Annotated in this window: 44 protein-coding genes and 1 pseudogene; 17 read left to right on the forward strand and 28 right to left on the reverse strand. The window is 44.0% G+C overall.

From position 1 onward, the window contains the following. Nucleotides 1-112 (forward strand): 4Fe-4S dicluster domain-containing protein (locus tag C1A47_RS14765; protein WP_162625960.1); only part of this gene is annotated, 112 nt, incomplete at its 5' end. Nucleotides 113-181: 69 nt separating this feature from the next. On the opposite strand, the gene C1A47_RS14770 is transcribed toward C1A47_RS14765, so the two are convergent. From C1A47_RS14770 to tusA, 4 genes are all read right to left on the reverse strand, one after another. After that, entirely contained in the window at nt 182-904 is a 723-nt protein-coding gene (locus C1A47_RS14770; RefSeq protein ID WP_111895788.1) for a DUF2063 domain-containing protein, read from the reverse strand. Further along, nucleotides 894-1,718 (reverse strand): DUF692 domain-containing protein, encoded by an 825-nt coding sequence (locus C1A47_RS14775; protein WP_111895789.1) that lies wholly within the window; start codon nt 1,716-1,718, stop codon nt 894-896. The genes C1A47_RS14770 and C1A47_RS14775 overlap by 11 nt, the downstream gene beginning before the upstream one ends. A gap of 70 nt (nt 1,719-1,788) precedes the next feature. Beyond that, a complete protein-coding gene (locus C1A47_RS14780) occupies nt 1,789-1,998 on the reverse strand; it encodes a hypothetical protein (protein WP_111895790.1) in 210 nt (69 codons plus the stop codon). 193 nt (nt 1,999-2,191) lie between these two features. Then, nucleotides 2,192-2,449: a sulfurtransferase TusA gene (tusA, locus tag C1A47_RS14785; protein WP_111895827.1), complete on the reverse strand. Its 258-nt coding sequence runs from the start codon at nt 2,447-2,449 to the stop codon at nt 2,192-2,194. A gap of 175 nt (nt 2,450-2,624) precedes the next feature. On the opposite strand from tusA, the gene C1A47_RS14790 reads away from it, so the two are divergent. Together C1A47_RS14790 and lnt are read left to right on the forward strand one after the other, a co-directional pair. After that, the gene (locus C1A47_RS14790; protein WP_111895791.1) at nt 2,625-3,464 is read left to right on the forward strand and encodes a CBS domain-containing protein; all 840 of its coding nucleotides are present in this window, start codon (nt 2,625-2,627) and stop codon (nt 3,462-3,464) included. Next, nucleotides 3,461-5,017 (forward strand): apolipoprotein N-acyltransferase, encoded by a 1,557-nt coding sequence (lnt, locus tag C1A47_RS14795; protein ID WP_111895792.1) that lies wholly within the window; start codon nt 3,461-3,463, stop codon nt 5,015-5,017. The genes C1A47_RS14790 and lnt overlap by 4 nt, the downstream gene beginning before the upstream one ends. A gap of 39 nt (nt 5,018-5,056) precedes the next feature. On the opposite strand, the gene C1A47_RS14800 is transcribed toward lnt, so the two are convergent. Beyond that, nucleotides 5,057-5,395: a hypothetical protein gene (locus tag C1A47_RS14800; RefSeq protein ID WP_111895793.1), complete on the reverse strand. Its 339-nt coding sequence runs from the start codon at nt 5,393-5,395 to the stop codon at nt 5,057-5,059. Nucleotides 5,396-5,650: 255 nt separating this feature from the next. On the opposite strand from C1A47_RS14800, the gene C1A47_RS14805 reads away from it, so the two are divergent. The 3 genes from C1A47_RS14805 to C1A47_RS14815 all read left to right on the forward strand — a co-directional run bounded on the left by C1A47_RS14805 (nt 5,651) and on the right by C1A47_RS14815 (nt 10,742). Continuing rightward, nucleotides 5,651-7,852 (forward strand): primosomal protein N', encoded by a 2,202-nt coding sequence (locus C1A47_RS14805; RefSeq protein WP_111895794.1) that lies wholly within the window; start codon nt 5,651-5,653, stop codon nt 7,850-7,852. Between the two features lie 122 nt (nt 7,853-7,974). After that, a complete protein-coding gene (locus C1A47_RS14810; protein WP_111895795.1) occupies nt 7,975-9,816 on the forward strand; it encodes a monovalent cation:proton antiporter-2 (CPA2) family protein in 1,842 nt (613 codons plus the stop codon). A 50-nt stretch (nt 9,817-9,866) separates the two neighbouring features. Further along, nucleotides 9,867-10,742: an Hsp33 family molecular chaperone HslO gene (locus tag C1A47_RS14815; RefSeq protein ID WP_111895796.1), complete on the forward strand. Its 876-nt coding sequence runs from the start codon at nt 9,867-9,869 to the stop codon at nt 10,740-10,742. Nucleotides 10,743-10,795: 53 nt separating this feature from the next. Here C1A47_RS14815 and garD read toward each other — a convergent pair whose 3' ends face one another. Further along, entirely contained in the window at nt 10,796-12,346 is a 1,551-nt protein-coding gene (gene garD / locus C1A47_RS14820) for a galactarate dehydratase (RefSeq protein ID WP_111895797.1), read from the reverse strand. Nucleotides 12,347-12,729: 383 nt separating this feature from the next. Between garD and kdgD the strand changes: the two genes are divergently transcribed. The 3 genes from kdgD (at nt 12,730) to C1A47_RS14835 (ending at nt 16,034) form a co-directional block, all read left to right on the forward strand. Continuing rightward, nucleotides 12,730-13,641 carry a 5-dehydro-4-deoxyglucarate dehydratase gene (gene kdgD, locus C1A47_RS14825; protein WP_111895798.1) on the forward strand — a complete coding sequence of 304 codons (912 nt, stop codon included), beginning with the start codon at nt 12,730-12,732 and terminating at the stop codon, nt 13,639-13,641. A 16-nt stretch (nt 13,642-13,657) separates the two neighbouring features. After that, nucleotides 13,658-15,244 carry an aldehyde dehydrogenase (NADP(+)) gene (locus tag C1A47_RS14830; protein ID WP_111895799.1) on the forward strand — a complete coding sequence of 529 codons (1,587 nt, stop codon included), beginning with the start codon at nt 13,658-13,660 and terminating at the stop codon, nt 15,242-15,244. A 76-nt stretch (nt 15,245-15,320) separates the two neighbouring features. Beyond that, nucleotides 15,321-16,034, forward strand: a complete 714-nt coding sequence (locus C1A47_RS14835; RefSeq protein WP_111895800.1) for a FadR/GntR family transcriptional regulator — start codon at nt 15,321-15,323, stop codon at nt 16,032-16,034. Between the two features lie 3 nt (nt 16,035-16,037). On the opposite strand, the gene C1A47_RS14840 is transcribed toward C1A47_RS14835, so the two are convergent. After that, nucleotides 16,038-16,997, reverse strand: coding sequence for an NAD(P)-dependent oxidoreductase (locus C1A47_RS14840; protein ID WP_111895801.1), 960 nt, complete (start codon nt 16,995-16,997; stop codon nt 16,038-16,040). Nucleotides 16,998-17,306: 309 nt separating this feature from the next. Here C1A47_RS14840 and C1A47_RS14845 point away from each other — a divergent pair, with 309 nt between their 5' ends. From C1A47_RS14845 to C1A47_RS14875, 7 genes are all read left to right on the forward strand, one after another. Then, entirely contained in the window at nt 17,307-18,623 is a 1,317-nt protein-coding gene (locus C1A47_RS14845; protein WP_111895802.1) for an MFS transporter, read from the forward strand. Between the two features lie 9 nt (nt 18,624-18,632). Continuing rightward, nucleotides 18,633-19,445, forward strand: a complete 813-nt coding sequence (locus C1A47_RS14850) for an NAD-dependent epimerase/dehydratase family protein (protein WP_111895803.1) — start codon at nt 18,633-18,635, stop codon at nt 19,443-19,445. Nucleotides 19,446-19,447: 2 nt separating this feature from the next. Next, nucleotides 19,448-20,323: an SMP-30/gluconolactonase/LRE family protein gene (locus C1A47_RS14855; protein ID WP_111895804.1), complete on the forward strand. Its 876-nt coding sequence runs from the start codon at nt 19,448-19,450 to the stop codon at nt 20,321-20,323. Between the two features lies 1 nt (nt 20,324). Next, nucleotides 20,325-21,191, forward strand: coding sequence for an aldose 1-epimerase (locus tag C1A47_RS14860; RefSeq protein WP_111895805.1), 867 nt, complete (start codon nt 20,325-20,327; stop codon nt 21,189-21,191). Between the two features lie 204 nt (nt 21,192-21,395). Continuing rightward, complete coding sequence (locus C1A47_RS14865) at nt 21,396-22,325, forward strand: DnaJ C-terminal domain-containing protein (protein WP_111895806.1); 930 nt, start codon at nt 21,396-21,398, stop codon at nt 22,323-22,325. Nucleotides 22,326-22,336: 11 nt separating this feature from the next. Beyond that, nucleotides 22,337-22,669, forward strand: a complete 333-nt coding sequence (locus tag C1A47_RS14870; RefSeq protein WP_111895807.1) for a chaperone modulator CbpM — start codon at nt 22,337-22,339, stop codon at nt 22,667-22,669. A 186-nt stretch (nt 22,670-22,855) separates the two neighbouring features. Then, nucleotides 22,856-23,074 carry a YdcH family protein gene (locus C1A47_RS14875; RefSeq protein WP_111895808.1) on the forward strand — a complete coding sequence of 73 codons (219 nt, stop codon included), beginning with the start codon at nt 22,856-22,858 and terminating at the stop codon, nt 23,072-23,074. Nucleotides 23,075-23,170: 96 nt separating this feature from the next. Here C1A47_RS14875 and blaOXA read toward each other — a convergent pair. The 14 genes and pseudogenes from blaOXA to C1A47_RS14945 form a co-directional block, all read right to left on the reverse strand. Continuing rightward, a pseudogene (gene blaOXA / locus C1A47_RS14880) lies at nt 23,171-23,980 on the reverse strand (class D beta-lactamase). 82 nt (nt 23,981-24,062) lie between these two features. Continuing rightward, the gene (locus tag C1A47_RS14885) at nt 24,063-24,377 is read right to left on the reverse strand and encodes an AzlD domain-containing protein (RefSeq protein ID WP_111895809.1); all 315 of its coding nucleotides are present in this window, start codon (nt 24,375-24,377) and stop codon (nt 24,063-24,065) included. Then, nucleotides 24,374-25,066 (reverse strand): AzlC family ABC transporter permease, encoded by a 693-nt coding sequence (locus tag C1A47_RS14890; protein ID WP_111895810.1) that lies wholly within the window; start codon nt 25,064-25,066, stop codon nt 24,374-24,376. Before C1A47_RS14890 ends, C1A47_RS14885 begins: the two co-directional genes overlap by 4 nt. Before the next feature lie 70 nt (nt 25,067-25,136). Beyond that, the gene (locus C1A47_RS14895) at nt 25,137-25,967 is read right to left on the reverse strand and encodes an AraC family transcriptional regulator (protein ID WP_171294404.1); all 831 of its coding nucleotides are present in this window, start codon (nt 25,965-25,967) and stop codon (nt 25,137-25,139) included. Nucleotides 25,968-26,073: 106 nt separating this feature from the next. Next, nucleotides 26,074-26,919, reverse strand: a complete 846-nt coding sequence (locus tag C1A47_RS14900) for a Cof-type HAD-IIB family hydrolase (RefSeq protein ID WP_111895811.1) — start codon at nt 26,917-26,919, stop codon at nt 26,074-26,076. Nucleotides 26,920-27,102: 183 nt separating this feature from the next. After that, on the reverse strand, nt 27,103-28,827 hold the full coding sequence (locus C1A47_RS14905; RefSeq protein ID WP_111895812.1) for an acetyl/propionyl/methylcrotonyl-CoA carboxylase subunit alpha: 1,725 nt from the start codon (nt 28,825-28,827) through the stop codon (nt 27,103-27,105). 20 nt (nt 28,828-28,847) lie between these two features. Beyond that, nucleotides 28,848-30,422: a 5-oxoprolinase/urea amidolyase family protein gene (locus C1A47_RS14910; RefSeq protein WP_111895813.1), complete on the reverse strand. Its 1,575-nt coding sequence runs from the start codon at nt 30,420-30,422 to the stop codon at nt 28,848-28,850. Between the two features lies 1 nt (nt 30,423). Then, nucleotides 30,424-31,185 carry a LamB/YcsF family protein gene (locus C1A47_RS14915; RefSeq protein WP_111895814.1) on the reverse strand — a complete coding sequence of 254 codons (762 nt, stop codon included), beginning with the start codon at nt 31,183-31,185 and terminating at the stop codon, nt 30,424-30,426. Nucleotides 31,186-31,299: 114 nt separating this feature from the next. After that, a complete protein-coding gene (locus tag C1A47_RS14920; RefSeq protein WP_111895815.1) occupies nt 31,300-32,523 on the reverse strand; it encodes a magnesium transporter CorA family protein in 1,224 nt (407 codons plus the stop codon). A gap of 91 nt (nt 32,524-32,614) precedes the next feature. Beyond that, complete coding sequence (pnp, locus tag C1A47_RS14925; protein ID WP_171294405.1) at nt 32,615-34,702, reverse strand: polyribonucleotide nucleotidyltransferase; 2,088 nt, start codon at nt 34,700-34,702, stop codon at nt 32,615-32,617. Nucleotides 34,703-34,949: 247 nt separating this feature from the next. Beyond that, nucleotides 34,950-35,219: a 30S ribosomal protein S15 gene (rpsO, locus tag C1A47_RS14930; protein ID WP_111895817.1), complete on the reverse strand. Its 270-nt coding sequence runs from the start codon at nt 35,217-35,219 to the stop codon at nt 34,950-34,952. Nucleotides 35,220-36,097: 878 nt separating this feature from the next. Further along, nucleotides 36,098-37,834: an exodeoxyribonuclease V subunit alpha gene (gene recD, locus C1A47_RS14935; protein ID WP_111895818.1), complete on the reverse strand. Its 1,737-nt coding sequence runs from the start codon at nt 37,832-37,834 to the stop codon at nt 36,098-36,100. Between the two features lie 107 nt (nt 37,835-37,941). After that, nucleotides 37,942-41,664: a UvrD-helicase domain-containing protein gene (locus C1A47_RS14940; protein WP_111895819.1), complete on the reverse strand. Its 3,723-nt coding sequence runs from the start codon at nt 41,662-41,664 to the stop codon at nt 37,942-37,944. Next, a complete protein-coding gene (locus C1A47_RS14945; RefSeq protein WP_111895820.1) occupies nt 41,664-45,326 on the reverse strand; it encodes an exodeoxyribonuclease V subunit gamma in 3,663 nt (1,220 codons plus the stop codon). The genes C1A47_RS14940 and C1A47_RS14945 overlap by 1 nt, the downstream gene beginning before the upstream one ends. Before the next feature lie 168 nt (nt 45,327-45,494). Here C1A47_RS14945 and C1A47_RS14950 point away from each other — a divergent pair, with 168 nt between their 5' ends. Next, on the forward strand, nt 45,495-46,001 hold the full coding sequence (locus C1A47_RS14950; protein WP_111895821.1) for a hypothetical protein: 507 nt from the start codon (nt 45,495-45,497) through the stop codon (nt 45,999-46,001). Between the two features lie 13 nt (nt 46,002-46,014). Here the strand turns inward: C1A47_RS14950 and C1A47_RS14955 are convergent, their stop codons facing one another. The 7 genes from C1A47_RS14955 to C1A47_RS14985 form a co-directional block, all read right to left on the reverse strand. Next, nucleotides 46,015-47,433, reverse strand: a complete 1,419-nt coding sequence (locus C1A47_RS14955; protein ID WP_111895822.1) for a phosphate--AMP phosphotransferase — start codon at nt 47,431-47,433, stop codon at nt 46,015-46,017. Nucleotides 47,434-47,753: 320 nt separating this feature from the next. Then, complete coding sequence (locus tag C1A47_RS14960) at nt 47,754-48,659, reverse strand: hypothetical protein (protein WP_171294402.1); 906 nt, start codon at nt 48,657-48,659, stop codon at nt 47,754-47,756. 113 nt (nt 48,660-48,772) lie between these two features. Continuing rightward, on the reverse strand, nt 48,773-49,708 hold the full coding sequence (locus C1A47_RS14965; RefSeq protein WP_111895823.1) for a hypothetical protein: 936 nt from the start codon (nt 49,706-49,708) through the stop codon (nt 48,773-48,775). Further along, complete coding sequence (locus tag C1A47_RS17685) at nt 49,701-49,868, reverse strand: hypothetical protein (RefSeq protein ID WP_162625961.1); 168 nt, start codon at nt 49,866-49,868, stop codon at nt 49,701-49,703. The genes C1A47_RS14965 and C1A47_RS17685 overlap by 8 nt, the downstream gene beginning before the upstream one ends. 680 nt (nt 49,869-50,548) lie before the next feature. Beyond that, nucleotides 50,549-51,187 carry a hypothetical protein gene (locus tag C1A47_RS14975; protein ID WP_111895825.1) on the reverse strand — a complete coding sequence of 213 codons (639 nt, stop codon included), beginning with the start codon at nt 51,185-51,187 and terminating at the stop codon, nt 50,549-50,551. Next, the gene (locus tag C1A47_RS14980) at nt 51,181-51,867 is read right to left on the reverse strand and encodes a hypothetical protein (RefSeq protein ID WP_111895826.1); all 687 of its coding nucleotides are present in this window, start codon (nt 51,865-51,867) and stop codon (nt 51,181-51,183) included. The genes C1A47_RS14975 and C1A47_RS14980 overlap by 7 nt, the downstream gene beginning before the upstream one ends. 4 nt (nt 51,868-51,871) lie before the next feature. Further along, on the reverse strand, nt 51,872-52,386 hold a 515-nt coding region (locus tag C1A47_RS14985), incomplete at its 5' end, for a DUF2345 domain-containing protein (RefSeq protein ID WP_162625962.1).

Genomic DNA, 52,386 nt, shown 5'->3' on the forward strand with positions numbered 1-52,386 from the left:
TAACGCAGCCAACTGTGTGCACTGTAAAACCTGTGATATTAAAGATCCGTCACAGAACATTACTTGGGTTGCACCTGAAGGTGGTGGTGGGCCAAATTATCCAAATATGTAATTTAAAAATCCCTGATTCATCAGGGATTTTTTATTTTATAACACGATACAATCAATGAACGCTGATGCATTAAAGTAATGCTTGTTGCTTTAAATAAGTCGACAATTCATCCAATTGCCGCTCATATTGCGCCATCTTCCACTCTGGAAAATATTGCACTAATACATCAATTAACTGCTCCGATGACTGTAAGCTCTGACTTAATTGTTCAATCAAAATCGCCCACACCGTCGAAATGACACGGACTTGCACTTGATCTTCCCGATCTCGCCAGACCAGAATTGCACTCGGCTGGACTTGGCAATCTGCTACTGACATTCCCGCCTGCCACTGATACACAGGATATTGATAGACCAGCACCCAAACTGGTGTAATGAGCTGCCATGACAGGTTGTTTTCCAAGATCATTTCAGGCAGTTCAATGGTATCGAGATACAACTCTAACCATTCATATTGCAACAGTTCAGCAAACCACGGATATTGTTCCAACATAGCTGATTGATGCTGCTCAATATAGTCTCGAAACTGTTGGGAAATATCATTATAAAAAGGTGACTGACATTGTTCTTCTTTAAAAAAGTCGTTGATCAGTTGCGTCCATGTCTCACTAGGCAATAGACTTTGCGCAATCGGATACACCCGATCAATAAAACTGCGAACATTATTCAATAAATGCGCCCGATACAATTGCAAACGTTCAGGCTGTACCTGTGGCATTGCAGCATAATCTGCTTGGCGAATAGCGTGGCAAAATTGCTGCTGAATCTTTTGAAAATCCTGTTCAGTCGACATGGTGTTGTTCCTGTCGCTGAATCCGTTGGATCTGTTGTAATTCTTGTTGTAATACCGACCATGCTGGCAAATTAAAATCGCGTTCTAATAAGGTAGGACGAACACCCATGTGCTGATAGGTATATCTCAATAAATCCCAAACAGGATCAACAATTGCTACACCATGGGTATCGATCAACAAATCTGGACTTGCCTGTTCATGCCCTGCAATATGCAAATATCTCACGCGCTCCGTAGGCATGGCACGAATAAAGGCTTGTGCATCTGATCCATGATTGATGCTGTTGACATAGACATTATTCACATCAAGCAACAATTCACAGTCAGCCGCTTCAAGTACGCCCACCACAAACTCTGCTTCGGTCATTTCAGCAGCAGGCATGGCATAGGTGGAGACATTCTCAATGACTAAACGTTGTCCGAGCTGGTCTTGGACTTTTAAAATGCGCTCAGCCACATAACGTACCGCAGCTTCAGTCATCGGAATAGGCAGTAAATCATACAGATAGCCACCATCGTGGGTATAACTTAAATGCTCTGAATACAGCAAAGCCTGATGCTGTTTCAGAAATTGCTTAATTTGCCTAATAAATTCAAGATCGAGTGGATGTGGCCCACCAATCGACAAGGACAGTCCGTGACAAATCAGCGGTGCACGTTCGACGCAAGTGGCAAACTGCTTGGCATGGCGACCACCAAAGCCCATCCAGTTTTCAGGAGCAACTTCGATAAAATCAGGCACCTGTTCTGCCTGCAAAAAATCGCCAATCAGTTCACGCCTTAAGCCCAACCCTACGCCTGTCAATTCGTGCATGGCTCGCCTCAGATCAGCAAAGAATAAGAAGCCGATGGTTCAGTCACATTCAGCTTCTTTTTTATAGCACTTAGTTGCTACCACATGAGCCATCGCCCGCTTTATGGTTACCACAAGACGCATCAGCAGCTTTTTTAGGTGCAGTTGTTTTTTTCACTTGCGTTTTGCTGCCTTGAATATTGCTGTTTGGAGCTGGTTGATTCTCAGCATGAACTGCTGTACCTGTTACCGACAATGCAAGCAATGCAGCTACAGAAGTCATGCTATGTAATTTGTTCATCATACTTTCCTTTGGGAGATCAAAAACGTGTATCAAAAATAAATAAGGGTAAGATTCCTCCACCCTAAAAGCATCAGCCAATACAATCATGACGATTTAAAGCCGCATAAGTATGTATGCGACAGATTAAATGTGACTTAACCTCATTGAGCAAAGCTGTATATTGCTTTAACTCAAATGGGCAGCTTCTGGTTTAGCCTTTTTTCACCAAATAGTGATATTCCTTTTTCTGATGCTCATCGAGTTGCTCTTCTTGCAACAAAAGTTCATGTCCCAAATGCATACAGAATTTCGGAATATCCCACGAAGTCGATGGATCTGTGGCAAACACCTCAACCACCTCGCCAGACTTGGCTTTACGAATCGCCTGATGCAACATCATGACAGGCTCAGGGCAACGCAGCCCACGGGTATTGAGTTGAATTGCAGGGGTAACAGGAACGTCAGACATAACAAACCCAAGATAAAAAATCGGCATTATTTTAGCATAAAGCACAATCTTCCCGAATTTTTCTCAATTCGTTGTATTGTCGTTGCAAGATTCGGTTTATTAGATGCATCTCGTTTTTTTCTTCGGTATGATTGAAATCCATTTAGTCATAAAAACACCTGCTTTAGGAACAATCATGCACGAGGAATCAAGCCCATCGTGGGGGATGCGAGGCTTAAGAAAATGGTTAGGCACAGCGCCTGAAACCCGAGATGAATTATTAAAACTTGTCCAAGATTCTCGCCGTTTTTTAGAACCCGATACAGTGGCAATGCTTGAAGGCGTACTGGACTTGCCAGCGACCAAAATTCGCGAAGTCATGACACCACGCACCGCCATGATTAGCTTGCAAGAAGATGAGGAACTTCTCGATATTTTGCATATCCTGATTGATTCAGCACATTCTCGTTTTCCCGTCTTTTCAAATAACCAGCCTGAAAATGTGGTCGGAATTTTACTGGCTAAAGACTTGCTCCCCTTTTTGATTGACCCAAAAGCGAAGCTCGACATTCGTGCAATCATGCGTCAGCCTGTCTTTGTGCCTGAAAGTGCCCGTTCTGACCAAGTCTTGCGTATGCTCAAAAATACCCAGACTCATATTGCAATTGTGATTGATGAGCATGGCGCAACATCAGGTTTGGTGACTTTAGAAGATATTCTTGAAGAAATTGTGGGGGAAATCGAGGACGAACATGACACGGCAGATGAAGAAGCCAGTTATATTGTACCCGATCCAAAACATCAAACTGCCAATGCGTGGCTTGTTCAGGCACTCACGCCGATTGAGTACTTTAATACTGTGCTTGATGCTAACTTTTCCGATGATGAAGTTGAAACTGTTGGTGGCTTACTGCTACAGGAACTTGGACTGGTCAATGACTTACAAGGTCAGGTGATTGAGCTCAACCAATGGCAATTTACCATTTTAGAAGCCGATGCCCGTACTATTCATTTGATTCAGGCTGTTCGTCAATGAGTCAATTCTCAAACAAAAAACCCAATCAAAAAAATGCATCAAACCTTCCACTTTGGCTGATCAGTGCGATTGCACTGATTGCAGGTGGAATCTTTAGTCTGGCGCTTGCACCCTATTATTACTGGTGGCTGGCACTGATTAGCCCTGCAATTTTATATGCCTGCTTGCAACAACGCTCTGCCCCGCAAGCCATGCTGATTGGCTGGTGCTATGGTGTCGGATTATGGTTTGTCGGTGCATTCTGGTTATACACTTCGATTCATGAATACGGCGATACCAGTGCTGCGGTCAGCGTGCTACTGATTGCGATTATGGCCAGCATCATGGCGCTGTTTAGTGCGCTACAGGCTTGGGTTTATCGCCGCTTTTTCCCAGAAACCCCACTGACTTTTGCTCCGATCTGGATTTTGTTTGAATGGGCAAAAACATGGGTATTTACAGGTTTCCCGTGGTTATTTGTCGGTTATGCCTTCACTGAACGCGTGCTCGATCAATACGCGCCTTTATTTGGTGTGTTTGGGGTGTCATTTGTTGCAGTGACCATTGCCTGTGGTTTGGTTGAAATCATTCGTAGAAAATGGTTTTGGGCTGTACCGATTGCGGTACTGCTTGTCGGTGCTTGGGCCGCATCTTTTGCGGTCTTTGTGCAACCTAAAGCGGCAAAACCCTTACGTGTTTCTTTGGTTCAGGGCAACATTCCTCAAGACCTGAAATGGCTCACGACTTATCAAGATCGAACCTTGCAAATCTATCATGACCTGAGTGCGCCCGAATGGGGACAAGACTTGGTGGTTTGGCCAGAATCCTCGATTCCAATGCCACAAACGGCCATTGAACCCTTTTTAAACGACATTACCCAGCAAGCACTTGCCAAACATTCGGCATGGGTCACAGGGATTCCCTACTACGATGAAGCGGGTTCAATCAAAGCGAAAAAACCGTTGTTTTATAATGCACTCATGGCATCTGGCGACCATACATCGGGGCTTTACCAAAAACAACGTCTTGTGCCATTTGGGGAATATGTTCCATTGGCAGGTTTGTTAAAATGGGTTTTACCTTCATTACAAAATGATGCCAGTGCGGGTGGCTTTACCGCTGGCCCAGCAGGACAACAACCGCTGTCTGTAAAAGGACACAATCTCGGTGCTGCGATTTGTTATGAAGTGGCGTATCCGAATCTGACTCGCCTGAATGCGGAACATAGTGACTTTATGATCACGGTTTCCAATGATGCATGGTTTACAGGAACTGCTGGCCCTTGGCAGCATTTGCAAATGGTACAAATGCGCGCCAAGGAAAATGGCCGTTGGTTTATTCGTGCGACCAATACTGGTGTGACCGCATTTATTAATGCTCAAGGCCATATTGTAGAACAAGCGCCGCTCGACAAAGCATTTGTCTTACGTGGTGAGTTACCCGCTTATACAGGGCAAACGCTATATAACCGTTTAGGCAATTATCCTATTCTGATTTGGTGTGTGCTGCTGTTATTGGTCAGCTTACGTTATCGCCCACGGCAAATAAATGTGTCGTATAAATCACGTCGTTAAGATCAATAAACATGTTGGTTGCTTCGAGCAGCCAACATGTTAATACTGAAAATTCACCACCAAATAGCTCACCACACCTGCCAAAAATAACATTGGCACATGCTGATAGACCTTGATCATCAATTTTTCAATGGAATTACGCTCTAGCGTCATAGATGAATTTAAGATCTGCAGTGCCGCAATAAATCCCAAACTGACGCAGGCTGAAAATAGACTCAGTGCAAAGAACCCCAATACGATCTGGCTTTCGGCATCACTGACATGCCATAAAATATCGGCAATCTGTTGTGCAGGTAATAAACCCGCAATTAAACAACTGGCTTTGAGCATTTTCCAATGCAATTCATGAATTTCACTATTTAAGAATAAGGTTTTCATGTTTTATCCCTTCCGACAAAAACATTGTCTTTTGCATTATGCGAATTTTTAAAAATAAGAAACAGCCTGATTTATCTTCATCTTAGGAGTTTCTTGTAACTATCATTCTTGAGAATTATTCTTGTTCTAAATTAAGATGTTAAATCATTCTTAGTTTATGCTTTTCGAGCCTTTTTGGCATTTTTTTAAGCCTAGACTTGTCAACACTCAAATAAATCTTGCATAGTGCTGTCAAATTCAAAATAAGTGATCTCTATGCCTTTACCGTTTCGGATTCGAGTTGCCATTCCTGTTCATTTATATGACTGCTTTGACTACACGCTAACGGAAGCTCAATATCAGCAGGCTGCGCTTGGCGCGCGCGTCTATGTGCCGTTTGGGGCGCGGCATTGTGTCGGGATTATTGTCGAGAAACTCAGTCCCGATGAGCCACTTGACCCACGGTTTGAATTAAAAGGCATTCTCAATTTACTTGATCAGCACAGTTTGCTTGATCCGATCTGCCTTAAGCTGATGCACTGGGTGGCATCGTATTATCATTTTCCACTTGGTGAAGTGTTGCCTGTGGCCTTTCCAACCTTGCTACGTCAGGGTAAATCCAATGATTTATTGGCAAAAGTCTGGGTACTGAATCCTGATCTTCAGGAGGTCAATTTAAATAGAGCACCACGCCAACAAGATGCCTATAAAATCCTAAAACTCTCTCCACATGGCACACCACAACATATTTTAAATGCCAATGATGTTGAAAATTCCACCCTTGAAGCTTTAGCAAAAAAAGGCATTATTCGAGCGGAATATCATCAACAAAATATGCAGCCCGAAGCTGTGCAACTGGCACAACTGCCCCTCAAAGCCAACCCTGATCAGAGCAAAGCCATTCAAAGCATTTTAAAGGCACAAGATCAGTTTCAGGCCTTTTTACTTGATGGGATTACGGGCAGCGGTAAAACCGAAGTCTATCTGCAAGTCATGTATGAAGTCCTGAAACAAGGTAAACAGGTTTTAGTGCTTGTCCCTGAAATTGGGCTGACTCCACAAACCATCAGCCGCTTCCAGTCACGTTTTCACTGTCATACCGTGATGCTGCATTCGGGTCTGAGTGACACGCAGCGTTTACAGGCATGGCAACAGGCGCAAACGGGACGTGCTTCAATTATTTTAGGAACACGTTCCGCGATTTTCACCCCACTGCCAAATTTGGGCTTGATCATTTTAGATGAAGAACATGATCTGTCGTTTAAACAGCAAGATGGCTTCCGCTACCATACCCGCGAAGTGGCACTGTATCGGGCGCATGTGCAACGTTGCCCAATTATTTTAGGTTCAGCCACACCAAGTATTGAAAGCTATGCACTGGTTCAGCAAGGCAAGCTTACCCATTTGCAGCTCAACCAACGCGCAGGACATGCGGTGCTGCCTAAAATGCATGTGCTGGATCTGAAAATTGCGCAAAAACAGCATGGACTGAGTCAGCAGCTCATTGAGCAAATTCGACAGCGTCTCGACAAACAGCAGCAAGTGCTGATCTTTCTCAATCGGCGTGGTTATGCGCCTGTGCTGCTCTGTGAACAATGTGCTTGGCAAGCCAACTGCCCACATTGTGACGCGCACTTTACCTTGCATACCAAACCCTATCAGCACTTACATTGCCATCATTGTGGTTTGATTCAACGTCTGCCCGATCACTGCCCTGCCTGTAACCATGACAGTTTAAAACCGATTGGTTTGGGCACTGTCAAAATTGAAGAAGCCTTGCAAGAACTGTTTCCAGACTATCCCGTGTTACGGGTGGATCGGGACAGTACCAGTCGTGTGGGAAGCTGGCAGAAAATTTATGATCAAATCCAAGAAAATAAACCGCTGATTTTACTCGGCACACAAATGCTAGCCAAAGGACATCATTTCCCTTATGTCAGTTTGGTGGCACTACTCGATATTGATGCAGGCTTACTCAGTGTAGATTTTCGCGCCACAGAACGCACTGCCCAATTGATTATTCAGGTCGCAGGACGTGCAGGACGAGGGGAACATAAAGGTGATGTGCTGATTCAAACTTTACGTCCTGAGCATCCTTTATTTCAAATGTTACTGGAAAAGGACTATCGTTACTTTGCCCAACACACGCTCAAAGAACGGCAACTGGCGCAGTTTCCGCCATTTCGTTACAGCATGCTGGTGCGTAGCCAAGCCCGAAATGCCACAGAAAACCTAGAGTTCCTGACGACAATTGCTGCCCAACTGCGTCAGCTTGCAGGCAATAGCATTGAAATCTGGGGGCCAATTCCCGCCCCGATGGAACGTAAGGCAGGTCGACATCAGGCACATTTATTTTTACAGGCTTCCGATCGGGTACAACTGCACATGCATGTCAACACATGGTGGGCCAATGTCATGCAGCAGCAACCTCGTGGCTTTAGACTATCGCTGGATGTTGACCCGCAAGAAATGAACTAACACAACTACGACCATTGCTTGAAATATTGATGTTTATAATCTATAGATCAATGAGATAAAGAGCACCATTGCTCAACGTGGTTTTGGGTGAGGGTTCTGTGCTTGCTATTTAAGGCTGATTCATGTCACTACTTTTGCAAATCACAATTTTTCTGGGTGCCGCCTTAATTCTGGTACCTTTGGGGAAACGCTTTGGTCTGGCCACCGTACTGGGCTATTTGTTCACGGGCATTATTTTAGGGCCGAGCGTCTTTAATATTGCCAGTGATGCCGATGCCATTATGAACATGGCTGAGTTTGGCGTGATTTTGCTGATGTTCCTGATCGGGCTGGAGCTGCGCCCACAGCGTTTATGGCAGTTACGCGAATCGATCTTTGCCATGGGCAGCCTGCAAGTCTTTGCCACAGGCTTACTGATTATGCCGATTCTGTACTTTGCCCTGCATTTGTCGGTTGCCAGTAGCTTTGTAATAGGCTTTGCTCTCGCACTCTCTTCAACCGCCTTTGTGCTGCAACTCCTCACAGAAAAACAGCAACTGAATACCACCTACGGGCAAAAAGCCTTTTCGGTGTTGTTATTTCAAGATATTGCCGCGATTCCCTTACTGGCGACCATTCCAATTTTGGCAGGCAACCAGTCGACACATCACGGGATCGCCTACTTCGCTGCGATTATTGCCACCTTTAGCGGCCTGTTTTTATTTAGCCGTTTTGTGATGCGTCCATTTTTCCGCTTTGTGGCAAAAAGTGGCGCCAGCGAACTGATTACTGCGGTGGCGCTGTTTATTGTGCTTTCTGTGGTTCTGCTGATGCAAACCCTTGGAATTAGTGTCACGCTTGGCGCATTTTTAACAGGCGTGCTGTTAGCCGACTCTGAGTTTCGGCATGAACTTGAAGCCAGTATCGCGCCATTTAAAGGGCTGTTACTCGGTCTGTTTTTTATGACCGTGGGCATGACCACACAACTGTCTTTGCTACAAACCATGCCCGAAGTCATTATCGGGGGTGCGGTGGCATTATTGCTAATTAAAGCCTGCATCATGACCCTGATCGGGCGTTTTTATCACAACAGTTGGAAAAACAGTTTATTACTCGGAACCTGCTTGGCTCAAGGCGGAGAATTCGCTTTTGTGGTACTGACCGCTGCACAAGATTCAGGCGTACTGGGCAATCATTTACTGGAACCTGTCAGTCTAATTGTGACGTTATCGATGACCTTAACCCCGTTATTGTTCTGGGTGGTGAGTCGCTGGATTGCGCCACGTTTTGACCGTCAGGAACAGCCCGCTTATGACGACATTCCCAACCAGAACAATCCGATGATTATTGCGGGATTTGGTCGTTTTGGACAAATCATTGCGCGGATTGCACGTCTGCAACATATTCCCTTCACCGCAATTGACCATAGCCTGCAACAGGTTGATTTCGTCAGAAAGTATGGCAGTACGCTGTACTATGGCGATGTCACCCAACCTGAGATCTTGCGCTCGGCAGGCATCGAAAATGCCAAAATCTTTATTCTGGCAATTGATGATGTGGAAGATTCACTGAATGTCGCTCGGCATATTACCCTGAATTATCCCAACATTACCTTACTGGCACGGGCACGCGACCGCCATCATGTCCACTTACTGCGTGATTTGGGCGTGAATTTTATTTGGCGGGAAACCTATTTATCTTCGCTCGGGATGGCCTATCGCGCCTTACGTGAACTGGGAATTGATGACGCTACGGCCTATCAGAAAATTGAAGTGTTTCGAGATTGTGATGAAAAGTTACTTCTGGAACAGCAAAATATTTATAATGATGAACAGAAAATTTTTGAAACGCATCGTAATGCCCTAGCAGAGCTTGAGCACCTGTTTGAGAGCGATGCCTTTGTTGAGAAAAAGAACCAAGATGTCAATTTGCGCCGTGGTTTAGATCAGCAACGCATCAATGTGACGCGAGATGAGTCTGAGTAACTTGTGTTTTAGAAGATCATCTCCATTAAGACAGGGTCTTGGAGAAATATATGTCTAATTTACGTCAACGTTTTTATATTGAAAACTGCCCTGTTCGCGGCGAAGTGGTTCATCTTGAAGAAGCACTGCATACCATTTTGCAAAAGCGTGACTACCCACAAGCCGTACAGATTTTATTGGGTGAAATGCTCAGCGCGACAGCGTTGCTTGCTAGCACCTTAAAAATCAAAGGTCGTATCAGCCTGCAAATTCAGGCACAAGGCACGTTTAAATGGGCGATGGCAGAATGTAATCACTTGGGTGAAGTTCGTGCTTTAGCTGACTTTGAACAAGACCCGCGTTTTGAGCAGGCAACCGACAGCAGCACGGTATTGGCAGCACTCAGCCAACCTGTTTTGTTTATCAATATTGAGCCTGAATTTGGTGAGCGCTATCAAGGGATTGTGCCTTTAGACCAACCAACTTTGGCTGGCTGTTTGATGCAGTACTATGATTTATCTGCACAAATTCCAACGCGTATTGTTTTGGCAAGTACAGAAAAACGTACAGGTGGTTTATTGATTCAGCTCCTTCCACGTAACAGCGAAGAAGAACAGCAATTTGTCGATGAAGACCTGTGGCCACGTCTGATTATGCTGACCCAAACGCTGAAAACCGAAGAACTGACCGATCTTAGCGCCAACGAAATTCTCTATCGTTTATACAACGAAGAAGATGTGCGTTTGCCTGAAGTTGAACAGCTTCAGTTTGGCTGCACCTGCTCGAAAGATAAGTGTGCCAATGCTCTGATTCAGATTGGTATTTCGGCTGTGAAAGAGACGCTTGAATTCCAAAATCCAATCGAGATGGACTGCCAATTCTGCAATCATAAATATTTATTTACGGCTGAAGAAGCATTGGGCTTGTTTGGCGAGCATTTAAGTTAAATCTTAAAAAAGATGAATTGAAGTCAGACTTCAATTCATCTGAACGCAAAAAATCAGGTCACAGGTGCAGGGTTAAACACCGCCAATGAGTTGTGAATACCCCACTTGTCTGACCATGTTTGTTTTTCCCCACTGGCGACGGCCAAAATCAGTTCAAACAATTCCCAGCCAACTTGTTCAATACTTTTCTTCCCAATCGCGATATCCCCTGCACTAATATCAATCAGGTCTGACCAACGATTGGCAATGTTGTTACGGCTCGCCATTTTAATCACAGGCACAGCCGCTAAACCATACGGCGTTCCGCGCCCAGTGGTAAACACCTGAACCGTAATCCCCGATGCCATTTGCTGCGTACCACAAATAAAATCACTCGATGGCGTTGCCGCAAAGATCAGCCCTTTTTTGCTTGGCTTTTGCCCAGGGGAAAGTACTTCCACAATCGCTGAAGTGCCTGATTTGGCAATTGATCCCATGGCTTTTTCCACGATGTTATTCAGACCACCTTTTTTATTGCCTGGTGTGGTGTTGGCGCTTCGATCTACACGTCCTGCCGCCAAATAATCATCGTACCACTGCATTTCACGAATCAGATCTTTGGCCACCTGTTCATCGGCTGCACGTGGTGTCAGTAAATGAATCCCATCTCGTACTTCAGTGACTTCCGAGAACATTACCGTACCACCACAACGCACAATCAAATCGGCAGCAAAACCAACTGCGGGATTCGAGGTCACTCCTGAAAAGGCATCGCTCCCACCGCACTGCATACCGACCACTAAATGCTCAGCCGAAACTGTTTCACGTTGGCGCTGATTCAGTTTTTGCAAATGAATTTCAGCCACTGCCAAAATATGATCAATCATGTCCTGAAAGCCCAAATGCCGTTCATCTTGCAAACGTACAATGTCTGCATCGGCAACTGGAATCCGTTTACTGTTGGCATCGACTTCATTTAACAGACGTTCAGGCTGTAATTTTTCACAGCCCAGACTCACCACCATCACTTCTCCACCAAAGTTTGGATTCAGTGCAAGGTTGTGAATGGTGCGAATCGGCACGACTGCCGCAGGTGCATCAATTGCAACGCCACAACCATATAAATGGTTTAAACCCACCACACCATCGACATTCGGGTATTTTGGCAGGACTTCGCGTTCAATGATTTTCACCACATAATCCACAATGCCTTCAACACAGTTCACACTGGTGGTGATTGCCAGCAGGTTTTTGGTTCCCACGCTGCCATCGGCATTTTTATAACCTTGAAACGTATAACCTGTCAGCGACTCAAGTTTCGGCGCTGGACGGGTTGCCATTTCCAGTTCATTCAGATTTGGCGGTGTCGGCATGCGAGTGACGGCTTCATTGACCCAACGCCCTTGCGGTAAGTCTTCATTGGCATAGCCAATAATTTCCCCATAACGAATGATGGGATCATCAAGTTTTAAATGACTTAAAGTGACTTTATGACCTTGCGGGATATCATCCACCAAAGTGATCTGATGTTCCTCGATATAAGTGCCTTTGGGCAATCCACCATCATTGACCACAATAGCCACATTGTCCTGAGCGTGAATTTGAATTAAGAGTGGTCTTTGCATGTTTATTCCCTAATAGCAATCCAACACGAAATCATCCCGAACGTGTATGAAGCAGATTGTGCCGTACTTCAGTGAGCCAACACCAGCTGTTTCATGTGTGAATGATTTTAACTGATATGACATCTTATGTTTTTTTGCATTTTTTCTGCAAGTCATTTTTATATCCGACTTACAAAAATCTCAAATTCACGCGGTCATCAGATCAATACAACAGGGCAAATAAAAATAATTTAAATAAAAAATATGATTATTTATAAATAACTTAAAATCATATTTTCATTTTTATCCTGCTCCGTATTTAAAAAGCACTTGGATGAAGAAAATTTATATTATAAGATGTCTGACATCTACCCTAATCTAGACACAAATACGGAGTACTGCACATGGATGCTTTGGAGTTAAAAAATATTATTTCTGATGGTTTATTGTCTTTCCCTGTCACCGATTTCGATGCACAAGGCGACTTTGACCAGCAATCTTATATCAAGCGCTTAGAATGGCTTGCACCTTATGGCGCGAGCGCCCTGTTTGCTGCAGGCGGTACAGGCGAATTTTTCTCATTGACCAACAATGAATACAGCCAAGTGATCAAAACTGCGGTCGATACTTGCCGTGGTGAAGTACCGATTATTGCAGGTGCTGGTGGCCCAACACGCCAAGCAATTGCGTATGCACAAGAAGCTGAACGTTTAGGTGCACACGGTATTTTGCTTATGCCACATTACTTGACTGAAGCAAGTCAGGAAGGCTTGATCGAACATGTCAAACAAGTCTGTGATTCTGTTGACTTTGGCGTAATTTTCTATAACCGCAGCGTGTCTAAACTTTCTGTTGAGTCATTGCAGAAACTCACTGAAATGTGTCCAAACCTTGTGGGCTTTAAAGATGGTTTAGGTCAAATCGACACCATTACTTCAGTCACACATGCTTTGGGTGATCGTTTGGCGTATTTGGGTGGTTTACCAACGGCTGAAATTTTTGCAGCGCCGTATAAAGCTTTGGGTGTGCCAGTTTATTCATCAGCAGTATTTAACTTTATTCCAAAAACTGCGATGGAATTCTTCCATGCAATTCGTAGTGAAGACCACGCGACTGTCAACCGTTTACTGGATGATTTCTTCCTGCCTTACATTAAAATCCGTGACCGTAAACAAGGTTATGCCGTGAGTATTGTCAAAGCGGGCGCGAAAATTGTCGGTCACGATGCAGGCCCAGTTCGTCCACCACTCAGCGATTTGGATGCAACAGAAATGCAAATGTTGGCTGAACTGATTGAAAAATTAGGTCCACAATAATTTAACGAGGTTAGCCATGTTACAGATTTTAGGGCAACAATTTATTGATGGGCAACGTGTGGCAGCAAATGCTGCTGCTCTGGACAGTATTGATGCCAGCAGTTATGCCGCAACAGGGCATCAATTTTGCCAAGCGACACTGGATGAAGTGAACCTTGCGGTTGCTGCTGCACAGCGCGCCTTTGCTGTCTATAGCCAGACATCACCTGAACAGCGTGCCACTTTTTTAGAAGAAATTGCTACACAAATCGAAGCCTTGGGTAGCCAACTACAAGAAGTGGCTGTCGTTGAAACAGGTTTACCCCTCGGACGCCTGCAAGGTGAAACAGGTCGCGTGACTGGGCAATTACGTTTATTCGCTACCTTATTACGTCGTGGAGATTTTTTAGGGGCGCGCATCGACTTGGCATTGCCTGAGCGTAAGCCTTTACCGCGCGTCGATTTGCGTCAGTGCAAAATTGCCCTTGGCCCTGTTGCCGTCTTTGGTGCAAGTAACTTCCCGTTGGCTTTCTCCACTGCTGGCGGTGATACGGTTGCAGCACTGGCTGCGGGTTGCCCTGTGGTATTTAAAGCCCACTCTGGCCACATGGCAACGGCTGACCTTGTGGCACAAGCGATTGTGAAAGCAATTGAAGTGTGTCAGCTTCCAACAGGCACCTTTAACATGATTTTCGGGGCGCGTGTCGGTGCAGATCTTGTGGCACATCCACAGATTCAAGCGGTCGGTTTTACAGGTTCTCTGGAAGGCGGCATGGCGTTGTATCATATTGCCCAGAACCGTCCACAGCCGATTCCTGTATTTGCCGAAATGTCGAGCATTAACCCTGTGGTGGTGTTACCAAATGCCTTGGCACAACGTGGCGAACAGATTGCTAAAGATACGGTGGCGTCGTTTACCCTCGGTTGTGGTCAGTTCTGTACTAAACCAGGTCTGATTGTCGGGGTAAAAAGTCCAGCCTTTGATGCCTTTATTCAACAGTTAGTCGCATCAACACAAGCGGCTGCGCCACAAGTCATGTTGAATGCAGGAACACTGAAAAGCTATCAACACGGCGTACAAGCGTTAAATGAAGAAGCAGGTTTCAGCTGTCTTGCACAAGGTCAAACTGCCGAGCAAGCTTCACAAGCCACAGCACATTTATTTCAGGCAGAGCAAAGTGTCTTGCTGTCAGGCAATGCCAAATTGCAGCACGAAGTCTTTGGCCCAGTGTCAATTGTAATTGCGGTGGATGATGTTGCGACTTTACATGCAGGCTTACAAGCACTTGCAGGTCAGTTGACAGCAACTATCATCTCCGAAGATGCCGATTTGGCAGAAGCAGGCGAACTCCTACAATTGCTTAGCCATAAAGCAGGACGTGTCTTGTTTAATGGCTTCCCGACGGGTGTAGAAGTCAGTGATGCGATGGTGCATGGTGGTCCATTCCCTGCAACCAGTGATTCACGAGGGACATCGGTAGGTACAGCGGCAATTGAGCGCTTCCTGCGTCCTGTGTGCTACCAAAACACACCACAAGCCTTGTTACCTGCTGCACTACAAGACCATAACCCGCTCGGCATTGTCCGTTTGGTCAATGGTCAGTGGAATGCGGCTGCACTTTAAGTCCCAATAGAAGACAGCCAGTTTTTCTGAAAGCTGGCTATCTTTTTTTCAATGACCGATGGATAGGACATTGCCAATGACAGACCTCGCAAAAAATAAAAATACCGTCAAACTCAGTCATGCCATTGTGGAACAATTCATTCAGCAGATTCAGTCTGGTCACTATCAAACAGGCGATAAAATTCCCAGCGAACTGGAACTGATTACTCAGTTTGATGTCAGCCGCTCTGTGATTCGTGAAGCCGTGACCGAACTGCGCTCTTTGGGCTTTGTCGAAACCCGACACGGTATTGGCACTTTTGTCAAAGAACAGCCCGATGCCCAGTCTTTTCTGCTTTCCAATGCCAGCCTTGCTACACTCAATGATATTTTGGCGCTACTCGAACTGCGCATCAGTTTAGAAACCGAAGCGGTGTTTTTGGCTGCCGAACGGCGACAGCCACAGCACTTGGAAAAAATGCAGCGTGCCTTGCAGGATTTTCAGCAGCACATTCATTCCTCTGCCCTCGATGGTACGGTACTTGCCGACTACCATTTTCATATCGCGATTGCTGAAGCCTCGGGCAATCAATACTTTGTTGATTTTCTGAAATATTTAGGGGAAAAGATCATTCCGCGCGCACGACTGCGTTCAATTGAGCTCAATCCCGATACTCGTCTGGACTATCTCAATAACGTGCATTTAGAGCACCTGAATATTTTTAAAGCCATTTTGGATCAGGATGCTGCCCTTGCGCGGCAAATGATGCGCGCGCATTTAGGCAAGAGTTTGAAGAAATTTAAAAGCTAAGATTTACTGAACAAATCCCACCAAGTTCTGTGCAGTCCCCTGCATATTTTGATTCACATTGTCCTGCAACATATCAAACAGACGCTGCTGGGCTTCATCGGTTGCCCAAGCAATATGTGCCGTAATCATGACATTTGGGCGCTGCACTTTTAATAATGGATGATCGGCTGGTGGTGGTTCCTGATCCAGTACATCTGCGCCATAGCCTGCCAACAGACCTTGTTCAAGTGCAGTGACCAGATCCTGATTATTCACCAGTCCACCACGCCCTGCATTGATTAAAATGGCATTCGGTTTCATCTGCTGAAATACAGCCAAGTCCATCATCTGCTCGGTTTCTGCATTCAGCACACAGTGCAAAGACACCACATCGGCTTGGGCAATTGCCTGCTGAAATGGCACATAACCCTCACGGCAAGTTGTCGCCTGTTTATGCTCACTAAAAATCACCTGCATACCAAAAGCACGTGCCTTTTCCGCGAGAGACGAACCAATTGTCCCTTTGCCCAAAATCGCCAAGGTTTTGCCTTTAAGTTCACGCATCGGAGCCGCCAAGTAAAATGATGCATCACCTGACCATTTGCCCTGTTCTACCGCCTGACATTGTGCTGGAAAGTTTTTAATCAGGTTAATCATTAGGGTAAAGGCATGTTCTGCGACCGCATCGGTTGCCTGACCACGAATATTGCAGACCTTGACACCATGACGTTGCATCAGCTCCAGATCAACATGGTTATAACCTGTTGAACATAGCGCCAGTAATTTCAAATCTGGATTATGTTCGAGCACCTGCTGATTCACCTCTAACTCACTGACCATCAAGACATCTTGATCATGAACCAAAGTTTCTAATTGCTCCTGCGTCATTTGATGATGTTCAGTATATTCAACAGGAAAGGCAAACTTGAATTGCTCTTCAGGAAACAGATACTTATCTGTAAAGGTAATTTTTAGAGGCTGCATAGGGATGTCCAAGATTCAAAACAATTGTATGATATCATATATCAATAATTCGATTAACACGTTAAATATTATTCGATTCTACTCAACACATTGTTTGTATTCAGGTATTCCATAATTTCATTAGCAATCATACCTATCGTTACACAACCACAATATAAAAATATATTTTAATTAAAAACAAAAGCTTAATAAAAAATCATCTTCTCATTTTCAAATTATCCAATTTAAAGTGTTGTGTCTAAAAATTCTCCTCGATATACTAAAGATGTTGTATGACGACATACAACTAATGTTTAAAGGGAATCAAACATGAAATTCAAAGGAATCCGTTGGTGGATGATTGGCCTCGTGACGCTTGGCTTAATGACCAACTATCTCGCACGTAACACCCTCTCCGTTTCCGCTGCCAGCATGATGACTGATTTAGGGGTCACCACACAACAATATGCCTACATCGTATCGGCATGGCAACTGTGTTATGCCTTTATGCAGCCGATTGCGGGCTGGATTATTGATTTTCTTGGCACCAAACTGGGCTTTGCCATTTTCGCTTTTGCATGGTCACTGTCTTGTATGGCCGCAGGTTGGGCAAGCAACTGGCAAGGGCTGGCTTTTTTCCGTGGCTTATTGGGTATTACCGAAGCCGCAGGTTTGCCCGCAGGTGTCAAAACTGCAACTGAATGGTTCCCTGCCAAAGAGCGTTCTGTTGCAATTGGCTGGATGAACATCGGCTCAAGTATCGGCGCCATGCTTGCACCGCCCCTCGTGGTTTGGGCAATGTTACACGGCGGCTGGGAATTTGCATTTGTGATTGTAGGCTTAGTCGGTATTGTTTGGTCAGTGATCTGGGCAATTTTTTATAAACACCCCAACAAACACAAAAAGCTTTCTGCCGAAGAACATGAATATATTGTCGATGGTCAGGAGCAACATGTTCAAGATGCGAATGCCCCGAAACAAAGTGGCAATACATGGCGTAATATTTTCAAAAACCGCAATATTTACAGTATTTCACTGGCACGTTTACTGACTGAACCCGCTTGGCAAACCTTTAACGCGTGGATTCCATTGTACTTAATGACTCAACGTCATATGAACATTAAAGAAATTGCGATGTTTGCGTGGCTGCCGTTTTTGGCTGCCGATTTAGGCTGTGTCCTTGGTGGATATCTCAGCCCATTTTTCATGAAATACTGTAAGGTGTCCATGGAGACCTCACGTAAAATGGTCATGCTCTTTGGCTCACTGTGCATGGTTGGGCCAGCCTGTGTCAGCTTGGTTGCTAGCCCTTATATTGCTATTTTACTCCTCTGCGTTGGCGGCTTTGCACACCAAACATTATCGGGTGCGCTATATGCCATTACGTCAGACTCATTTAGAAAAAATGAAGTGGCAACTGCAACAGGTTTAGGCGGTATGTTCGGTTATTTGGGTGCTGCGAGTTTTACCCTGTTATTTGGTATTTTAGTGACACAAATTGGTTATGGGCCGTTGTTTGTGATTTTGGCTTGCTTTGATATCGTCGCTGCGATTTTGGTCTGGAAGACTGTAACTCAATTCAAAAAATCAGAACTCAGCCCAAACCCAGCACTCCACTCCACTGAAGTTTCTCATCAACAAAGCTAAGGAATGCTTATGTCTGCTCATCCCGTATTCCAACGAATTTTACTGACAGGTGCAGCAGGCGCTTTAGGACGCCAACTGCGTCAGCGCCTTGCCCAGTACAGCACAGTGCTACGTTTATCTGACATTCAGGTGGATCCACTTTATCCTGCACAGCCACACGAAGAAATTGTGCAATGCGATCTGGCGGATAAAACTGCTGTGCAACAACTGGCTCAAGGGGTCGATGCCATTGTGCATTTTGGCGGGGTGTCTACCGAGCAGGCTTTTGAAAATATCTTAGCAGCCAATATTTGCGGAACGTATCATATCTACGAAGCAGCCCGAGTTCATGGCATTCGCCGTGTGATTTTTGCCAGTTCCAATCATGTCGTGGGCTTTCATCGCCGTGGGGAAATCCTCGATGCGAATTGTGCACGCAAACCCGATAGTTATTATGGTTTGTCCAAATCTTATGGTGAAGATCTTGCGACGTTTTACTATGACCGCTATGGCATTGAAACCGTCAGCATCCGTATTGGTTCAGCATTTCCTGAACCAAATAATATTCGCATGCTCTCGACTTGGCTCAGTTACAACGATTTAGAACAGATCATTTATAAAGGGCTGACCACGCCAAATGTAGGTCATACCGTTATTTTTGGGGCTTCCGATAATCCAGATACATGGTGGGACAACCGCCTGGCAGCTCATTTGGGCTATCAACCTGTCGATACGGTTGAAGTCTATCGTGAACAAATTCTCAAAAATAGCGTTGGACAAGCCGACTCTGGTGCCGCCTATCAAGGTGGCGGTTTTACCGAACTCGGGCCTTTTGGTAACTGAATATGAATTATCGTATTGTTGCCAACTGCCAAAACCAAACAGGTGAAAGCCCTGTCTGGTCGGTTGCTGAGCAGGCGCTGTATTGGGTCGATATTCCGCAAGGGCAAATCTTTCGCTGGCATGCCGAGCAAGGCGTAAGCCACTGGCAAACCGAACAGGTTGCGGCCTGCATCATGCCGCATGCCTCAGGTGACTGGATGGTCTGTCAGCAAGATCAGATCAACCGCATCAGCTTAATGACTGAAGCGAAAGTCCAGATTCAACAGCAGTTACAGGTGTCACATCCTCATCCCGATTTACGCTTTAACGATGGAACCTGTGACCGACAAGGACGGATTTGGGTCGGCAGTATGCATCTCGACAATAACGGCAGCCCTGTTGGCAGTCTGTATTGTTACAGTACAGAAGGTCTCAGCCTCAAACTCAGCGGATTATGCACTCCGAATGGTTTGGTATTTAGCCCCGATGGTCGCACCCTGTATTTATCCGATTCACATAAAAGTGTCCAGAAAATCTGGGCCTTTGATTATGACCCAGACACCGCAACGATCAGCCAGCAACGACTGTTTGTCGATATGCAACATTACGACGGCCGCCCCGATGGTGCAACGGTCGATGCCGAAGGCTGTTACTGGTGCTGCGCAATTGATTCAGGAAAAATTTTACGCTTCGACCCACAAGGTCAACTTTTAGAAAGTTTTGAGCTTCCTGTGAGTAAACCGACCAAATGTATTTTTGGCGGGGCCAATTTAGACACTTTGTTTGTGACCTCACTGCGTCCCGATATGGCAAACAGCGAGCAAGATATGCTCTCAGGCGCGGTCTTCGCTTTAGATGTCGGTGTCCAAGGTCTTGCTGAAACCGCTGTGAATTTCTGACATGCTCAACCTGATTCGACTGGAAGATGAATACACCGAACTGACGATTGCACCTGAACTTGGCGCTGCAATCGCATCTTGGCAACGCCGCCATGATGGGCTGAATTTCTTGCGCCCCCTTCCTGTAGATACCTCTGGACTAACCGCCCGACAACTCGGTGCATTTGCCCTGATTCCATGGTCAAATCGGATTGATCAGGGGGGTATTTCTACACCCGCAGGTTGGTTTCCCCTCCCTGCCAATACCGCCAACAGCCCATTTGCCATGCATGGTTCAACATGGCAAGCGGTTTGGCAGGTGATCGAAAGCTCAAAACAACATGTCATTTTGGAATGCTATAGCCAGCAACCTGTCGAGTTAAGAGCAAGACAGCGGATCCAATTAGAAAATGGAAAATTACAGCTTCAGTTTGAGGTTGAACACTTAGATTCACGTCCTTTTTGGCATGGCTATGGCTGGCATCCGTTTTTTATACGAACGGCTGCAACACAGGTCTTGAGTCCGTGCAAAACGCTCTGGCAATCCGATGCTCAAGGGCTTTCTAAACAACAAGTCCAGATTCCTGAAACATGGGAGTTCTCTGAATTAAAACCACTTCCAAATGAACAAATTGATCACGCCTTTTCAGGTTGGTCAGGGCAGTCTGTGATTTATCAACCTGATCATGATTACCAGCTTTGCCTATCCTGTCCCGATGTCGATCACCTGATTGTCTATTGCCCAACCCAACAACCCTTTTTCTGCCTTGAACCTGTCAGCCACCCGATTAATGCTCACCATTTCCCAGAGCATTTGGGTTTAAGCTTATTGCAGCAGCACCAGCAACTGAGTTGGCAAGTCAGTGTGCAATACCAATCTCTGTCATAAACATCAAACTTCTTTCATCACGCCTTACCCCCTCTTTCTTTTTCTCCCTGAGCAAAATTGAAATCTATTTCAATACAGTGCAAGAGAAAGCCAAAGGGTGGATGAAAGAATTTTACTTGATCTCGTCTTCTGCATAATCGCTGTTGAAATCTATAAAAATCGTTTCATAATGAGGAAAAGATAACCATAAACAGCGATTAACCTATGTCAAAGAACTATTACGAGGAACTAGGAGTCAGCCGCAAAGCGAGTGCGGATGAAATTAAAAAAGCCTATCGCAAACTGGCACGCAAATATCATCCCGATGTCAGCAAGGAAAGTGATGCCGAAGCCAAAATGCAGGCCATCAATGTTGCCTATGACACCCTGAGCAACTCTGAAAAAAAAGCAGAATATGATCAGATGCTCGATCATCCACAAGGCTTTGCAGGGTTTGGCGGACAAGCAGGTCAAGGTGGTTTTGATGAAGCCCAGTTCTACCGTCAAGGAAATGCCTCAGACTTTCATGGCTTTGAAGATCTGTTCGGTCGTTTTGGATCAGGTTTTGGCGGCGCTCAGCGTAAGCAGTCGTCCTATCGCGGTGAAGATCAGCATGCCAGCATAGAAGTGCCGATTGATGTGGCGTATCACGGGACAACACAACAGATTACCTTGCAAATTCCAACCATGAATGCCTATGGCGAACCCGAAGTTCAGCGTAAAACCTTAGAAGTCAAAATTCCAAAAGGTATGAAAGAAGGTCAGCAAATTCGGCTTTCAGGTCAAGGTCAGGTCGGGATTCGTGGCGGTGCCAATGGCGATTTATATATTGAGATTCGTTACCAACATACAGACAGCATTCGGGTTGAAGGCAGCGATGTTTATCTCACTGTACAGATTAGCCCGTGGGAAGCGGCACTCGGTCATGGCATTACGGTCAATACACCCGCAGGGGCTTTACAAGTCAACATTCCAAAAAATGCAAAACAGGGGCAACAATTACGTTTAAAAGATAAAGGCATTCCCAATAAAACCGCAGGACATTTATATCTCATCCTCAATATCGTATTTCCAAGCGCTCACAATGAGCAACAGCAGCATGCCTATCAACAATTAGCGGCAAGTTTTCCTGACTTTAATCCGCGTCAAGGCTAAGGAGTTGAGCTATGACTACAATTTATTATCGTGAAATTCTCTGTGATGACTGCGCTGACTCAGAAATAATTGATGAACAACTCAGTTTCACCTTAAACCAGTTTGCTGAAAGCTGCGGGCAACCACCAGAATGGATTTTGCAATTGCTCGAATATGACATTTTACCGACCCGTTCCGAAACAACCGAACACGTATTTTTGGGTGAAGACCTGAGTCGGGCGCGTAAAGCCTACCGTTTACAGCGTGACTTCGATGCCTCTTTTTCAGCCGTCGCGATGATGCTGGATTTGATTGACGAAGTACAACAGCTACGCAAACAGGTCAGACACGCCCATTTTGAATAGCATCCATGGGGCTGTAAAAAAGTACTGCCCCAAAATCCCTTAAAAAAATTATGTATTTTGTGGTTTTGCTCTATGAAAGCTTAAAAATATCCCATAATATTTATATGGAATTACAACATCACACTTATTCCACATAACAACAGTATTGCCGATACGGCAAACCAACAACTCACACGAGGGGCAACCATGTTTCCAGAATATCGTGCATTGATTAGCAAGTTAAAACAGGAAGATGCTCATTTTTCTAAAGTGTTTGAAGAACACAATGAGCTTGACCATGAAATCATTCGATTAGAACAAGACCCTGTCACTTCAAGTTTGGACGAGATCGAAGTGCTCAAGCTGAAAAAGCTCAAATTGAAAGATGAACTGTACGATATGTTGAAACGCGCAGACGATGTATAATCAAACTAGACTTCGCTGACATAAAAAGACGGGGCATTCCCGTCTTTTTATGTTGGTGCTATCTGAAAAATGCGCCGAGCGCTCAGCACAGGCGATCTAAATTAAGCCCAATTGCTGTAAGGCAACCTGAGCAATTTGAGTTCTAACTGCTCCCGACATTTTCGGTTTCATTTCGAGGTTCAATGAAAATGCAGTGATCTTGCCATTGGGCTGTTCGACCCAACCTGTGTACCAACCGACCTGTGGCTGTACATCCATGCCCTAGCCTGTTTTTGCATAAACTTTGCTGCCATTCACTGTTTCAACCAGCAACATGTCATGCACATCTTGCTGTGCCTGCTGGGAAAATGGCAGTTGTTTGGTCGCGAGACGGTAAGCAAACTTCACTTCTTGTTCAGGGGTAATTTTGAGTGGGCCAACCAGCCAGAAGTTATCGACCTGTTGTCCAATCTCGGCATTCCCGAACTGTGCTTTTTTGACTTGTTCCACCATTAAAGGCAAACCAATTCGGCGTGCCAGTTCCTGATACACAGGCACAGCAGACAGTTTCATACCTTCTGCCAAGGTCATGTCCTTTTCCCACATCGCATAACTGCGTTTTTGCCCATCCCATTTAAATACTTCTGTCGTGGTAGCTTTATGCTGATCTAAGCCAATCACGGCGTTGAGCATTTTAAAGGTCGATGCGGGCACATACTGAGTCTTAGCACGACTAAGGTCATTGCCATAATGCTGAAACTGCTTACCGTCGTAACTGACAAAGACCCCTGTCGTTTGGGCGTTGTTAAATTGCTGCTGAATGGTCTGACTGACCTGTTGCTGCTGTACAGCGGTTACAGAGGGTTGAGTTTGACAGGCACTGACTGTTGTTGCTGCCAAAATACAGCAGAGAAATTGTGTTTTCATGGTCTTTAAGTCTATTTTTTTCAGGAGAGCATGCACTTCAAGTACATGCTCAATAGTTTACCAAAAGATAAAATTTAAGGGTTTATTGCATGTAAACCAGTGCATAAAAAACCAACAGGCTCAGCACGATCACCAATAAAGTATTTTTCAGCCGATACGCTAAAGCAATACAGGCAACTGCTCCCCACAAGTACGGCTGATTCCATGCATTCAAGCTCAATGCTTGACTCTGCTCAAAAACAATCGGTGCAGCCACCGCAGACAGTAAACACGGTGCTGAATAATTTAAACTGCGCTTTAAGCGATCTGGAAAGCGCAAAGGCAGACGCGGCTCAAGCAACAAATAACGATTGCAAAACACCACAGCAGCCAAGATCAACAGTAATCCCCAAGTCATGTGCGTGACTCCCAAAGACTGGCTGCCAACATGCCCGACACACCTGCGATCACCGTACCACTTTGCCAATGCAATGCATGGAAAATGACAGCCAACAACACACTCACGGTGACACCCACCAATGCAGGTGAACTACGCACAAAAGGCACTACAATGGCAATAAAGGTTGCCACAATCGAGAAATCCAGATGATAAGCAGCCAAATTGGGCACTGAAGCCGCTAAAACCACACCTGCTAAACTGGACAGATTCCAAGCCAAATAAAACATCAAACCTGCTGCTAGCATAAACGGCGTGGACAATCGCTGCCGCCCTGCGCAAGCAGCAAACAACTCATCGGTCAGTAAAAAGCCGATCAGCAAACGGATTTTGGATTGTTTCTGCTCAACATGTGGACGTAGCGTCAATGCATACAAATAATGCTGTGCCGTCATAAAAAATACTGAAATGACAATGGTCAGTGCGCTTGCTCCAACACCCAATAAACTCAGACTGAGTAACTGTGCTGCTCCTGCAAAAATCACCACCGACATCAACATAGCTTGTACAGGAGGCAAGCCTGCATGAATCGCCATTGAACCTGCCAAAATTCCCCAAGGAATCACCGCAATACACAACGGAAAAACCTTAAAAATTCCTGCTCGAATTTCTGCTGCTGTCGTCAGTGTCGAAATTGTTGAAGATGACATGTCTGCGCCCCAAAACCCAGTGAAGCCCGATTATGCGAAGCAAAGATGCCGCTGGCTTGAACAAAATTGCTCAGTTCAAAATCAGCTGTTGTCGATAGTTTTGCGGCGTGACGCCCAAGGCTTTTTTGAAATGACGGGTAAAATGACTTTGATCGGCAAAACCACATTGCATGGCAATATTCACCAAAGGTTCGCCTGTGCGTAATAAGCGTTTGGCTTTCAAAATACGATGCTGCACCAACCACAAATGCGGAGTCATACCGACATATTTTTTAAACTGGCGTAGAAAATGCCACTGGCTCAAACCAGCTGCCTGCGCCAATTCCTGCAAGCTATAATCCTGCTCAGGCTGATCTGCCATAAGGTGTTTCACTCGCGCTACCCCACAAGGATGATCAGATACAGCCACCTGACTGCTACGACTCTGCCCATAGCGACTGACCAGACAAGCCAAGGTCGATAAATACAGGGTTTCTTTAAATAAACTATGCTGTTCAGGTTGTTCTAGAACATTGAATAAAAAGCGCAACTGCTGAGATAAACCGACATCGTGAATTACGGCTTGTGAAAACCACGGCACACTGCCCTGATACACGGTTAGATCTTGAGTGAGTTCCTGAAACATTTCAGGGGTCGGATAAATCGCCCGATAGCTCCAAGCCGAGTCCAAAGCAGAAGACCCTGTATGCACTTCATCGGCATTGACCAGAATGATATCGCCACGCGGTGCAACATGATTGGCACCACTGCGAAAGAAACGCTGTGCGCCATCATCAATCACACCAATGCAAAATCCTTCATGCACATGCCGAGAAAATTCTAAAGTCAGGTCTTGGGCTTTGAGCATTTCCAGCCCGCCTAGCTCATTGAAGTGAAAGTAATGGGTGCGTTCCTGCATCAGCATGTATGATTAGCCACAGAGTGAGGCTTTACCATGCCAACTTAGAAACGAATTGTATAGAAGAAAATTGCTGTCTGAATTTTCGTGCAAAACTCAAACCGCGTATTTAAGCACTCTTTTTATGTAACATTTGAAACAGTTCTTCACCAAACAAAACCTGATCAATCACATCCAGAACTGCTTCTTGCTGGTTACTTTTTTCAGTGATAAAGCTCGCCACCTGTTTCAGCTCATCAACGGCATTGGCAACCGCAAAGCCATAACCCGACTGTTTCACCATTTCAAGGTCATTGTAGTTATCACCAATCGCCAAGACTTGATCATTCGAGACTTTCCAGCGTTGTTGCAACAACTGCAAACCATGTGCTTTGTGACGATTTGGCACAATCAGGTCAATAAAGCCAAAACCACTCGACACCATTTTAACCGAACCATCTGCAATAAAGTCACACCACTGCAAGTCTTCGCAAAGTTCAGCAAAATCATAATCTCGGGTATCTAAAGTCACCTTACAGATTTGATCTTGTACCTCTGCCAAATCTGGAAGCTGTTGCAGGGACTTAAAGTATTTATTCAGTTTTTCTAAATTTTTCTCTGGTACTGCATGATCAATATACGCACCTTGTTTACCACATAAAATCAGTGAGCTGGCATAACGCTCTGAAATTTGCGTACGCATACGCTCAACCAAGTCCGAAGAAAAATGTGCAAAGGAAACTTCTTCTTCTGCATCCATGACGTATGCGCCATTTTCTGAGACGAAAGCAATCTGGTGAGCAATTTCAGGGAAGTAATTTTTGAGTGTAGAGAGTTGATTGCCACTGGCGACAACAAAATGAATACCGCGTTGTTGAAGTTGTTGATACTGTTTTAAAAAGCGTGCTTTGTTATATTCTTTTTCTTCGTTAAGAAAAGTTCCATCCATATCTACTGCAATAATTTTAACTGTCATTTACACCTCATCTTTTGTGTGTTTGGGAGATTTGTTCATTTCGGTTTTACTTCATTATGCACATAAAAGATTGCGCTTTTGTGAAAAATTTTAGACTAAAGGCGAATATTTTTAGTTTTTTGTTATAAAAGCATCAATCAGTCACACAAAATGAATGAATGACGCTTTAATTATTTAATCTGACTACACAATTTCTGCAATCGGTTGATCAGCATGCAAGGTCTGTCCTATTGCTGCCAGTTGCTGAATATGTCCAGTACGATGTGCCACAATCGGCACTTCCATTTTCATGGCTTCCATCACCCCGACCACATCACCCTCTTGAACCTGATCCTGTTCAGTGACTTTCCACGAACTGATCACCCCATTGATCGGTGCAAGTAACTGCTGTGGCTGATGTGTTTGGGTTGTCATCACGTGTTCAACGGGCTGACTCATTTGCATTGCCCCGAGCAATGCTGCGGGCAAACCGACCTGATGCAGCTTGCCATCAATCTCAATCGGATAACGCTGCAAAACATTTTGATGACTGTACTGGCTACGTGGTGCAACCGCAAAATCATGCTGTAAATCCTGCTCAATCCAACGGGTATGCACCTTAAACTCCTCTGTGAAATCGGCATGTTCCAACACAGCCCGATGGAATGGCAACACCGATGCCACACCTTCAATCTGAAAAGATTTCAAGGCACGTTTTGCCCGCTGAATGGCAATCTCACGGGTTGCCCCTGTCACAATCAGTTTTGCCATGAGCGAGTCAAAATGGCTCGACACCAGACTGCCTGAACGCACACCCGTATCTAAACGCACACCGATACCCGAAGGAGGTTGAAATGCGGTCAGTGTCCCAAACGCGGGAATGAACCCTCGTGCCGGGTCTTCGGCATTGATGCGAAACTCAATACTGTGCCCTTGTGCGACAGGGGTTTGCTGAATCGACAAGGGTTGTCCCAAAGCAATCGCAATTTGCTCAGCCACCAGGTCCAAACCTGCGGTTTGCTCCGTCACAGGATGCTCAACCTGCAAACGGGTATTCACTTCCAAAAAGGACAACTTGCCATCTCGACTCAACAAATATTCTACAGTTCCCGCACCCACATAACCCGCTGCACGGCAAATGGCTTGCGCCGAGCTTAAAATTTGCTGCTGAATTTCTGCTGTTAAAAATGGTGCAGGCGCTTCTTCAACCAGTTTCTGATTACGGCGCTGCAACGAACAATCCCGTGTTCCCACCACCACCACATGCCCATGCTGATCGGCAATCACCTGCGCTTCGACATGACGTGGCTGATCGAGATACTGCTCGACAAAACATTCACCCCGACCAAAGGCTGCGGTGGCTTCACGCACGGCTGACTCATATAATTCTGCAACTTCATCGAGTGACCACGCCACTTTCAAGCCACGACCACCGCCACCGTATGCGGCTTTAATGGCAATCGGCAAACCATACTGTTTAGCAAAATCTACGGCTTGCTGTGCCTGTTGCAAAGGCTCATCGGTTCCCTGTACCAACGGTGCGCCCACGGCCTGTGCCAGTTTACGTGCCGAAATCTTATCGCCTAGCTGTTCGATACTGGCAGGCGATGGGCCAATCCAAATCAATCCAGCATTTTGTACTGCCTGTGCAAAATCAGCACGTTCCGATAAAAAGCCATAGCCTGGATGTAACATGGTGGCCTGTGACTGCTTGACAATCGCTAAAATCTTGTCGATATTTAAATAGGTATCTTTGGCTGTTTGCCCTGAGAGTGCCCACGCTTCATCGGCCAATTGCACATGGAGACTGTCAATATCATCATCGGCATACAACGCGACTGAGGTGATGTCTAAATCGCGGCAGGCCTGAATGATCCGCACCGCAATTTCTCCACGGTTGGCAATTAAAATTTTATGCTGCTGTGTCATTATTTTTTCTCAATCTTTATCTATTCGGAAATCTGGCGAAACTGGATCTGACAGCCCGCAGGAATTTGTGCGACCAACGACAAATGATGGGTTGCAACGGCTGCAATCACGGGGTAACCGCCTGTCAGGGGATGATCATTCATAAACAATACAGGTTGCCCATTCGGCGGCACTTGGAGTGCACCCGTGCATGTGCCTTCACTCGGCAACTCCTGCATTTGACTGCGCTGCAATGCCTGTTGTCCCTGTAACCGCAGCCCAACCCGATTGCTGTCGGCACTCACCTGCCAAGTCTGCTCAAGTAACAACTCCACACTTTCCGAACTAAACCAATCTGTACGTGGCCCCAACACAATATCAAGCTCTACAGTCTCTCCCACCCGAGGCAAAGTCGGTGTCGAAAGTGGTTCAACCTGCACCGCCAGCGTTTCACCATCGGCCTGCTCCAGTAATGCACCCACCTGTAAAGGAGGGCTGCCCAGTTCTGCAAGCGAGTCATAACTTCGGCTCCCCAGAATCAGCGGTGCAGCAATACCACCACGCAGTGCCAAATATTGACGTAGCCCCGTCTCTGGTGCTGCAATCTCAATCCGATCGCCAGCATCTAAAGCAATGGCACGATAACAACCGACATCGACACGACTCTGATCAGGATAAGTCACCCACAGCGACCCCATGCCCCCCGTCACCGCAATCACAGTCGGCTGTAACACTTCCGCAGAAAAGCCACCATTTAAAATTTCCAAGGCAGCGGCGGTTTTTACATTTCCGACTAAAGCATTGGCAGAGGCTAAAGCGGTTTTGTCCATGGCCCCCGCCTGTCCTACACCAAGCTTGGCGACTTGGTCTCGCCCTTGATCTTGAATCAGGGTTTGTAAACCGACTTTCAGAACTTTGAGCACTGCTTTTTCAGCGCTGACCTGATGGGTCTGAACAGTTTTTGGGGCAATGCTTTCATTCAGAAACACCTGTGTTGGCTGTCGGGTCACATCACGAAATACCACGCGATCACTCGGCAACAGCAATGCAGGAGGATCACGTAACTCATCCCACATTCGACTTGTGGTTCGCCCGATCAACTGCCAGCCCCCTGGGCTGTCTTTGGGATAAATCCCCGTGTAATCATTGGCAAGTGCCACCGAACCCGCAGGCACTTTTTTGCGTGGGGAACTGAGTCGTGGAATATTTTGAAACTGCTGCTCAGGGCTGACCAAATAAGCAAAGCCTGGTGCAAAACCAATAAACGCCACTTGCCAATGACTTTGAGTATGTCGCTGAATCAACTCGGTCACTGACCACCCCAACTGATCCGCCAAAGGGGCTAAATCTTCTCCGTCATAGCAGACATCAATCACCCGCTCACGACCTACGTCCAGTGCCTGATTTTGTACAGGCTGCTGAGCAATCCAATCCATCAAAACTTTGGCTTGAATTTGCCATCGATCGAAATACACCAGAATCGTCCGTGCAGCAGGAATCATTTCACGAATATCAGAATGCCCAAGCTGTTGTAGCTGCCGATACAGTGCAAGGGTTTCTTCCAAGCTGTTGAGTTCAATTAAAAAACTGTCCAGATTAACCGACAAAAATCGCATTTTAATCTCCTGAAAATGCCCGAATCTGGATTCCTGACTGCTCTAAACGCTGACGAATGGCTTGGGCCATTTCAACTGCGCCCTGCGTATCGCCATGCAGACAAATGCTTTGCGCCTGAATCGGGGTAAATTGACCATCGATTGAAGTCACACCACCTTTTTGAATCAGACTGACCACACGTTCTGCAATTTCCTCAACATCATGTAAAACTGCCCCTGCCAAACGTCGAGAAACCAATGATCCATCGGCATTGTACGCTCGGTCAGCAAAAGCTTCGGCAATCACTTTCACGCCTTGCTGTTGGGCAAATTCAATCAGCGGAGAACCTGCCAATCCAACCAAAATCAACTCTGAATCAAGCAATTGCATGGCATCAATCACCGCCTGCGCTTGCTGTAAATTGTGGGCAATCGTGTTATACAGTGCTCCATGCGGTTTGACATACGTCACTTGTGTACCAGCAGCTTTGGCCAATCCTTGCAGTGCTGAAATCTGATACATGACATCGGCCAGTAGCTCATCATAGGACAGATCCATATTGCGGCGCCCAAAACCAACAAGGTCAGGATAAGAGACATGTGCACCGACATTCACTCCATAGACAGCCGCCTGTTTTAAGGTTTTAAATATGCCCGCAGGGTCACCCGCATGAAAACCACAAGCAATATTGGCACTACTCACTACAGCTAAAATCAGTGAGTCATTCCCCATCTGCCAAGCCCCATAGCTTTCACCCAAATCACTATTTAAATCGATTTGCATGCGGCACTCCCTCTAATATTTTTAAATCATGAAAATGGTGTTCAAAAGAAACCCAAGCCATCGCGCCTATTCGCTATCAACTCAGCACACACGATAAATTTAGCCATCAATGGCTTATTTAAATTTGGTGATTTTCTCGACTTCTTTCAAAGTCTGTTTAATCGGTTCATAGTCTAAAAACCAGAACAGGTTAATACCGCGATGGTGATGCTGCTGTGCCAACATATCAATCACACTTTTTTCCCCACGCCCAACCAGATGACGACGATAAAAATACACCACCAATAACACAGTACACAGCAGCATCACGATCAGCATGATCCAGAAACCAATTGGTGATTTCACCCCGGGAATAAATTCAAAATTCATTCCATAGACACCCGTAAGCAGCGTTAATGGTGCAAAAACAGCAGTAATAATCGCCAAAATTCGCATATTCTCATTGGTCTGATTGGAAATAGCCGAGAAATGCAAATCAATGGCGGTTTGAATCGAACCACGTGAACGCGCGGTATATTTTTGAATGCGCTCAATATGACTGACCAGATCATTGACCCGCACCAAGACCATATCCAAGGCTTCACGATGTTGCTCCCCGACCAAATGATGATAATTTTCCACAATTTCATCTCTCAGTTCTTGCAAGGTTTCAATCTGCTCTTCGCATAAGTTTTCCACCTGCTGAAATGCGGTATTTTCCTGCAACAACTGATGCCACTGCTTAAAGTTGTGACGCCCTTGTAAGAGTTCACGCTGCCAGTATTCCACACGGCGTGTTAGAGGTGTTCGCAATCCTAAATAATCATCAATCATGCTATTGAGAATGCGTAATGATAAATTGAGTGGTGTATTCGGGAGTTTTCGCAGGCGATTTTGTTCTTCAGGTGGTCGCTGCATAAAGCCATTCAGGCGCTCAATATAACTCTCAATCGCTTTATTGCCATTTTCACGCACCGTAACCAAGGCACGTGAATTCATACAAAATGCCACAGGCGTAGTCACCAAACCAAAATCACTATTATGTTTTTCGGTGCTGACTTCACTCAGATTGATTTTATCATCTAGCGTAATCAGCTTACGGAAAATCAAAAAGTCATACTCTTCCATCGCATCAAATGCACAGGGATGTTCAATATTTAAAACATCTTGTACATGAAATTCATTGAGGGCTAGGTTTGCCAACGCATGTAGCTGTTCTTGCCATTCTTCACTTTTACCAACAACATCACGCCTTAAACAATCTACCCAAACAAAATCAAGAATATAAAAATCGGAAGGTTCTTGACTAATAAAGGCATAATTGTCTTCGGGATGACGGTAAAAGTAATAAATCTGCATAAACTCACATTCGAAAATACTTGGGCAATTTTCATCATGCCATAAAAAAAGCCCGCTTCAAGCGGACTTTCTTTAACAACTAATCAGAAGATTATGCTTGTTCTACATCTTTCATGGTCAATTTGATACGACCACGGTTGTCAACATCTGCAACTTGAACCTTGATTTCTTGACCTTCAGTCAATACGTCAGTCACGTTGGCAATACGCTCATTTGAGATTTGAGAGATGTGAAGTAAACCGTCAGTACCTGGCAAGATGTTCACGAACGCACCAAATTCAACAATACGAATCACTTTACCAGCATAGATTTTGCCTGGTTCAACTTCAGCAGTTAACGCTTGGATCTTGGCAATCGCTGCACGTGCAGCCGCTTTAGATTCACCAAATACGCGTACTGTACCGTTGTCTTCGATATCAATCGCAGCTTTAGTTTCTTCAGTAATGGCACGGATGGTTGCACCACCTTTACCAATCACGTCACGGATTTTGTCTGGGTTAATCGTGATTACTTCGAATGTTGGCGCGTGAGCTGAAATTTCAGAACGTGCACGAGAAATCACTTTGTTCATTTCATTCAAGATGTGCATACGACCAGCAAATGCTTGGTTCAATGCCACTTCCATGATTTCTTCAGTGATGCCTTCGATTTTGATGTCCATTTGAAGTGCGGTAATACCGTTTGCAGAACCCGCTACTTTAAAGTCCATATCACCAAGGTGATCTTCGTCACCCAAGATGTCAGAAAGAACTGCGAAACGCTCACCTTCTTTCACTAGACCCATTGCGATACCTGCAACAGGTGCTTTCAATGGAACGCCAGCGTCCATCAATGCCAATGAAGCACCACACACAGATGCCATTGAAGATGAACCGTTAGATTCAGTAATGTCAGAAACTACACGTAACACGTATGGGAAACGGTCAATTGGAGGAAGAACCGCTTGAACACCACGACGAGCCAAACGACCATGACCGATTTCACGACGTTTTGGACCAGATTCACGGCCAGTTTCACCTACAGAGTATGCAGGGAAGTTGTAGTGCAACATGAAGTTGTCAGTTTTTGTACCAGCAAGCGTGTCAACCATCAAGGCATCACGAGTGTTACCTAAAGTTGCAGTCACAAGTGCCTGAGTTTCACCACGTGTGAACAACGCAGAACCGTGAGTACGCTCTAACACGCCCACTTGTACATCTAGGCCACGAACAGTTTTGGTGTCACGACCATCAATACGTGGTTTACCAGACAAGATGTTGTCACGAACGGTGCGGTATTTAAGATCTTCAAACAAGAAGTCAACTTCGTCAGCAATACCGTCAACATCTTCTGCAGGTACAAACTGAGCAACAGCTTCAGCATGAAGCTCATCAAGCGCTGCATAACGATCTTGTTTCACTGCAATGGTGTAAGCTTCTGAGATTTTCGCTTCAAATGCTTCTTTTAATTTTGCACGCAATTCTTCGTTGTGTGCAGGTGCAGTCCATGTAGATGCTGCTGCGCCTACTGCTGCTGCAAATTCTTGAATCGCTTGAATGGCGATCTGTTGCTCGTCATGACCGAACAATACAGCGCCAAGCATTTGATCTTCTGAAAGTTCTTTCGCTTCAGATTCAACCATCAACACTGCTGATTCTGTACCTGCAACCACAAGGTCAAGGTCAGACTGAGCCAATTGTTCATAGCTTGGGTTAAGTACGTATTCGCCGTTGATCAAACCAACACGCGCTGCACCGATTGGACCACGAAATGGTGTACCTGCAATTGCAAGTGCTGCAGAAGTACCGAGCATTGCTGCAATGTCAGCATCCATAGTTTTGTCAGAAGACACAACAGTTGCAGTGACTTGGATTTCGTTGTAGTAACCTTCTGGGAACAACGGACGAATTGGACGGTCGATCAAACGTGAAATCAACGTCTCAGCTTCAGAAGCACGACCTTCACGTTTACCATAACCACCCGGGATACGACCCGCAGCATATTGTTTTTCTTGATAGTTAACAGTCAGTGGGAAGAAATCCTGACCTGCTTTCGCTGTTGGCTGAGCCACAACTGCAACAAGTACGCTTACCCCACCCATTGTGATCAATACAGAGTTGGCTTGGCGAGCAACACGACCCGTTTCCAAAACCACTGGGTATTGACCATATTGGAATTCTTTACGAACAATATTAAACATTGACATGTATTGTATTTTCCTAGTTCTTTTTGAACAGTTTTTCTAGTGGAGACCCCTAAGGTTTGGCATTCACAGCACAATTTTGCAATAAATGACAAAGCTTAGAAGCCGACCTCACTAGATATTAGACACGAAGAAGGAGCGAATATTCGCCCCTTCTAGAATAGCTTAGCAAGCTAAGCCTAGCTCGATTTTCAGTGACGAAGTCAGAAACATTCGAAATACCGAAAAGTAAGCCCAAATCGAATTAACGACGTAAACCTAAAGCACCGATCAATGCAGTGTAACGACCGTGGTCTTTACCATTTAAGTAGTCAAGTAACTTACGACGTTGGTTAACCATACGGATCAAACCGCGACGGCTATGGTGGTCGTGTTTGTGCTCTTTGAAGTGACCTTGTAAGTCATTGATTTGAGCAGTTAACAAAGCAACTTGTACTTCTGGTGAACCAGTGTCATTTTCTGCACGTGCAAATTTAGCAATAATTTCTGCGCGGTCTTGGTTAGTTAAAGCCATTCGATTTCTCCGAGATGCTTAAAATTTAAAAAGATGATATTTATCAAAAAGTTAAAATAATTAACTAATTGATTGCCGTGCATCACTACAGCAAGGGGTTTATTTTAAGTGAAATTTTAGACGATTGCAAAAAAAGCATAGTATGAAAGTATTTTTATCTAAATCAGAAAAAAAATGCAAAAGCCCAAACGGTATTATGTTTGGGCTTTTGTACGCTGTAGTTTCTTGTTTTAAGCTAGTTATTTTTATGAGCGGTCGAACCCACGCTTCTTAGGTGAATTGTCAACATCCTAACTTGAGCTTGTGTTTCCATGTGAGTAATGTTCTCATAAAAACCGTGAGGTACATATGGGCGTTCTCTTAAGCTAATGTAAGCAAAAACTTACAAAAAAAACACGATTAAAATACTCAAGAAATACACCACCTCCACATTCATTAAAAAAAGATAATTACTTTCAATGATTTATAATACAATTTAAAATTATACATATGATTTTATATATTTAATTGTATTGACCATTTGATACAAAAACTTACAGTCAAAAATTAAAGATTTTTCATTCAAAAAAAACCGACAGGTTCATTTTCAACTATTCATAACTGTTTACAATATTAAATATGAAGAATATAAAAAAACCCTGTAGTCTCTCCCAAAACTACAAGGTTTAGTGGCTGTAAGTTTCCTGCTTGTGACTCACATCCTGTAAGTTCGCTGTCAATCAGACTATTCTTATTTTTATGCGATTGTGACTTAGCGATCCGTGCTAAATCATTTAGCAAAACCATAGTACTGAACATCAAGCTTTGTAGGCCATGCGACAATTTCTCTATTTCGTGTAAGCCATTGCTTACACAACTGGTTATTATTCACCTATACTTTATAATTCTCTTAATTGTTCAATTTTTCTAACCAAACCACTCTGTCTAACTGTCTGGCAGGTTAATGCCTGAGCAAATGCAGCCCGATCGACGAGCAATGACACGGCTTTCTTGGCACGAGTAATGGCCGTGTAAATCAGTTCTTGGCTCAACAATTTTTCAGCAGGGGCATCAAGTACCACAGCGGTATGTGCAAATTCAGAGCCTTGCGATTTATGGATCGTCAGTGCAAATGCGGTTGCAATATTTTTAGGCAAGCGCTGTGTAATGATCCATTTTTGCAAGCTCGGAAAAAACACTTCAAACTGCTGAGCATCTGTGCGGTGTAAAAAACAGATGCCTATATCACCGTTGGCAAGTCCTAACTGATCATCATTTTCTGTCATCATGACGGGTCTTCCAACATACCAATCACCTACCTCTTGCGTATAAGGAAGTAATGCAGCCAATAACTGTCTTTGCATAAACAGATTGATCTGCTCTAACCCCAACTCTCCGTGGTGAATAGCAGTCAAAATACGGTACTGATCAAAACTCGCTATCACCTGTTCAACATCGGCTTTCGAACGCTCACTTTGTAAATAGGCAATCAGGCTACGTTGATAGCTTTGAAAGCCTGTCCAGAGCTGTTGCAAGGCCTGCTCAGTCGAAGTCTCCGCATTTAAATACTGAAGCTGGATATGATCTTTAACAATTTGAGGCAGGTCGATGCTGTGTAACTGCCCTGCACTCACTACTTCTTGTTCAAACTGAGCCAAGACCTGTGTTGCATCAAGCTGTCGGGCAGTCACCTCTTGAATGAAACGTGCCATTTTCCCAATCAAAGCATCATCACTAAAACGTCGGCTCGTCACCAAGTTGACACGGCAGTCTTGTAACTTTTGTGTTTGCTGTAAATCCGCCAGTACTGAACCGACATCGACCGATGCCAACTGCTGTGCATCACCGAGTAAAATCAGGCGAGCATGATCAGGAATGGCTTCAAACAATAAAGTGGCCAAATTCAGATCCAGCATTGAGGCTTCATCCACCACAATCAGGTCATAAGGCAAAGGTTGCTGCGCTGTAAATTTGGCTTTGCCTTGTTGCCCAATGCTGAGTAAACGATGCAAGGTGACAGGTTTTAGCAGTAATAGCGCTTGCTGAATGAGTCCTTGTTGCTGTAACTCTGGATCATTAAAAGATCCTTGCAAGGCTTCCTGCATCCGCTGCGCTGCTTTCCCTGTCGGTGCAGCCATAGCAATCCGTAAATGAGGCAAACTGTGATTTAGCACGGCTACGATTCGCGCCAGCGTATAGGTTTTTCCTGTTCCAGGCCCACCTGTAATGATATTGAGTGCCGACTGCCCGACCCTTTGCAATGCTTGCTGCTGATATTGATCGGATAACAATGACGTATATGCTGAGGTATCAACAGTTGTTGGTTGTTGTTGATATAAGCGCTGAACCTGTTGGGCAAGCCGCTGCTCCAAAGCAAAATAACGATACAAAAATAAGGCTTGTCCATCATAAACAAATGGTGCAATCGGCTGCGCCGAGGAGCTCAATAATGAGCCTAATTGCTGCGCTTGATCATGGCTACAATTTACACAGCTATCGCCACGGGCTTTCGCCAAAAACAATTGACGGATATGTGTGATTACTTCGACATTTTCGCTTGACTTTGCCACTCGATTTGTCAGATACTCTGCCCACTTTTCAGCCCAGACTAAATTTTCCTGCTGCTCTGGCATCATCTTGTTTTTCCTTCAGTTATCCTCAGACTTATACACATAGATATCAACAGAGTTATACCCAAAGTTGTCCACAATTTAAACATTTGTTTTTTATACACTTAATCATTTTATGCACTTTTATTTTCCAACATCTGCGGTTTTGCATAGCCTAAAATTGCATCAAGTCGCAAAATAAACTCAGGCTCAGGTTGCCAGAAATAACTGCCGAATCCTGCTTGTGCCGACATCCCTCGCAAATACAAATAACTGGCCCCACCCAAGTGCTGCTCAATCGCATAATTTTCCAGACGTGTCTGCAAATAACGATGCAGTGCTACCAAATAAAGACTCGCCTGTAACCAATAACTGCTTTGTGACATGTTCTGCCCAATCGCTGTTGCGTGATAATCCTGCAAGCGATCACCCAAATAGTTACTCTTATAGTCAGCAATATAAAACCGTCCCTTATGCTCATAGACCAAGTCAATTGCACCATTTAAATAGCGTGCTGATTCGGCGGGATTAAACTCAGGCATATACAGTTGGTATTCTTGAAACAAAGCATGCAGGCGCTGTACCGCAAAGACCTGATCGGAGAGCGCCATAAAAAATGGAAACTCAGCCAAATGCTGTTCAGGACTTAACTGCTGCAAACAAAAATCAGCATGAATCGGAGTCGCCAGAATTTTTGCCAACCAGTCTTGGACTTCACTTAAGGCATAATCTTCTAGCACCGTATCGCTCGGTAGATCATGGCGCTGCTGATAACGTTCCAATAACTGCTGCCATAAATAAATATCATCATTTTTAAAACGGCGGCGGATTTCATACGCCCAGTCTTCATTTTGCTGAAAATCTAAATGCTCAAAAACGCCATGCAAAAAGTTCCCTGCATGGGTGCCTTGTGGAAACTGGCGCTGAATCCACGGCAACTGTTCTTGCTGAGTTGCAAATTGGACTTGTGGTGAGACCGCTTGCCATTCATCTTCAGCCGCTTGTTGCTCTCCGACATATTCTGCCAATACATCTTTGGCTTGCTGCCGAGATAGATGCTGCGCCAATCCTGTAAAACTGGTGCGCGCTCTTGGATAAAAGCGTTTATTCGGCAAAGCTAAAGCCTGTAGCTTAGTCACAGTTTGAGTTTCAGTCGCAATAATTGGCTTAGGACATTCAGTTAACAAGATGGCATCGGCACTGGCAGGGTGTTGAAACGCTCCTGCCTGATTTTTCCAAAATGCCAAACCTGTGGTGGAGTTGCCTTTATGGTCTTGCAACACGGCATAGACTCGATAACTGGCACGGGTCAGCGCGACATACCAAAGCCGATGCTGTTCGGCTTCAAGACGCAGTTGATGCTGATCTAAATCGGCTTGTAGCAATTTTTCTTTATCATGGATCGCAATCACGCGCTGCGCTTCGAGCTGCTGTGTCTGCGGATTAAGCTGTTCGACCATCGAGAAATTCAGTTGTTTATTTTGCTCGTTAAACTTGCCATCGGCATTGAGTAAAAAGACAATTTTAAACTCCAAACCTTTGGACTGATGAATAGTCATCAGTTGCACGCCTGCCGCACTGGACAACTTGCGTTCGAGTTCCCATTCCCGATCGCTTGGTTTTTGGAGCTGCGTCATATACCAGTGATACAGGTTCTGTGCACCCTGATATTGCCCACTGTGCTGGCTGAGCAATTCAGTCAGATGACGTAAATTCACCACCACCCGCTCATTGTCACGACTTTGGCTTGCGACTACAGTTTGCCAGACGTCAAAACGCTGCAACAAATACTGCCATGCTGTCAGGAAATTGCGTGTCATCCACAACTCACGCACATGGTCAAACTCAACAATATACTGACTCAAGCCATCGGCTTGGGCTTGTAGCTCCACCAGTTGTTTCAATGTCAGACCAAACAGACGACTCAATAAAGCTCGTTTCAGTTTGGCTTCGTGGTAAGGCTCTAAAATTGCCGTGAGGACTGCCGCAACATCTTTAGCCATTGAGCTATCAAACACGCTGCGTTTAGCAGGACGATTGACCCGAATCCCCATGCGCTCCAGTACATATTGCACCTGATCCAAACCATCATGATTCTTGGACAGCACTGCAATATCATCGGCGATCAGCGCTCGTGAGCCTGTACTTTCGGCAAAATACAGTTGCCCTTGTGCCGACTGATTCAACAACTGACGAATTTGCCACGCCACCTGTTCAGGGGCAGGCTGTTTTTCAGGAATACTCAGCCAGCGCAACGGCTGCGGATTTTCCTGATCACGATCAATCAGAGTAGGATGCGGACGATGCCCCGCCTGCACAGGATAATAGATGACCTGTTCACCAAAATCGGGCTGCCGCAGGAACAAAGCATCCACCACTTCAACCAGTGGTCGAATCGAACGCTGGTTAAACACCAGTTGATAAAACTGACCTGCCTTTTGCGTTACATCCTGATGCGCCTTGATAAAGGTCAGCATGTCTCCGCCACGAAAGCCGTAAATGGCCTGTTTACGGTCACCGACCATAATCATGCAGCTTTGGCTATAACGCTGTGGATGCCGCCAGATACTCGCCAACATATCGTCCTGATCTTGGTTGGTGTCCTGAAACTCATCCACCAAAATCAGCGGGTAACGACTTTGTACAAAAGCCGCAAATTTTTGCCCCTGCTCGCCCTGTAAAGCTTCTGCCAGTGTACGGATTTGCTGCGAAAAGGTGGTTTCACCATGTTGTTGTAATAACTGTGGCAGCCGTTTTTTGACTTCCTGACACAGGTAAAACTTCAGAAATGTGCCCGTATCTTGCAAAGACTGCTGCATGTTAGATAGACATTCTAAGACCTTCAAAAAAGCATGAAGCTGTGCATCGGCATAGAATTGCTCGGCAGCATCCACAGGACATTTTTTAGAGAAGATTTTTTGCTGTTGAAACAGGTCTGCAAACTTGAATAGTTTATTGCGACTTTCGCTAAAACTTGGGTTAAAAAACCCCTGACCGTCTTCGTTTAAAATCAGTGACACTGCACTTGGAATCAGTTCACTCAACAGCACCGTAAAACTGTCTTTTTTAAAATAAGTGCCGCTCACACCTTTAAAATATTCACCTGTCGGCAAATAAAATGCCGTCAAATGACTGACATCAAACCCACTCAACTGCTGACGTTGCTGCAAGAGTTCATCGGTCTGAAAATCAGTAGTCTGCACACTTTGAAACTGAGCATTACTAAAATTCAGGCTCTTTTCTACCACATCAACATAACTGTCGACTCGTCCAAGTTCGCCACTGATATACAGCCAGTCAATCAACTGCTGCGGCTGTGCCTGAATCCATTCGCGTAAAATGTCATGCACCAATTGGCGTGTGTACTGTTTGGCTTGATCCGTAATTTCGGCGCGCTCAATTTTGCCACTTTCAAAGGCAAACTCCCGTAGCAACTTTTGACTAAAGCTGTCCAGTGTTCCGACAAACAGTTCATCGAGCTGGTCAATCACCAGTTTCAGCCTTTCACAAGCATAACCGACCTGATGCGCAAACTGACTCAGGATTTTGGCTTGTAAGGGATCACTGCACTGCTCGGCAAAACCCTGATTTTCTTCTGCCGTGTTACTGCGCCGTGCATCAAAAAACACATAACTTTCTTGCAGACGTTTACGAATACGACTTTTCAGTTCGGCTGCTGCCGCACGGGTAAAGGTGGTGGCAATCACCTGACGCGGTAAATATTGTTCCAGTAAAATCCGTACCATCAGGCTCGACAAGGTAAAGGTTTTGCCTGAACCTGCCGAAGCTTCAATCCAGTGTAAGCCTTTAAATTGAATATCGTGAATCGGGGTGGTTGAAATGCGAGTCGTGTTCATTAGGCATGCTCCACCGCTTGCTGGTACTGGTAAATCGGCGCATATAAGGCATAAGCAAAGCGCTGACAGGCATCCTGCAATAACAGGTCGGCATCTTGCTCCTGCAAAATAAACTGCCAGTCATCGTGATACTGGGTTGAACAATCTTCTGTGATTGAAAAGAGGCTGTTGTAATTATTGCTGCCTTGCCATTGTTTGAATAGATTTTTTTCAGGTTCAACCAGCTGCATCTTGCCCTGTTCATCGGCTTGCCATTCAAGCTCTTTGCCACTTTCCAGTGGTTTGAGCAGCAATGCCGCAGGCAACACCAACGGCGTAGTTTGTCCATAATCCCACGCCTTAAACCATTCTTGCAGATAAGCTTGTGCCTGTGCCGAACTGAGTCCCTGACAAATCAGGGTACGATCACTAAACACCACAATCCGTTTCAAGGCTGTGCCCTGTTCACCCAAATTTAAGTAGCTCAGCCACAGCAAATATTCGAGCCATGTTTTGGCACGGCGCTCGGCACGGGCACTCGATGGATTCAGACTGACCCAGTCTTGTTCATGCAGTTTAGGAATCACGATGCGCATGTGCAAGTTATCCCGCAAATGCAACGTTTGCCCTGTGGTGGCACTCGGTGCAGGGGCATATTGCTGTAACTGGCTTAGAAGTTGCTGATGTTCTAACTGACTGAGTTGCCACGCACTGTGCTGCGTTTTGCCGACAGGCAAACGGTCTTGTAGCAATGCGGTACTTGCCGTGTCTTGCTGCTGTAAAAATTCGCGCAGGCTATAGCGCCCCAAACCATCAAGCAGCAAGGGTTCGACTTCATCAGGCAAATCCTGCATGCGCAGATTTTCCACGCCAAGCGTTTTCAGATACAACTGCGCAGGAAAAGTCATGTCATTGAGCCACTGCTGGCTATTCAGCATAATCACATCACTGTCAGATATTTCAAAAGTTTGATTACTCCACGGCTGACGTTGCCCTGTCGCGTGTTGAATTTGCTGTGCCACCGTAAACCACTGATCCCGATAACGCAGATGCTCAGGTGTGAAACCTTGTAGGTCAAAAGGTTGTAGTGGATGCACCTGATACAGACTTTGCAGATGCTGCGGAATGTCCAGACCTGCATATTCCACAGTCGGCGCAATTTGAGCATCGGGCTGTTGCGATGTCACAATAAAGGCAATATGGTCTAGCAGTTCTTGCAACACACTCGATGGCTGACGCACTTCGCCATCATTGACATCAAAGCCATTGTAAAATAACCAGAGCTGCTCTTTGGCGAGGAGCAGTGCATCTAAAAATGCACCCTGATCATCTTCCAGACGGGAACGATCACCGAGTTGTGGACGCAAACTTTGCATCAGATCAAATGGGGTATGGGTCTGTCGGCTTGGAAACTGCCCGCTATCCAAATTCAGCATCACCACCAAACGATACGGTAACGGGCGAATCTGTCCAATCTGACTAAAAGTAATCTGTCCGCTCGGTTCAGCCTGATCCAACTGACTGTCGAGCTGCTGTTGAATTTCCTGCAAAATCACCCCAAGCGGCAGACTAAAATTCTGCAAGGCGACCTGTGGCGAGTGTTGCTGTTTTTGATAATGCACCGACAGGGTCAGCATACGAATCTGTTTACGCACCATTTCATAGGCTGCACCGAGCGCAGTCACGCCTGCCTGCTGAAACTCGTGAATATCTTGCTGAATCTGATACAGCCAGTGCTCAACAGTATGGTTTTGCCCAAGTTCATGCAAAATCAGCCAGTCCCGACGCAGCGCCAAATCTTCATAAATCTCGATCAAACTGGCAATCAGTTCAAAGTCGCTTGGCAATACCTCTGCATAGCTCAACGTGCCTTCAAACAGCACATGTTCAGGAATGGCTATGCCCAGTGCCAAACGGTCAAGGGCAAATTTAAAACTGAAACGGTAATCCTGATCATCGGGACTGAGCTGACGCGCCAGATGTGCTTCATCTAAACCGCGTTTAAAACCTGCTTGGGTCAATAACTGCAAGGCACGCTGCGTCTGAGTAATATCCAAGGCATAACGCTGCTGGGTGGCAGGTAAACTGAGCCAGTCAGCAAACTGCTCAAACTGGAAACGTCCATGCGGTAACTGAATCCGCCCATACACCGCCTGCCATGCCTGAGTCATATCGAGCTGAGCCACACCACCAATTTTGACAGGCAAATACGGCGCTTGCTGTGCGTTTTGCAAACGTGGTGGCGGTGCAAATACACTGCGAATATGTGGTTCGAGCGCCTTGATGTTCGGGGTTAAAATCAGAATATCATCCAGTCGACGTGGCTGTTGTGCTGTACCCTCTGCAAGCCAGTGCAACAACTGATCTTTTAACACTTCGAGCTGACGTAATGCCGAATGACAGACGTGCACCTGAATAGACTGATCATCAGAGGCAAGTTCAAACTGATGCTTTTCAGGCTCCATTAGATACAACACATCAGACTGGATTTTGCCCAACAAGCTGTCGGAATAATCTTCATCGAACAGATCGACCCATTGCCCTTCTTCCCCCGAAGACAAATGCGACAACAACGAGAAATGGTCACGTGCCTGCTTACCAAAACGGGTCAATAAGGGATGACGGGATTCACGCGCTTCGGCATTAAAATTGAGAGTAAATTCATCAAAGAAACGTTGCAGATCGGCATCCGATGCTTGGGGATGCTTTTGCAAAAAGCGCTGTTTGACCCCAAGGTCATAGCGTTTTTTCCAGTTCGGATCGACACTATCCGCCCAATATTCCTGCGAAGGGTTATAGTGCAAAATCACCACTTCTAAGTACTGCCCCAAACGACGCAAAAATTGCAGTTGAGTCGGTGGCAAATCCAGTACGGTAAATATCAGTAATTGTTGCGGCAAACGTTTCAGTGCTGCTTTACGGCGTTCTGGGTCATCCAAAATTGCCCAGAAATCTCGGTCAATCTGCTGCATCTGCACAAAGTCGGCATGAAAGACTTCCTGCCACAGCCAGCGCTGCCATGCTTCAAGCTGCTGTACCTGCTCCAGTTGATACAGCGCAATGCCGTGTTCATCGGCTTGGAAGAGTTGCTCGATGTTCAGTTCACGGTTATTGCCCCACGCTTTTAGCCAGTTTTGTGGACAGCTACACGGCTCATGCCAGTGGTGCTGGCATTGCCCCCGATAAATCATGTAATGACTAAAGACCCGCGACACCTGCTCTGCCACCCAGTACAGCATGTTTTGTTTTTTGAGTTGCTGCTGTAGACCTTGGCTTAAATGTGCGGCACTGTCATAAATGCGCTGCACGATGCTATACAGCGGATGCTCGGCCGACACACTGAGCTGTTCAGGTTCTATATACGGTTTCAGAGCTTCATAAATGCGCCACTGCATCACCAGTCGGGGAATGTTGGCTTGGCGGACTTGGTCTTTATTGTCCAAGACTTGTTGATAGGCATACCACTGAAACGTCTGTATGCGCTGATGATAAAGCTGATTGGCACTAATCCCATGATGCTGCGAAATTTGCTGCTCTAGCCACTGCTCGACGGCTGCACTCGGCACCACAAAATGCTGCTGTTTCAGCACCTGTAAGGGATGGCGTTCTGCCTGACTGATCTGGGCTAACAGGGTTTGCAACAACAGTTCTAAACGCTGGCTTTGACAAACATGAATACCCATAAATCACTTTTCTCACTCTATTCTTGCAGAATGTCTGCAATCTGCACAAATTGACACACAGATTAGACTATTTCTTCAACTTGAATTATGTCATTTTAAAAAACAATATGTTGTGATCAGCATGAATCAATTGCAAGTAAAAATAATGCAAAAACAGGTAAGGACTTTATGAAAATTGAGCATATTCCCGATTCAATTGACCCTGACTTGAATCTAGAGCAAATTCGCCGTCTCTGTTTAGGTCTCGCCCGAAAACGCGCCTGCCTGTCTGCGGGTGCTGCGGTCATTCCTGTGCCATTTTTAGATGTGGTGGTCGATGTCGGGATTTTATCGAAACTGATTCCTGAAATTAATGAACAGTTTGGACTCGACCGCGAACACATCAGCGTCTATGATCCGAAAACCCGTGAAATTCACTGGCAGGAACTACGTAAACGTGGTGTACAATTTTCAGGGCTGATGGTGGCGCGCACTGGAGTTAAAAAATCCTTTAATGGCTTTGTCGGAAAAATGCTGACTAAACAAGTCTCTAAATTTATTCCACTGGGTGGGCAAGTGGTTGCAGCCAGTCTGGGCTATTTGGTATTTAAGAAAATTGCCTCTGCCCATGTCGAAGATTGCTATCAACTGGCAAAACGCATTCAACTGAAACAAAAAGCCCAACCTGTCAGCTAAACCACAAGGCGGATTACTCCGCCTTTAACCGTTTTAAAATCACCCGCATAATGTCTAGCCGCGCCTGACGTTTGCTGTCAGTCGAAATAATATGCCACGGCGCATACACCGTATTGGTCAAATTAAACATATCCGATGCTGCGTTTAGATAATCATCCCATCGGGCACGATTGCGCCAGTCATCACTGGTGATTTTAAAGCGCTTATGTGGCATTTCTTGGCGAATTTTAAAACGGTCAGCTTGCTCGTCTTTACTGATCGCCAGCCAGAATTTAATCACAATGGTTTGTGTATCCACCAAATCTTTTTCAAAACGGTTCATTTCCTCATAGGCCCGTTGCCACTCAAAATCTGCCGAAAAGCTTTCTACCCGTTCGACCAACACCCGACCATACCAAGAACGGTCAAAAATAGTAATCGGGCTGGATTTTTCCAGTTTTGTCCAGAAACGCCATAAATACGGGTGGCGTTTTTCATAACGCTCAGGAGCAGCAATACAGTGAATGTCGTATTCACGTGGATCGAGATTTTTGACAATACGACGGATCGCTCCACCTTTACCTGCTGCATCCATTCCCTCAAAGACAATGACGACTCGATGTTGGTTGTTGCGTAAACAATCCCCGACCTTTCGTGACAGTTTTTTCAGTTCGGTCTTATAGTCTTTTTTATTAATTTCTGGATGACTAATATTGAACAAGTTTTCTGGGATTGTGGCTTGGGGCCAATGTTCAGATACCAAGCCTGTATGTTTGGGTAAGTCTTTAAAGGCCAGCAATAAATGCTGTGCGAACTCACGGTTACGCTGATGCTTATCTTCACAGTCAATCAGGATCCAGTCATCGCTATAACGCTGGCGTAAGCGTTGCAAATCATCATATTGTTTTTTGTTGCGCCAGTCCAAGCCATGTAATTTATGCCATTTTTCCTCGGAAGGATTCATATTGTCGAGGCGCTTTTGTAGAGATTTCCACGACAAGTCAAACCAGAACTTAATTACATCGACCTGATTGTTTTTAAGATCCTGTTCAAATTTACGCATTTGGTGAATGTAGGCATCGAACATGGTGTCATTTAAAGGTTTAGAGACATGCATGGCGGTATTCAGCAGGTCGTTGTACCAGTTACTAAATAGGACGACCACCTGCCCTTGAGCAGGAATCGCCTGTGCATAGGGCTGCCAAAAGGGTTGCTTGTTGTTGAAAAACTGTGGTGGCTCAGCATTGACATATAAATAACGCGGGTCGACCCATTCACGCAGTTGCTTGACAGCTTCACCTTTACCCGCAAGTTCAATCCCACTGACAATAATCAGGACACTTTTGCTGTGGTCTGAACCACGGCTATTGCGCAGGCGGTATTGGGCTTCAATAAGATCAAAAGAAAGTTGATGATCATGTTTAATTTTTTCTGGTTCTACACTTTGATCCATACTAAACGGCCTGTGCTTGTTCATTTTTATCTCTAGCATGATACTACACTCGGCCTAGATCAATGGTCAAAACAGGTGAAATAACCTTTGCTGGCTATTCATAACTTCTAAACTTTTGTGTGTTTTAAATCAAAAATTTAAAATATTTTCATCGCACTAAAAACCCAGAAAAAAGCCAATTGGAAACCAGTCGGCTTTTTTTAACCCAATCTAATACACCTAGTTGATTAACAACCATATTTAGGTTCTGGCTGAATTCTCAAAGGTAGAAGTTCCTGCGGACAAGTATCGGGATAGTTTTAAGCTAGGATGAATCTTTACTATTTCACATACGGCCAAATATCAGGATCAACATAATTCTCATCTATGTGATAACCTTTTGAAATGGCTTCTTTTTCATCAATCTCTCTTGCCTTTTTGTCCAATACTAATTCCTTTTTAAATGCTTGCTCTAATTCCGTCGCTGTCATTTTATATGTATCAATATTATGTTCGGCATCATCGATCAAATTTCTTTGATTATAGCGGACAGTATCGAAAGCATAGCGCACCATATATTGTTCTTTACCATCTTTTTCATTTGTTTTATCTATACTCAATTTTAAGATGACACCATTAGCATACAACGTATATCCTAAGCTTCCATTACGCTTTGAAATAACAATTTTTTTCCACTCCTCATAATTAAAAATATAATTCGGATCAATTATATCTCCCCATTCAAGTAGATACTTAATGTTATCTTTAATCGAGATTCTGGCATCACTTCTATAAAAATAATTTTTCCATCCTGCTTGATTTAATTGCTTCATTAAATTTACATAGCCTTGATAGGCTTGTTCTGGACTCACAAACTCGTCTTTATTTAAACCTGCATCAATATCTAAACCTTGAATACCATCGGCCTGATTGAAAGATGTACCTAAAACAGAAAAAATATGATCAATCACAAAACTATTTGGGCCATTCTCAATTCTAATTTTGCCTAAATGTGGAGGAGAAAAATCTAGTTCTCTGAAGCCTGCTCCAGCTGGCTGACGATCCACCTGACCATCATTATATTTAACAAAATCACTAATGCCTTGCTGGCCTAAATGTAGAATATAAGGTTGCTCATTCACTGTATTATTCTCGCTATGCTTTGTACTGGGTTGGCAACCAACAAAAGACCATCCCAATATTAAAATTAAAGTCAGATTGAAATAAGATTTAAATTTTTCCATCATTACAAGGTATCCAATCCTTAGTCACTATTAAATATAGTGCTTAATTATTTTAAAAACTCATATCCTATAAACAAATTTATTTAAAATAAAAAGCCCAATCAGGGCTTTTATTTCTATTGAGCAAACTTAAGTGGCGTATCTTGATAACTTTCATCAATCTCAAAACCGAGTCGTTTTACTTTTTCTTCATCAAAATTACGTTCATTTTTCCATTTCTGTAAATCTTTTTGTAAATATTTTTTCCATTCTTTAGCTCGAATATCTTCATCTATATCATATCGATAATAGTAACGACTAAACTGTGTTAACAATTGAACACTAAAAGCTGTATCAATTGCAGCAACATCTTTTGAAAAAATTAAAACAATCCCATTTTTTTCTAAAAGCCAAATATCTCGTATATTTTCTATATCTTTATAATAATCTTTCCATTTATCAAAATTATCAAAATAAAAAACATCTACACCAGTATTTATATCTTTTAATTTTGGATTCACAGTATCTTTTCTTTTTATCCTTGCATCCATTAAAGGAAAATAATTTCTCCAGCCATTCTCTTTTAAGTTAGATACAAAACCATTAAAGCATTGGTACATTTCCTCCATACCTATCTCACTACGATCACTACATACATAACTAAAGTCAATATCTGTAATCCCTTCTTTAAAATGATTACGATCACTTGTAATCATTAAATCACGAATATGATCTATATTAAATAATGTACGCCCTTGTTGATCTTGAAGTTGTAGTTTAATCAGTTTATCTTCAGACATTGGTATATTGGGTCGATCTATTCTAACGCCAATATCAGATGTAGGAGCTGTTTCTACTGGAGGCTCACCTTCAAATATACTCGAATTCTGTATATACATATCCTTAAGTGAACCACCCATCTTAAGGTTTATTTCGTAATATCCATTTTTCTTTTGTGCTGGCATAACTTTTTTACTTACATGTTGAGATGTTGTATCGGCATATATACTTAAACCAAATCCTAAAGCTACTATGGCAGATATAATTAAAATATACCTCATTCTTTTAATCATAAATACCTGCTCCATCTACAATATTATTATTTGCAATATGACTGAGATAGCCTGACATATTCTTTTCATACTTTTTCATGACTTGATGAAACTCCTTAGCGATTCTTAAAATAAATCTCATTCTTAGATTTTTATCATACAAATCTTCATCATCTTTCATATTTTCATATTTTCATATTTTCATATTTTCATATTTTCATATTTTCATATTTTCATATTTTCATATTTTCATATTTTCATATTTTCATATTTTCATATTTTCATAAAATAATTCCTTATCTTTTGCAGGAATTTGATTATTTTTTAATACAGATTATTTAATAGTTTTTCAGTCACAATTTAGCCAAGATTAAAAGAAAGCAACCCATACCTGAAAAAATTAAACCTGACACACCATATATATTGATATATAACCATAGTTTTCTATAATTTTTTATTATATACAATGCATTTTCAAAATTTAAATTTGGGAATTGATTTGATCCACTATTAGACCTCTTTCATAAATCAAAAAACACCCAACTTTTAGATTAAAAAATCATTCTGCAAAGTTTCAGATTTTGAAGCATAATCGCCCCATGAAATATCTCGACTTTAAAAAGCTTCCTGAAACTCAGTTTAAGCGATACACAGGCATCTCATGGTCAACCTTTGATTTAATCGTTGAAGACATGAAAAAACAGATCCTTATAAAAAGTAGACCAACCATGCTTTTCTTGGAAGATCAGCTCTTACTGTGTATGAGTATAAAAATTAGGCAGACCTCACACCCAAGTTGTAGCTTAATTTTGGTGAGACTAGGTGAAATCTGCCTTTGAAATATTTATGCAACAAAGTCATTTAATCTACATATATTCTAAATATATAAAATTCTTTTGGTGGAGCATTATCAATATTATCTTTTCCATAAACTTGATATTTAAATTTTCCATCTGTTAATTGGTATTCAAAGATTTGATTTGAATCATCTGGAAGTTCTTTTTTGATAACTTTTAAACCTAGTTGATCTAATATATTTAATTTATATTCTTTTAAATTCAAAGCTCCAGCAGATCCTGAATAGGCTAAGCTAATATAAGTTAGTTTATTATTTTCTTTTCTATATTTTAAATATACTTCAATTTCAGGATAATTAGGCATATTCTCATAACGATATGAAACCTCAGGATCTGAGAACTCCTTACTATACATTCTTTCTTTCTTTCCTAAAATGGGATCCGTTTCTTTAAAATCAGATTTCTTTGCTGTTTCAATTACATATTTTGCAATTAATAAAAAGTCTTCTTCAGCAATTTGATAATTTTCTAAACTTTTTAAAAACTGCTCATCAGCAATATTTTTTTCTTCTTTTGTCATTTGAACTTTAGACACATTATGTTCCTCTTTGGTACTATTCATATTCTCTTTCATATGAGAAGGTTGGCTACAAGCCAATAAAAACAAGCTTATTACTAAACTTAAAGTAATTTTATTTACCATATTACTTCATCCCTTCTATTTTTTTCTGGCAATATTTCATTTATTAATTTTTTAGGATCTTCTTTGGTATAATATTTTTCACCAATTGGATAAGTCTTATATGGTACTCCAGCTTTTTTTAAATCATCAAAAAGCCAATAAGGGGTAATAGCATGGATATAAGCATAATAAGTTCCTGTTTTACCTTTACCTTTTGGTAAGCTTGGTATATATGGTCTTAATATTTGCAGTGATGTTTCAGCACATGTATCATTTGTTATTCCGCTATATACGATTCTACCTTCCTTAGAAAAAATACTACCGTTCGTAATTAAGTTTCGCCATGAATTAGTTTCCTCGATAAGTTTCTCTGCTTTAACTTTAGTTAAATTATACTTAAAAGCATAGACCATGTTTTTCATCGTACAGTCCGCGGTAGCAGGTCCTATTGCAGCGGCAGCAGCAGATCGGGGACCAAAGCTTAAGACGGACTGAATAATGCCATTTTTAACGACATAATATAATGCGTGCCCTGGTTCTGCGATAGGATTATGAGCTGTCGAACCATCTAGAGTTTTTATTAAAGCTTTTTCTGGATGTGAAGCATCAATCATAATTACAACATAATAAATATCTGTTTTAATTTCTGTTATTGGCTTATTTGAAGCCGTTGTACCTTTGCCATTCGGTCTAATACCCATTAGATCACCCTTTTATTTCTTTTAATTTTTCTTCAGCTTCTTGCCCTAAATAGACTTGCATGCCTTCGGATTCAGGTCGGTATATCCGCTTGGTATAACCTTCTTCATCCGTTTTACCCTCATAATAGACACCGCTTTTAGTGACAGCTAAATAATTCATATTTTTTAATATTTTATTGTTTGAATCTTTAATTAAGAACTTTTGACTGTATTCATGTAAAACGGGTAATTTATATTCAGGATAAGCTTTTTGCTCCCCACCTTTAAACTGATGCTGACTAGCTTTCACTTCAAAGACTTGACCTGTAGCATTTCGAATACCTGCACTACTGATTTCGATACGTGATCCTCCTGATTCAAGTGTGATCTTTCTATTTGCTCTGATAATAACTTCATCTTCTGTCGAGATAATCTGAATGCCCTTACGTGCAATCGCATCCAGTCCGTCATTCTGTGCCTGTAGTTCTACCTTGCCTTTGGCTGCCACCTGTTTGATGCCCCCTTGTGCCGCAAACTGAC

This window comes from Acinetobacter sp. MB5, assembly GCF_003261585.1.
Lineage (GTDB): Bacteria > Pseudomonadota > Gammaproteobacteria > Pseudomonadales > Moraxellaceae > Acinetobacter.

Excerpts from the sequence above, each read along its gene's own strand:
- rpsO (WP_111895817.1), bottom strand. The coding sequence starts at position 35,219 with ATGGCTTTAACTAACCAAGACCGCGCAGAAATTATTGCTAAATTTGCA.
- C1A47_RS14790 (WP_111895791.1), top strand. The coding sequence starts at position 2,625 with ATGCACGAGGAATCAAGCCCATCGTGGGGGATGCGAGGCTTAAGAAAA.
- C1A47_RS14910 (WP_111895813.1), bottom strand. The coding sequence starts at position 30,422 with ATGCGATTTTTGTCGGTTAATCTGGACAGTTTTTTAATTGAACTCAAC.
- C1A47_RS14830 (WP_111895799.1), top strand. The coding sequence starts at position 13,658 with ATGTTACAGATTTTAGGGCAACAATTTATTGATGGGCAACGTGTGGCA.
- C1A47_RS14840 (WP_111895801.1), bottom strand. The coding sequence starts at position 16,997 with ATGCAGCCTCTAAAAATTACCTTTACAGATAAGTATCTGTTTCCTGAA.
- C1A47_RS14905 (WP_111895812.1), bottom strand. The coding sequence starts at position 28,827 with ATGACACAGCAGCATAAAATTTTAATTGCCAACCGTGGAGAAATTGCG.
- C1A47_RS14850 (WP_111895803.1), top strand. The coding sequence starts at position 18,633 with ATGTCTGCTCATCCCGTATTCCAACGAATTTTACTGACAGGTGCAGCA.
- C1A47_RS14900 (WP_111895811.1), bottom strand. The coding sequence starts at position 26,919 with ATGACAGTTAAAATTATTGCAGTAGATATGGATGGAACTTTTCTTAAC.
- C1A47_RS14980 (WP_111895826.1), bottom strand. The coding sequence starts at position 51,867 with ATGGGTATTAGACCGAATGGCAAAGGTACAACGGCTTCAAATAAGCCA.
- C1A47_RS14810 (WP_111895795.1), top strand. The coding sequence starts at position 7,975 with ATGTCACTACTTTTGCAAATCACAATTTTTCTGGGTGCCGCCTTAATT.
- C1A47_RS14920 (WP_111895815.1), bottom strand. The coding sequence starts at position 32,523 with ATGCAGATTTATTACTTTTACCGTCATCCCGAAGACAATTATGCCTTT.
- C1A47_RS14835 (WP_111895800.1), top strand. The coding sequence starts at position 15,321 with ATGACAGACCTCGCAAAAAATAAAAATACCGTCAAACTCAGTCATGCC.
- C1A47_RS14860 (WP_111895805.1), top strand. The coding sequence starts at position 20,325 with ATGCTCAACCTGATTCGACTGGAAGATGAATACACCGAACTGACGATT.
- recD (WP_111895818.1), bottom strand. The coding sequence starts at position 37,834 with ATGATGCCAGAGCAGCAGGAAAATTTAGTCTGGGCTGAAAAGTGGGCA.
- lnt (WP_111895792.1), top strand. The coding sequence starts at position 3,461 with ATGAGTCAATTCTCAAACAAAAAACCCAATCAAAAAAATGCATCAAAC.
- C1A47_RS14945 (WP_111895820.1), bottom strand. The coding sequence starts at position 45,326 with ATGGGTATTCATGTTTGTCAAAGCCAGCGTTTAGAACTGTTGTTGCAA.
- C1A47_RS14780 (WP_111895790.1), bottom strand. The coding sequence starts at position 1,998 with ATGAACAAATTACATAGCATGACTTCTGTAGCTGCATTGCTTGCATTG.
- tusA (WP_111895827.1), bottom strand. The coding sequence starts at position 2,449 with ATGTCTGACGTTCCTGTTACCCCTGCAATTCAACTCAATACCCGTGGG.
- C1A47_RS14875 (WP_111895808.1), top strand. The coding sequence starts at position 22,856 with ATGTTTCCAGAATATCGTGCATTGATTAGCAAGTTAAAACAGGAAGAT.
- C1A47_RS14815 (WP_111895796.1), top strand. The coding sequence starts at position 9,867 with ATGTCTAATTTACGTCAACGTTTTTATATTGAAAACTGCCCTGTTCGC.
- C1A47_RS14885 (WP_111895809.1), bottom strand. The coding sequence starts at position 24,377 with ATGACTTGGGGATTACTGTTGATCTTGGCTGCTGTGGTGTTTTGCAAT.
- C1A47_RS17685 (WP_162625961.1), bottom strand. The coding sequence starts at position 49,868 with ATGAAAGATGATGAAGATTTGTATGATAAAAATCTAAGAATGAGATTT.
- C1A47_RS14865 (WP_111895806.1), top strand. The coding sequence starts at position 21,396 with ATGTCAAAGAACTATTACGAGGAACTAGGAGTCAGCCGCAAAGCGAGT.
- C1A47_RS14855 (WP_111895804.1), top strand. The coding sequence starts at position 19,448 with ATGAATTATCGTATTGTTGCCAACTGCCAAAACCAAACAGGTGAAAGC.
- pnp (WP_171294405.1), bottom strand. The coding sequence starts at position 34,702 with ATGTTTAATATTGTTCGTAAAGAATTCCAATATGGTCAATACCCAGTG.
- C1A47_RS14890 (WP_111895810.1), bottom strand. The coding sequence starts at position 25,066 with ATGTCATCTTCAACAATTTCGACACTGACGACAGCAGCAGAAATTCGA.
- C1A47_RS14950 (WP_111895821.1), top strand. The coding sequence starts at position 45,495 with ATGAAAATTGAGCATATTCCCGATTCAATTGACCCTGACTTGAATCTA.
- C1A47_RS14770 (WP_111895788.1), bottom strand. The coding sequence starts at position 904 with ATGTCGACTGAACAGGATTTTCAAAAGATTCAGCAGCAATTTTGCCAC.
- C1A47_RS14775 (WP_111895789.1), bottom strand. The coding sequence starts at position 1,718 with ATGCACGAATTGACAGGCGTAGGGTTGGGCTTAAGGCGTGAACTGATT.
- C1A47_RS14975 (WP_111895825.1), bottom strand. The coding sequence starts at position 51,187 with ATGGTAAATAAAATTACTTTAAGTTTAGTAATAAGCTTGTTTTTATTG.
- kdgD (WP_111895798.1), top strand. The coding sequence starts at position 12,730 with ATGGATGCTTTGGAGTTAAAAAATATTATTTCTGATGGTTTATTGTCT.
- C1A47_RS14800 (WP_111895793.1), bottom strand. The coding sequence starts at position 5,395 with ATGAAAACCTTATTCTTAAATAGTGAAATTCATGAATTGCATTGGAAA.
- garD (WP_111895797.1), bottom strand. The coding sequence starts at position 12,346 with ATGCAAAGACCACTCTTAATTCAAATTCACGCTCAGGACAATGTGGCT.
- C1A47_RS14805 (WP_111895794.1), top strand. The coding sequence starts at position 5,651 with ATGCCTTTACCGTTTCGGATTCGAGTTGCCATTCCTGTTCATTTATAT.
- C1A47_RS14915 (WP_111895814.1), bottom strand. The coding sequence starts at position 31,185 with ATGCAAATCGATTTAAATAGTGATTTGGGTGAAAGCTATGGGGCTTGG.
- C1A47_RS14955 (WP_111895822.1), bottom strand. The coding sequence starts at position 47,433 with ATGGATCAAAGTGTAGAACCAGAAAAAATTAAACATGATCATCAACTT.
- C1A47_RS14965 (WP_111895823.1), bottom strand. The coding sequence starts at position 49,708 with ATGATTAAAAGAATGAGGTATATTTTAATTATATCTGCCATAGTAGCT.
- C1A47_RS14960 (WP_171294402.1), bottom strand. The coding sequence starts at position 48,659 with ATGATGGAAAAATTTAAATCTTATTTCAATCTGACTTTAATTTTAATA.
- C1A47_RS14845 (WP_111895802.1), top strand. The coding sequence starts at position 17,307 with ATGAAATTCAAAGGAATCCGTTGGTGGATGATTGGCCTCGTGACGCTT.
- C1A47_RS14870 (WP_111895807.1), top strand. The coding sequence starts at position 22,337 with ATGACTACAATTTATTATCGTGAAATTCTCTGTGATGACTGCGCTGAC.
- C1A47_RS14940 (WP_111895819.1), bottom strand. The coding sequence starts at position 41,664 with ATGAACACGACTCGCATTTCAACCACCCCGATTCACGATATTCAATTT.